Annotated in this window: 54 protein-coding genes and 1 pseudogene (1 of these 55 cut by a window edge); 30 read left to right on the forward strand and 25 right to left on the reverse strand. The window is 67.8% G+C overall.

Annotated features, from left to right (window positions below):
* Positions 1–620: pseudogene (locus tag JHC79_RS05980) on the forward strand (alpha/beta hydrolase); the annotation flags it as partial.
* 38 nt (positions 621–658) lie between these two features.
* Entirely contained in the window at positions 659–1,732 is a 1,074-nt protein-coding gene (locus JHC79_RS05985; RefSeq protein ID WP_296389251.1) for a hypothetical protein, read from the forward strand.
* On the opposite strand, the gene JHC79_RS05990 is transcribed toward JHC79_RS05985, so the two are convergent.
* The gene (locus JHC79_RS05990) at positions 1,729–2,298 is read right to left on the reverse strand and encodes a pyridoxamine 5'-phosphate oxidase family protein (protein WP_296389252.1); all 570 of its coding nucleotides are present in this window, start codon (positions 2,296–2,298) and stop codon (positions 1,729–1,731) included. The two genes, JHC79_RS05985 and JHC79_RS05990, sit on opposite strands and share 4 nt — an antisense overlap.
* A gap of 57 nt (positions 2,299–2,355) precedes the next feature.
* A complete protein-coding gene (locus tag JHC79_RS05995; RefSeq protein WP_296389253.1) occupies positions 2,356–2,904 on the reverse strand; it encodes a dihydrofolate reductase family protein in 549 nt (182 codons plus the stop codon).
* 116 nt (positions 2,905–3,020) lie between these two features.
* On the opposite strand from JHC79_RS05995, the gene JHC79_RS06000 reads away from it, so the two are divergent.
* Both JHC79_RS06000 and JHC79_RS06005 read left to right on the forward strand, forming a co-directional pair.
* On the forward strand, positions 3,021–3,791 hold the full coding sequence (locus JHC79_RS06000; protein ID WP_296389254.1) for an SDR family oxidoreductase: 771 nt from the start codon (positions 3,021–3,023) through the stop codon (positions 3,789–3,791).
* A 117-nt stretch (positions 3,792–3,908) separates the two neighbouring features.
* Positions 3,909–5,426, forward strand: a complete 1,518-nt coding sequence (locus JHC79_RS06005) for an APC family permease (protein ID WP_296389255.1) — start codon at positions 3,909–3,911, stop codon at positions 5,424–5,426.
* A 4-nt stretch (positions 5,427–5,430) separates the two neighbouring features.
* Here JHC79_RS06005 and JHC79_RS06010 read toward each other — a convergent pair whose 3' ends face one another.
* Positions 5,431–6,576 (reverse strand): NAD(P)/FAD-dependent oxidoreductase, encoded by a 1,146-nt coding sequence (locus tag JHC79_RS06010; RefSeq protein ID WP_296389256.1) that lies wholly within the window; start codon positions 6,574–6,576, stop codon positions 5,431–5,433.
* Between the two features lie 75 nt (positions 6,577–6,651).
* Here JHC79_RS06010 and JHC79_RS06015 point away from each other — a divergent pair, with 75 nt between their 5' ends.
* Entirely contained in the window at positions 6,652–7,326 is a 675-nt protein-coding gene (locus JHC79_RS06015) for a helix-turn-helix domain-containing protein (protein WP_296389257.1), read from the forward strand.
* 151 nt (positions 7,327–7,477) lie between these two features.
* On the opposite strand, the gene JHC79_RS06020 is transcribed toward JHC79_RS06015, so the two are convergent.
* Both JHC79_RS06020 and JHC79_RS06025 read right to left on the reverse strand, forming a co-directional pair.
* Positions 7,478–8,623: a sigma-70 family RNA polymerase sigma factor gene (locus tag JHC79_RS06020; RefSeq protein ID WP_296389304.1), complete on the reverse strand. Its 1,146-nt coding sequence runs from the start codon at positions 8,621–8,623 to the stop codon at positions 7,478–7,480.
* 24 nt (positions 8,624–8,647) lie between these two features.
* Positions 8,648–9,055 (reverse strand): YciI family protein, encoded by a 408-nt coding sequence (locus JHC79_RS06025; RefSeq protein ID WP_296389258.1) that lies wholly within the window; start codon positions 9,053–9,055, stop codon positions 8,648–8,650.
* A gap of 309 nt (positions 9,056–9,364) precedes the next feature.
* On the opposite strand from JHC79_RS06025, the gene JHC79_RS06030 reads away from it, so the two are divergent.
* From JHC79_RS06030 to JHC79_RS06040, 3 genes are all read left to right on the forward strand, one after another.
* The gene (locus JHC79_RS06030) at positions 9,365–10,825 is read left to right on the forward strand and encodes an acyltransferase (RefSeq protein ID WP_296389259.1); all 1,461 of its coding nucleotides are present in this window, start codon (positions 9,365–9,367) and stop codon (positions 10,823–10,825) included.
* The gene (locus JHC79_RS06035) at positions 10,822–11,376 is read left to right on the forward strand and encodes a YceI family protein (RefSeq protein ID WP_296389260.1); all 555 of its coding nucleotides are present in this window, start codon (positions 10,822–10,824) and stop codon (positions 11,374–11,376) included. The genes JHC79_RS06030 and JHC79_RS06035 overlap by 4 nt, the downstream gene beginning before the upstream one ends.
* 274 nt (positions 11,377–11,650) lie before the next feature.
* Positions 11,651–13,105, forward strand: coding sequence for a condensation domain-containing protein (locus tag JHC79_RS06040; RefSeq protein ID WP_296389261.1), 1,455 nt, complete (start codon positions 11,651–11,653; stop codon positions 13,103–13,105).
* Here JHC79_RS06040 and JHC79_RS06045 read toward each other — a convergent pair.
* Entirely contained in the window at positions 13,042–14,535 is a 1,494-nt protein-coding gene (locus JHC79_RS06045) for an FAD-binding oxidoreductase (protein WP_296389262.1), read from the reverse strand. The genes JHC79_RS06040 and JHC79_RS06045 overlap by 64 nt on opposite strands.
* A 161-nt stretch (positions 14,536–14,696) precedes the next feature.
* Between JHC79_RS06045 and JHC79_RS06050 the strand changes: the two genes are divergently transcribed.
* On the forward strand, positions 14,697–15,203 hold the full coding sequence (locus tag JHC79_RS06050) for a polyketide cyclase (RefSeq protein ID WP_296389263.1): 507 nt from the start codon (positions 14,697–14,699) through the stop codon (positions 15,201–15,203).
* Here JHC79_RS06050 and JHC79_RS06055 read toward each other — a convergent pair.
* The 3 genes from JHC79_RS06055 to JHC79_RS06065 are packed head-to-tail and all read right to left on the reverse strand — an operon-like array spanning position 15,166 to position 18,123.
* A complete protein-coding gene (locus tag JHC79_RS06055; RefSeq protein WP_296389264.1) occupies positions 15,166–16,341 on the reverse strand; it encodes an FAD-dependent oxidoreductase in 1,176 nt (391 codons plus the stop codon). The genes JHC79_RS06050 and JHC79_RS06055 overlap by 38 nt on opposite strands.
* Entirely contained in the window at positions 16,338–17,219 is an 882-nt protein-coding gene (locus tag JHC79_RS06060) for a DUF1295 domain-containing protein (RefSeq protein WP_296389265.1), read from the reverse strand. Before JHC79_RS06060 ends, JHC79_RS06055 begins: the two co-directional genes overlap by 4 nt.
* Positions 17,220–17,277: 58 nt before the next feature.
* Positions 17,278–18,123: a VOC family protein gene (locus tag JHC79_RS06065; protein WP_296389266.1), complete on the reverse strand. Its 846-nt coding sequence runs from the start codon at positions 18,121–18,123 to the stop codon at positions 17,278–17,280.
* A 128-nt stretch (positions 18,124–18,251) separates the two neighbouring features.
* Between JHC79_RS06065 and JHC79_RS06070 the strand changes: the two genes are divergently transcribed.
* Positions 18,252–19,127, forward strand: coding sequence for an aldo/keto reductase family oxidoreductase (locus tag JHC79_RS06070; protein ID WP_296389267.1), 876 nt, complete (start codon positions 18,252–18,254; stop codon positions 19,125–19,127).
* Between the two features lie 158 nt (positions 19,128–19,285).
* Positions 19,286–20,287, forward strand: coding sequence for a fumarylacetoacetate hydrolase family protein (locus JHC79_RS06075; RefSeq protein ID WP_296389268.1), 1,002 nt, complete (start codon positions 19,286–19,288; stop codon positions 20,285–20,287).
* Between the two features lie 10 nt (positions 20,288–20,297).
* Here JHC79_RS06075 and JHC79_RS06080 read toward each other — a convergent pair whose 3' ends face one another.
* Together JHC79_RS06080 and JHC79_RS06085 are read right to left on the reverse strand one after the other, a co-directional pair.
* Entirely contained in the window at positions 20,298–20,921 is a 624-nt protein-coding gene (locus JHC79_RS06080; protein ID WP_296389269.1) for a hypothetical protein, read from the reverse strand.
* A 35-nt stretch (positions 20,922–20,956) separates the two neighbouring features.
* Complete coding sequence (locus JHC79_RS06085; RefSeq protein WP_296389270.1) at positions 20,957–22,000, reverse strand: NAD(P)-dependent alcohol dehydrogenase; 1,044 nt, start codon at positions 21,998–22,000, stop codon at positions 20,957–20,959.
* Between the two features lie 112 nt (positions 22,001–22,112).
* Between JHC79_RS06085 and JHC79_RS06090 the strand changes: the two genes are divergently transcribed.
* From JHC79_RS06090 to JHC79_RS06105, 4 genes are all read left to right on the forward strand, one after another.
* Positions 22,113–22,691, forward strand: a complete 579-nt coding sequence (locus JHC79_RS06090; protein ID WP_296389271.1) for a TetR family transcriptional regulator — start codon at positions 22,113–22,115, stop codon at positions 22,689–22,691.
* 51 nt (positions 22,692–22,742) lie between these two features.
* Positions 22,743–24,050 carry a cytochrome P450 gene (locus tag JHC79_RS06095; RefSeq protein ID WP_296389305.1) on the forward strand — a complete coding sequence of 436 codons (1,308 nt, stop codon included), beginning with the start codon at positions 22,743–22,745 and terminating at the stop codon, positions 24,048–24,050.
* Positions 24,051–24,141: 91 nt separating this feature from the next.
* Positions 24,142–24,972 carry a GAF and ANTAR domain-containing protein gene (locus JHC79_RS06100; protein ID WP_296389272.1) on the forward strand — a complete coding sequence of 277 codons (831 nt, stop codon included), beginning with the start codon at positions 24,142–24,144 and terminating at the stop codon, positions 24,970–24,972.
* 28 nt (positions 24,973–25,000) lie between these two features.
* Positions 25,001–25,780, forward strand: a complete 780-nt coding sequence (locus tag JHC79_RS06105) for a GAF domain-containing protein (protein ID WP_296389273.1) — start codon at positions 25,001–25,003, stop codon at positions 25,778–25,780.
* 36 nt (positions 25,781–25,816) lie between these two features.
* On the opposite strand, the gene JHC79_RS06110 is transcribed toward JHC79_RS06105, so the two are convergent.
* Complete coding sequence (locus tag JHC79_RS06110; RefSeq protein WP_296389274.1) at positions 25,817–26,323, reverse strand: hypothetical protein; 507 nt, start codon at positions 26,321–26,323, stop codon at positions 25,817–25,819.
* A gap of 174 nt (positions 26,324–26,497) precedes the next feature.
* Between JHC79_RS06110 and JHC79_RS06115 the strand changes: the two genes are divergently transcribed.
* Both JHC79_RS06115 and JHC79_RS06120 read left to right on the forward strand, forming a co-directional pair.
* On the forward strand, positions 26,498–27,595 hold the full coding sequence (locus JHC79_RS06115) for a dihydrodipicolinate reductase (RefSeq protein WP_296389275.1): 1,098 nt from the start codon (positions 26,498–26,500) through the stop codon (positions 27,593–27,595).
* Positions 27,592–28,071, forward strand: coding sequence for a carboxymuconolactone decarboxylase family protein (locus tag JHC79_RS06120; RefSeq protein WP_296389276.1), 480 nt, complete (start codon positions 27,592–27,594; stop codon positions 28,069–28,071). The genes JHC79_RS06115 and JHC79_RS06120 overlap by 4 nt, the downstream gene beginning before the upstream one ends.
* Positions 28,072–28,075: 4 nt before the next feature.
* On the opposite strand, the gene JHC79_RS06125 is transcribed toward JHC79_RS06120, so the two are convergent.
* Positions 28,076–28,486, reverse strand: a complete 411-nt coding sequence (locus JHC79_RS06125; protein ID WP_296389277.1) for a hypothetical protein — start codon at positions 28,484–28,486, stop codon at positions 28,076–28,078.
* A gap of 39 nt (positions 28,487–28,525) precedes the next feature.
* Positions 28,526–32,659, reverse strand: a complete 4,134-nt coding sequence (locus JHC79_RS06130; RefSeq protein WP_296389278.1) for a bifunctional nitrate reductase/sulfite reductase flavoprotein subunit alpha — start codon at positions 32,657–32,659, stop codon at positions 28,526–28,528.
* A gap of 169 nt (positions 32,660–32,828) precedes the next feature.
* Between JHC79_RS06130 and JHC79_RS06135 the strand changes: the two genes are divergently transcribed.
* From JHC79_RS06135 to JHC79_RS06150, 4 genes are read left to right on the forward strand one after another with little or no spacing between them, the layout of a single operon-like run.
* Positions 32,829–33,341 carry an OsmC family protein gene (locus JHC79_RS06135; protein WP_296389279.1) on the forward strand — a complete coding sequence of 171 codons (513 nt, stop codon included), beginning with the start codon at positions 32,829–32,831 and terminating at the stop codon, positions 33,339–33,341.
* Between the two features lie 10 nt (positions 33,342–33,351).
* Entirely contained in the window at positions 33,352–34,656 is a 1,305-nt protein-coding gene (locus JHC79_RS06140) for an O-acetylhomoserine aminocarboxypropyltransferase/cysteine synthase family protein (protein ID WP_296389280.1), read from the forward strand.
* Positions 34,653–35,144 (forward strand): CoA-binding protein, encoded by a 492-nt coding sequence (locus JHC79_RS06145; protein WP_296389281.1) that lies wholly within the window; start codon positions 34,653–34,655, stop codon positions 35,142–35,144. The genes JHC79_RS06140 and JHC79_RS06145 overlap by 4 nt, the downstream gene beginning before the upstream one ends.
* A 36-nt stretch (positions 35,145–35,180) precedes the next feature.
* Positions 35,181–37,031 (forward strand): glycoside hydrolase family 15 protein, encoded by a 1,851-nt coding sequence (locus JHC79_RS06150; protein WP_296389282.1) that lies wholly within the window; start codon positions 35,181–35,183, stop codon positions 37,029–37,031.
* A 6-nt stretch (positions 37,032–37,037) separates the two neighbouring features.
* On the opposite strand, the gene JHC79_RS06155 is transcribed toward JHC79_RS06150, so the two are convergent.
* Positions 37,038–37,955 (reverse strand): alpha/beta hydrolase, encoded by a 918-nt coding sequence (locus JHC79_RS06155; RefSeq protein WP_296389283.1) that lies wholly within the window; start codon positions 37,953–37,955, stop codon positions 37,038–37,040.
* 88 nt (positions 37,956–38,043) lie between these two features.
* Between JHC79_RS06155 and cynS the strand changes: the two genes are divergently transcribed.
* Positions 38,044–38,502 (forward strand): cyanase, encoded by a 459-nt coding sequence (cynS, locus tag JHC79_RS06160; protein ID WP_296389284.1) that lies wholly within the window; start codon positions 38,044–38,046, stop codon positions 38,500–38,502.
* 19 nt (positions 38,503–38,521) lie between these two features.
* Here the strand turns inward: cynS and JHC79_RS06165 are convergent, their stop codons facing one another.
* Genes JHC79_RS06165 through JHC79_RS06185 form a run of 5 tightly spaced genes read right to left on the reverse strand, consistent with a single transcriptional unit; the run spans position 38,522 to position 43,865 of the window.
* Positions 38,522–39,940, reverse strand: coding sequence for a glucose-6-phosphate dehydrogenase (NADP(+)) (locus tag JHC79_RS06165; protein ID WP_296389285.1), 1,419 nt, complete (start codon positions 39,938–39,940; stop codon positions 38,522–38,524).
* Positions 39,941–39,985: 45 nt separating this feature from the next.
* On the reverse strand, positions 39,986–40,453 hold the full coding sequence (locus JHC79_RS06170; protein WP_296389286.1) for a nitroreductase family deazaflavin-dependent oxidoreductase: 468 nt from the start codon (positions 40,451–40,453) through the stop codon (positions 39,986–39,988).
* A 13-nt stretch (positions 40,454–40,466) separates the two neighbouring features.
* A complete protein-coding gene (locus tag JHC79_RS06175) occupies positions 40,467–41,333 on the reverse strand; it encodes an alpha/beta fold hydrolase (RefSeq protein WP_296389287.1) in 867 nt (288 codons plus the stop codon).
* Positions 41,330–43,408, reverse strand: coding sequence for an MMPL family transporter (locus tag JHC79_RS06180; RefSeq protein ID WP_296389288.1), 2,079 nt, complete (start codon positions 43,406–43,408; stop codon positions 41,330–41,332). Before JHC79_RS06180 ends, JHC79_RS06175 begins: the two co-directional genes overlap by 4 nt.
* A 25-nt stretch (positions 43,409–43,433) precedes the next feature.
* On the reverse strand, positions 43,434–43,865 hold the full coding sequence (locus JHC79_RS06185; RefSeq protein ID WP_296389289.1) for an SRPBCC family protein: 432 nt from the start codon (positions 43,863–43,865) through the stop codon (positions 43,434–43,436).
* Between the two features lie 257 nt (positions 43,866–44,122).
* On the opposite strand from JHC79_RS06185, the gene JHC79_RS06190 reads away from it, so the two are divergent.
* Positions 44,123–44,986 carry a cyclopropane mycolic acid synthase family methyltransferase gene (locus JHC79_RS06190; RefSeq protein WP_296389290.1) on the forward strand — a complete coding sequence of 288 codons (864 nt, stop codon included), beginning with the start codon at positions 44,123–44,125 and terminating at the stop codon, positions 44,984–44,986.
* Position 44,987: 1 nt separating this feature from the next.
* On the opposite strand, the gene JHC79_RS06195 is transcribed toward JHC79_RS06190, so the two are convergent.
* Positions 44,988–46,088, reverse strand: a complete 1,101-nt coding sequence (locus tag JHC79_RS06195) for a glycosyltransferase (protein ID WP_296389291.1) — start codon at positions 46,086–46,088, stop codon at positions 44,988–44,990.
* Positions 46,089–46,243: 155 nt separating this feature from the next.
* Between JHC79_RS06195 and JHC79_RS06200 the strand changes: the two genes are divergently transcribed.
* On the forward strand, positions 46,244–46,921 hold the full coding sequence (locus JHC79_RS06200; RefSeq protein WP_296389292.1) for a YoaK family protein: 678 nt from the start codon (positions 46,244–46,246) through the stop codon (positions 46,919–46,921).
* Between the two features lie 10 nt (positions 46,922–46,931).
* On the opposite strand, the gene JHC79_RS06205 is transcribed toward JHC79_RS06200, so the two are convergent.
* From JHC79_RS06205 to JHC79_RS06220, 4 genes are all read right to left on the reverse strand, one after another.
* Entirely contained in the window at positions 46,932–47,756 is an 825-nt protein-coding gene (locus JHC79_RS06205; protein ID WP_296389293.1) for an adenylate/guanylate cyclase domain-containing protein, read from the reverse strand.
* Positions 47,757–47,789: 33 nt separating this feature from the next.
* Positions 47,790–48,899 carry a ferredoxin reductase gene (locus JHC79_RS06210; RefSeq protein ID WP_296389294.1) on the reverse strand — a complete coding sequence of 370 codons (1,110 nt, stop codon included), beginning with the start codon at positions 48,897–48,899 and terminating at the stop codon, positions 47,790–47,792.
* Positions 48,900–48,912: 13 nt separating this feature from the next.
* The gene (locus tag JHC79_RS06215; protein WP_296389295.1) at positions 48,913–50,061 is read right to left on the reverse strand and encodes a DUF475 domain-containing protein; all 1,149 of its coding nucleotides are present in this window, start codon (positions 50,059–50,061) and stop codon (positions 48,913–48,915) included.
* Positions 50,062–50,179: 118 nt separating this feature from the next.
* Positions 50,180–50,755: a TerD family protein gene (locus JHC79_RS06220; protein ID WP_296389296.1), complete on the reverse strand. Its 576-nt coding sequence runs from the start codon at positions 50,753–50,755 to the stop codon at positions 50,180–50,182.
* Between the two features lie 167 nt (positions 50,756–50,922).
* Here JHC79_RS06220 and JHC79_RS06225 point away from each other — a divergent pair, with 167 nt between their 5' ends.
* From JHC79_RS06225 to JHC79_RS06250, 6 genes are all read left to right on the forward strand, one after another.
* The gene (locus tag JHC79_RS06225) at positions 50,923–52,146 is read left to right on the forward strand and encodes a hypothetical protein (RefSeq protein ID WP_296389297.1); all 1,224 of its coding nucleotides are present in this window, start codon (positions 50,923–50,925) and stop codon (positions 52,144–52,146) included.
* Positions 52,143–53,357 carry an HpcH/HpaI aldolase/citrate lyase family protein gene (locus tag JHC79_RS06230; RefSeq protein WP_296389298.1) on the forward strand — a complete coding sequence of 405 codons (1,215 nt, stop codon included), beginning with the start codon at positions 52,143–52,145 and terminating at the stop codon, positions 53,355–53,357. Before JHC79_RS06225 ends, JHC79_RS06230 begins: the two co-directional genes overlap by 4 nt.
* The gene (locus tag JHC79_RS06235) at positions 53,354–54,649 is read left to right on the forward strand and encodes a phosphoribosyltransferase family protein (protein ID WP_296389299.1); all 1,296 of its coding nucleotides are present in this window, start codon (positions 53,354–53,356) and stop codon (positions 54,647–54,649) included. Before JHC79_RS06230 ends, JHC79_RS06235 begins: the two co-directional genes overlap by 4 nt.
* A gap of 2 nt (positions 54,650–54,651) precedes the next feature.
* Complete coding sequence (locus JHC79_RS06240) at positions 54,652–55,761, forward strand: cysteine protease StiP family protein (protein ID WP_366782366.1); 1,110 nt, start codon at positions 54,652–54,654, stop codon at positions 55,759–55,761.
* 13 nt (positions 55,762–55,774) lie between these two features.
* On the forward strand, positions 55,775–56,623 hold the full coding sequence (locus JHC79_RS06245) for an HAD family hydrolase (RefSeq protein ID WP_296389301.1): 849 nt from the start codon (positions 55,775–55,777) through the stop codon (positions 56,621–56,623).
* Between the two features lie 58 nt (positions 56,624–56,681).
* Positions 56,682–56,933: part of a TerD family protein coding region (locus JHC79_RS06250; RefSeq protein WP_296389302.1), annotated on the forward strand (this coding region is incomplete at its 3' end). Its footprint extends 306 nt past the window's final position; the window shows 252 of its 558 annotated nt.

A 56,933-nucleotide genomic window follows, 5' to 3' on the forward strand; every position in this document is an offset into this window, starting at 1 on the left:
TGGATGTCGCCGACGCCGAGCGGGTCGTCGCCTGGGGAACGTCCTTCGCCGGCGGGCATGTGCTGAGCCTGGCGGGTAACGGTGAGCGACTGGCTGCCATCATCGCGCAGGTGCCGCACGTCAGTGGACCGGCCGCGGTCCGCGCCACGGGTGTGCGGCAGGCCCTTCGGCTGGCGCCGGTCGCTCTCACCGACCTGGTCGGGTCGTTCGTCGGCCGCCCGCCGCGGTACGTCGAGGCGATCGGGCCGGAGAGGTCGGTGTCGGCTCTGGCCTCCCCCGGTGCCATGGCCGGGTTCTCGCGACTCATCACCGAGTCAGGCCTGCGCCGCGGGGACTACCCGGAGACTGTGGCGGCACGGATCCTGGTGAAGATCGGCTTCTACTCCCCCGCCCGGACCGCAGGCGCCATCGACTGTCCGGCGCTCGTGCAGGTGGCATCGTCGGACAACATCGCGCCCGCCGCGGCGGCGGCGAAGGTCGCCGCGTCGATCCCCCGATCCACGTTGCGACGCTACGACTGCGGTCACTTCGATCCGTACGTCGATCCGTTCTTCCCCACGGTGGTCGCCGACCAGCTCGCATTCCTGCGCGACACGGTGCCGGTTGGTCCCCGCGTGTGATTCGGCGATGCCCACAGGTGGGCACCTAGTCTCACCGTGTGGGGGAACTGGTGCTGGCCGCGGTGATCATCGTGTCCTGTGCGGTCGGAGTGCTGTGGGTACCGCGAATCCGGTCGAATCCCTGTGAGCACGGTGGCGTCCTGCGCCATCCCGGAACCTGGCTGGCGGTCGTCGTCGGAGCGATGATGGTCAACCAGATCCTGTTCACCGCGTTCGTCGACCAGGCGTGGAACGGCGACCCGTCGCCGGTGGCGATGTATCTCCCCTCCGGCTGGTTCGACCTGGCCGATCTCGGTTCGACCGCCGACGTCCTGCCTGCCTGGCCGTGGACGGTCCTGCACGTGCAGGCCGCCCTGGAGCTGCCATTCGTGATGTCGGCCTACCTTCTCGTGTGCCGCTGGTTCGGGGCAGATGCGTTCGGCCGCCTGATCGCCGCTCGTTGGTTGATCTCCGCGTCGTTCACGATCACGTTCTGTCTCATCGAATGGGACCTGCACAACCCGTACACGGTGGTCGACATCGTGATCCGTGTCGTCGCAGCCGTGGTGACTCCGCTGTTGCTGCCGTTGCTGGCGGCCGGTGGGTCCGGTCCCCCGGCGTTGTTGCCCTTCGCCCTGTCGGCCGCCGCGTTGGGCGCCATGGTGTTGGCGGTGTACGACGTGGCGACCTTGTACAACCTGGGGCACGCCATGTCGTGGACTCCTTCGGTCGGGATCGCCCTGGTCGTTCTGCTCGGTGCGCGCCTGTGGGCACGTCGAGATGTACCCGCGCGTCGCGTGGCAGGGTCGGCTGCCGCGTCGCTGGGATGGTTTCTGACTGTGTTCGCCGTGCCCGCGCTCGCGGTGCGGTATGGCTTCAACTTCGGGGTCGCACCGTTGTCGATGGCGTCCGGTCTGCTCATCGTAGGTGTTGCGTTGTGGCGAGGATGGGATCGACAGATGTTGCCCCAGTTGGGTATCGCGGCGGTCACCGGGTCGGCGGGTGCGGCGATCGGGGCCGCCGTGGCGCACGGTCACCCCGAGGCGACTCTGTTGGCCGCCGCAACCGGCTTCGTCCTGCTGGCCGGTGCCGCGTGCGCGGTGCTGGACCGTCGCGAGGCCGTCCGGACCTAGCGAAGTCCTTCGTTTTCGCCGGACAGGTCCAACCCCGGCAGCCCGTCGATGCTCCGGGCGTTCTTCTGGGCGCGATAGTTGATCATGCCGTCGACGCCCTTCATCTCCGCGTGGCGCCGGATCAGGTCACGCTCGTCGACCATGTCCATCACGGGAACACCCCACCCGCACGAGTCGCTGATCCGATTGACCTCTACGGTGACGACGGCGCGGGTGCTCGGGTTCGCGGGGTGACGCGCCACCACCTCGTCGAACGCGTCCTCGCCGGGCAACGACACCGTTCCGTGCCCGTGCAGACGGACGATTCGCGGGCGGCCGTCGAACGATGTGAACATGATGCAGATGCGACCGTTCTCCCGTAGGTGCGCGATGGTCTCGACCCCGCTGCCGGTGTAGTCGACCCATGCGACCCGGTGCTCGTCGAGCACGGAGAACGAGTCATGGCCCCGCGGTGAAACATTGACGTGGCCGTCACCCGCGAGCGGGGCGGTCGCGACGAACCACATGGGTTGTCGCTCGATCCACGAGCGCAGCGAGTTGTCGATCGAGTCGAAGACCTTGCCCATGGCGCTCAGGGTAGTTGGAGGCGAGGACAACGCGGTCGGCACGTGTGACGTAGGTGTCTAGGTCCTCGGCTCATACCTCATGGCCACCGCACCCGATTCGAGTTCCTCCCTGCCCACCAGTGTCAGGTCCAGCGGCACGGACAATCCCTCGAACAGTCGTCGGCCGGGGCCGACCACGCGGGGATGCACCACGAAGACGTATTCGTCGATGAGGCCGAGTTCGGCCAGCGCAGTCGGTAATTGCACCCCTCCGACGTAGATTCCGCGGCCCGATTCCTGCTTGAGTGCGCGGACCGACTCCTCCAGGTCGCCGGTGAGGAGTTCGGCGTTCCAGTCCACCCTGTCCAGGGTGCTCGAGACCACGTATTTCTTTGCCGCGCTGATCGTTCGGGCGAACGGCGCCATCCAGTCGGGGCGGCTCACCTCGTCCGTCGTGGGACGCCAGGCCGACTCCATCATCTCGTAGGTCACCCGGCCGAACAGCAGTGCGTCTGCGTCGGAGAGGATCTGTGCTGCATGCCGGTGCAGGGCTTCGTCGGGAACCATCGAGCGGTGGTCGCAACACCCGTCCAATGTGATGTTGATGGAGTACCGGAGCGGCTGCATCGGGTCAGACTACGCGCGTCGAGATTCCCTGCGGTCCAATCTGACCCGCGATCTTCACGATCAGACGGCGTCTCGTCGGCTCGACACGGTGCACCGTTCGTGGAACCGTGACGGTCATGTCTGAGACGCCATCGAACGGGCCGGCGGTGTCCACCGTCCGGTTTGCGGGAAAACGCGTGGTGATCACGGGAGCGACCAGCGGGATCGGGCGAGCCGGGGCGGAACGGCTCTCGGCTGAGGGCGCCGACCTGGTGCTGACCGGCACCGATCCACAGAGACTGGACGATCTTCGCTCGGCGTTCCCCGATGCCCTCATCGTCGCCAATGATGCGTCGTCACCGGCAACGGGTGCCGATCTCCTCGATGCCGTGGGTTCGCGTGGGATCGACGGTCTCTGGCTCAATGCGGGCTTCGCGACGACCGCGCCGCTGGCCGAGGTCGACGCCGAGTCCTTCGATGCGCTGATGGCCACCAACGTCCGCGGACCGTTCCTTCAGTTGGCCGCTCTGGCAGCACGATTGAACACCTCCGCCTCGGTTCTGGTGACCTCGTCGACGTCCGCGTACGAGGCGGCGCCCACGACGGCGGTCTACGCGGCGGGCAAGGCCGCGCTGATCGCCGCAGCACAGACGTGGGCCACCGAGCTCGCAGACCGCGGTATCCGCGTCAACACCCTCATCCCCGGGCCGATCGACACCGGCTTTCGTGGTTTCATGCACCCCGACACCCGGGCCGGTTTCGAGAAGGCGGTTCTCGGCAACGTCCCGCTCGGCCGTATCGGAACACCCCGGGAAGCGGCGGCGGTCGCGGCGTTCCTTCTCTCCGAGGATGCGTCCTACGTGACCGCCGCGCAATACGCCGTCGACGGCGGTCTGACACATCGCTGATCGACACGGAAGTCGCCGTAATCGACGATAGCGATCGTTGATTCCGGAATTAGTCTCTGACCAGCGTAATTCCTGAACTATCGTGTGCTGATCATCAGCTCGACGATCGGACTCGCGATGACGACAGAGAAGACGGCGGGCGTTGTCGACACGGGTCATGTCGGCCCCGACGGGGCGGCGGGCCCGGAACTGAAGCGCTCGCTCGGATCCTTCCAGGTGTTCGCGATCTCGTTCGCGTTCATATCGGTCGCGGTGGGCGTGTTCGCCACCTACGGTCAGGTGCTCACCACCGCGGGTCCGGTGGGTATCTGGTTGTGGATCATCGCTGCGATCGGACAGACGCTGGTCGCTCTCGTCGTCGCGCAGTTCGCGGCCCGGATCGCGCTGTCGGGTTCGTCGTACCAGTGGGCGTCGAGACTTGCGAATCCCAAGGTGGGCTGGCTGTTCGGATGGCTCACGTTCTGGTACCTGGCGACGGCAACGGTCGCGATGGACAACGCCCTGGCCAGCCAGGCCTTCATGCCGCTGGTCGGGATGCAGCCCGACGAGGACACCGCTCGGATCCTCACCCTGGTGATCCTTCTCATCCAGGTGGTGCTCGTGATCGCCTCGACCCGACTGCTGGGCATGGTGACATCCGCGGCCGTCGGGATCGAGATCGCGATCGTGGCGGTCATCGTCATCGCGCTCGCGGTGGTCGTCGTCTTCACCGGCAGTGGCGACGTCGCGAACCTCGGTTCGCGAGGAGTGACAGAGGCAGATTCCGGCTACTACGCCATCGGGGGCGGGTTGATGGCGGGAATGCTCATGGGCCTCACGACACTCGTCGGATTCGACTCGGCGGCGAATCTCGCCGAGGAGGCCAGAGATCCCTTCCGTAGCGTGCCGCGCGCCATCGTGGCGTCGGTGGTCGCCGCCGGTGTGGCCGGTCTGCTGTTCCTCATCGCGCTGACCGTGTCGATCAAGGACATCGACGCCGTCAGCACGAGTGGTTCACCGGTCGCGGCGATCATCCGCGAGCAGCTCGGACCGGTGATGGAGCGAGTACTGCTGGCATGCATCGCGTTTGCGATGTTCGGTGCCGGGATGGTCGTGATGGCCGCCTGCGCCCGCCAGGTGTTCGCCATGGCGCGCGACGAGCGATTCCCCGGCCACCGGGTCCTCGCGCGGGTGAACCCGACGACCCGCACCCCGGTCGCCGCGACGGCCCTCGTTCTCGTCATCGGCGTGGTGCTCATGGTCGCGTTGCCCGGAGACGCCCTCCTGCAACTCATCCTGGGAGGCACGATTCTTCCCGCCCTCATCTACGGCTCGACCATCGTGCTGTACCTGGTGGTCCGACCACGGCTCGAGAGCAGAGAGGGAGGTTTCAGCCTCGGCCGCTTCGAGCTCCCGGTCGCGATCGCGGCGATGGTCTGGGTGGTGGGCGCGGTGTTCGTTCTCGTGACCCCTGACGACGCTCGGGTCCCCGCTCTCGTCGTCGTCGGGTTGATCGTCGGCGGCGGTGTGTATTTCGCGAAGATGATGCTGTTCAACCGCGAGGTGTTGGAGACGGAGCCGGCGGGCGGGGGCGCGGTGCGTCTCGACCCGGCTGCGGCGAACGACCGGGTCCCCACACTCGACGTCGAACGATAACTCCTCAGCGTGCGGCCTGCCCTCGCGCCGTGACGCCGGTGATGAGGTCGATCAGCCCGAACGGTGAGCTGTCGCCGAGGCACAGGTCCAAGGTCTCGTGTGCCTCGACCGCCACCACCGAACTGCGTGCGAACATCGACTCCTCGTAGACCGCGAGGGCCGACTCGACGTCGTCGGGATGACCGGCGATCGCCCGACCCAGCTCGGCTCCGTCGAGCATGGCCAGGTTCGCACCGTCGCCGGACGGGGGCATCAGGTGTGCGGCATCGCCGAGCAGGGTGATCCCGGGGGTGCGATCCCAGCGGTGACCGGTGGGAAGGGTGAAGATCTTGCGGGGAACAGGGGCGCTCTCGCCGTCGGTGATCAGAGCGCTCAGTTCCGGCGCCCATCCGTCGAATTCGTCTGCGACGGCGGCCCTGGCGGCGTCGGCGTCACCGAAATCGATCGCCGAGACCCAGTCGTCGGTGCGGTTGAGCTGCACGTAGGTGTGCAACACGTCGCCGGCCTCGCGGTGCACGGAGATCCCCTTGCCCGGGGTGAGGGCGAACATCGCACCGCCACCGACGGCGCGAGCGGCATCGGGATGTCGGTTGTCGACGTCGCGGAGATAGGTCTCGACGAACACCGTGCCGACGTACGCCGGTGTGGCGTCGGAGAGCAATGGCCGGACCCTCGACCACGCACCGTCCGCACCGACGAGCACGTCGCTGACGGCCGTGATGCCGTTGTCGAACGCGATCTCGTGCCGTCCGTCGCCCAGCGCACGGACCGAGGTCACCTTGTGTCCCCAGCGGACCGTGCCGGCAGGCAGTGACTCGAGCAGCATGCGTCGCAGGTCGCCACGCAGTACTTCCGGGCGGGCGCCGTCACCCTCGTCGGGCTCGTCGAGCAACACCGTCCCGTCGGGTTGCAGGACGCGGGTGGCTTCGCCTCCCTCGTGGACGATCGAGCGGAACTGCGCGGTGAGTCCCGCCGCCGCGAGCGCAACCTGCCCGTCGTGTTCGTGGATGTCGAGTTGCCCGCCCTGGGTGCGTGCACCCTCGGACGCATCGGCCTCGTAGACCGTTGCATCGATGCCGTGCACGTGCAGAACCCGTGCGAGCACCAATCCGCCGAGGCCGGCGCCGATGATGGTGATGGAGGTGGTCATCGCGTTCTCCCTTCTTGTTGGAACGCTGTTCCAATCATCTTGGAACGTCGTTCCATCTATGTCAAGATGGTCGGCATGCCCCCTGGCCCACGGAACGAGCGACGTGCGGATGCACTGTCGACCGAGCGCATCGTGGCGGCGGCGGTGGAGATCCTCGACGCCGAAGGTGAAGCAGGTCTGACATTTCGCGCCCTCGCCGCCCGGTTGTCCACCGGCGCGGGCGCGATCTATCACCACGTGGCCAACAAGACGGAATTGCTGTCGGCAGCAACCGAACACGTGATCACCGACGTCGTCACCGACACTGCCGACGACCGGCCCGCCGAGGCGATACGCCGGATCTCGCTGGGGGTGTTCGACGCCATCGACGCCCATCCGTGGGTCGGCACCCACCTGTCACGCGAGCCGTGGCAGACCGCGATGCTGCGCATCTGGGAGGGTCTGGGCGGCCGACTCCCCGCCCTGGGGGTGCCTGAACACCACCGCTTCGACGCCGCGTCCGCGATCGTGAGCTACGTCCTGGGCGTCGCCGGTCAGAACGCGGCGAACGCCCGCCGGGACTTCGGCGACGTGACCGATCGATCCCACGTCCTCGGTGCCGTGGCGGACCGATGGGCCGCGATGGACGACGACGAGTTCCCCTTCGTGCGGTACCTGTCGACCCGGCTGCGAGATCACGATGATCGTGAGCAGTTCCTGGCCGGTGTCGACATCTTCCTGGCCGGTATCGCCGCCGAGGACGACCGCTGAGCCGGACGCGTCCGGGTCCACCCTTGCCGCTTCCCGTACACGGCCGTGCGACAGTGACTACTACCTCCCGAAGCGGACGGAGAGCTACACGGTGGTCTCGTCGACGCCCGATCCGGATCCGTCGAACAACACCTCGACCAACTGATCGGATTCAGCGACGTTCGGCGGTACCCAGCCGCGCCGACTGCCGGGTCAGATGATCACGTTCGGACAGGTTCGTCGCATCGTGGGCTGCCTGCGCATACAGCGTCGCGGCCCGGCGGAGATCCCCGGCCTTCTCGTACAGGTGGGCCGCGGCGGCCGCGTGACGTGGAACCGACGGATCGACCGCCGCCAATGCGGCCAACCCGGCAGCGGCACCATCGGCCTCCCCGACCGCCACCGCGCGGTTCAACGCCACGACCGGGCTGACGGTCAGGTGGAACAGCTCGTCGTACCACTCGACGATCTGGACCCAGTCTGTCTCCTCGGCCGACCGTGCGTCCGCGTGTAGCGCGGCGATCGCTGCCTGCGCCTGGAATTCGCCGAGTCGATCCCGGGCCAGGGCGGATCGGAGGAGCGCGATCCCGTCGGCGATCAGACGGGTGTCCCACCGTGAGCGGTCCTGCTCGGCCAGCGGGATCAGGCTGCCGTCGGGACGGGTACGGGCCGGCCGTCGGGCGTGGTGCAGCAGCATCAACGCCAGCAGTCCCCCGGTTTCCGCGTCGTCGGTGCCTGATGCCAACTGCCGGGTGAGTCGGATCGCCTCGGCTGCGAGGTCGACATCGCCCGTGTATCCCTCGTTGAACACCAGGTACAGGACGCGCTGCACAGTCCCCAGATCCCCCTCGTCTGTGAACCGCACGCCGGAGACGGTCCGCTTGGCCCGGCTGATCCGCTGGGCCATGGTGGCCTCGGGAACCAGGTACGCCTCGGCGATCTGACGGGTGCTCAGGCCGCCGACCGCGCGCAACGTCAGCGCCACCGCGGACGCCGGCGTCAGCGACGGATGCGCACACAGGAAGAGCAACCGCAGCGTGTCGTCGGCAGCCTCCGTGGGCCCCGGAGCGGGTTGCGTCTCCGCTCGCTCCTCCCGTTCACGCCGCGCGACCTCCGAGCGGTGGGCGTCGACGAACTTGCGCCACGCCACGGTGACCAGCCAGCCCTTGGGGTCGTCGGGCCGCTCCTGAGGCCACGACAGGGCTGCCTGGACGAGCGCCTCCTGCACGGCGTCCTCGGCCGTCGCGAAGTCCACTCCGCGACGTACGAGGACGCCGATCACCGCAGGTGTCAGCTCTCGGAGGAGCGCATCATCCATCATCAGGCCGATTCGCTCCCGAACTCAGTCGTCGACCGTGGTCGGGACCCCCATGAACGGTCGCAGCTCGAGCCACTCGTGGATCGGCTCCCCTCCCGCACCCGGCGCGGCCGACAGTTCCCCCGCCAGCGTCAGGGCCCGGTCGTAGCTGTCGACGTCGATCACCATCCAGCCGGCGATCAGATCCTTGGTCTCGGCGAACGGTCCGTCGGTCACCGGTGGCCGGCCCGGTCCGTCCGAGCGGACGAACGTGCCCTGAGACGACAACGCCTGGCTGTCGACGAACTCCCCGGTGGTCTCGAGACGCCCGGCGAAGTCGTTCATGTACTGCATGTGGGCGTCGATCTCGTCGGGCGTCCACTGGTCCATCGGTACCGAGTTCGGCGCCTCGGGGGCTCCGCGGTAATGCTTCAGAAGCAGGTATTTCGCCATGGTGTTTCCTCCTCGTCGGTGTGGCCCTGTCGGCCGCATCTGCCCTGGGACGGAGCCGACGACACGTTCTCGACATCCCGTCGGGACTTTTCTGCAGAAATTTTCTCAAATCGGCCGTTCTTGATGGTGTCGTCCGCGGAAACGACCATTGGCAGGAACCTCACAGGTGCCCGCGCGTCTCGCCGGGCGCCGATCGATCCTGGGAGCTGCTAGCGTTCCACGAGCCCGGGTGCTGCGGATATGCGGCAAAACGGGCTTCTTGCGATGACTGTGGCCGACCGAGAATGCTCACGGCGGTGGGAACGGAGCGTGGACGAATTGGACATCCCGACACGGGAGCCGAAGACCTCCCCGTCGCCGACGATCATCGGTGACACCAAGGCCGACGACACGCCGGCGGTCGTCACCGCCGTCGACACCGGGAAGGTCGGTCGCGACAAACACCTGTACCAACTCGATCTGGTCCGCCTCATCACCTTCGGCGCGGTGATCCTCGACCACGTCGTCATGGGCGCGTCGAACCCCGCCAACGCCGTCGCCGGTGGCGTCGAACTCACCGTGCGGTACTCGCGGTACGGCTTCTTCTTCCTCACCGGATTCGTCCTGGGGTACCAGTACCGCAATCGTGAGCTCAAACCCATCGAGTTCTGGCGACGACGATTCAAGCTCATCGGCATCCCATACGTGACGTGGTCGATCTTCTACTGGGTCTATTCGCGTTATCGCGCAGGCGGGACCGACGCGCTCAGGGACACCGTCAACAGCGCCGACCACATCGTGCTCTCGCTGAAGAGCTTCGCCTACGACCTCGTGACCGGCAACGCCTGGTACCACCTGTACTTCTTGTTCGTCAGCATGCAGATCTACCTGGTGTTCCCGCTCGTTCTCATCGTCCTGAAGAGGACCTGGGGATACCACCGCTACCTGCTCGCACTGAGTTTCGCCGCGCACATGGCGTTGCTGTACTTCATGGTTCGTCCGCAGAGCGGCTTCATCGTGGAAGGACCCCAGGGCGTCATCTGGAGCCACCTGCTCATCACGATCCTGCCGTACCAGTTCTTCGTCCTCGCGGGCATCGTCGCGGCACTGCATTTCGAGAAGGCCCACGCCTTCACGGTCCGGTGGCGCAAGGCCATCTTCTCCATCGGGCTCATCGTGCTGGCCGCAACGCTGGTCTACTTCGCGCACAAGGTCGACGTCGGCGAGGAGATGTTCCGGGCGACCAATGTCTTCATGCCGCACAACGCCTTCGCCTACGTGGCCACCATCGCGATGCTGTACGGGCTCGGCTCGATGTGGCGAGAGCGGCGGCGCCCCGGTTCGAGAGCGGACACCTTCCTCCGGACCGCGGCGGACCGCTCGTTCGGGATCTACCTGGCGCACGCGTTGGCGCTCAACGAACTACAGCCCGCCATCAACGACCACCGGGCCGACCCGACCTGGCTCGTGGCGCTGATCGGCTACCTCGCGACCGTCGCGCTGACCGTGTTCATCGTCGAGGTGTTGCGACGTAGTCCGATCAGTCTCATGACCACCGGCAGGAACATGGTCTCGTGGAAAGACCAGACCCCCCTGCGTTCGATCGTGGTCGGCGTCGTCGCGGTCGCACTCGGTGTGATCCTGCGCGGTGGCTTCGGTCTCCTCGCCGGCGACCTCATCTCCATCACCGGTGCTCTCCTCGTCGTCAGTGCGGCGCTCGTGTTCTGGCGCCGCCGATCGCTCGTCGAGTCAGCCGAGGCTCCGGAGTCAGCCGAATCGACGCGGGTGTGACCGGATCCGGTTACACCTTCACCGCATCCGACGACTGCCGATTGCTGCTGCACACCGGCGTCACCGGGAAGGCCTCGAAGATGGGACATCGGCTCACCATCGCCGTGACGAGATGGCGTGCGGACGTCGACTGGTCCGGTGACCACCCGGTCGGTGTCGCCTTGAAGGCGGAGGTCGACTCGATCGAGGTCGTCCACGGCGAGGGCGGCGTCACCCCGCTGCTCGGACCGGAGAAGGCAATCGCGCGGTCCAACGCCCTCAAGACCCTTGATGCAGACCGGTTCCCGGACATCAGTTTTCGCACCGATTCGGTGGACGAGACCGCCGATGGCTACCGGTTGGCCGGGACCCTCGAGATCCACGGTGTCAGTCGTGATCACACAGTGGATCTGACCGTCGAGGATCTGGGTGACACGTGGAGACTGTCGGCCGAGACCGTGGTCCGCCAGAGCGAGTTCGGCGTCAAGCCCTACTCGCAGTTGATGGGAGCCATGAAGGTCGTGGACGACGTCGGCGTCAGTTTCGGCTCCGAGCGCCCGCGTCGCGGCTGAACACCGGTCCTCGACGAGCCGGGGCCGCGGGGTCCGGCCCGTCGGCGTAAGTGCACGTCACCAAGGCCGAGTTGGAGCAGCACCAGTATCGATGGACTCGAACTGAGAACTGTCACAACAAGGATCGGGGTCGCCAGCGGCGCTGCCCGCGATAGTATCCGAGGGACTCATCAGTGATGCGTGGGCACGGTCACCGTCGATAGTTGCTTTTATCGTGCGCCACAACGCATTTCGCGAAGCTGTTGCTCGTGCGATCCGAAGGAACCGACAGATAATGATCAATTTCGGCCTCATCGATGAATGGGCTCCCAGCGCAGGTCTCGTCACCACCTGGTCGGCGTCTGCCACGTCTATCGCCCGGGCCGGCGAGGCCCCGATCCATCCGGTACCCCCGTCGCATCAGCAGGAGGAGTACCTCCGCGCGGCGCGGCGCAACGAAGACGCAGGCTTCCGGTTCTCGCGGCTCTGCCTGATCTCGTTCGACCTCGAAGGCCCGCTCGATGTCGACGCCATGACCCGCACCGTCAACGAGTTCGTCAGCAGGCACGACACGTTCCTGAGCTACTTCTCGCTGGAACCGAGCGGACAGATCGCACGCCACGTCGTCGACGCCGATGTCGTCGACTTCGTCCCCACGCAATACGGTCACTTCGGCGACAGTCAGTCCATCCGCGACCACGTCCAGGCGAAGACACCGGGACCGTTCAACTGGGACTGCCTGACGTTCGGGACGATCGAGCGCGAGGGCAACTTCACGATCTACTTCGCCGTCGACCACCTGAACTCCGACGGGATCTCACAGGCGCTGGCCTGCGTCGATCTCATCGCCCTGTACGGGTCTCACGTGAGTGGCAACCCGCACGGCCTTGCCCCGGCGGGCAGCTACATCGACTACTGCCGACGTGAGCGAGAGGGCACGCAGGAACTGACGGTCGACGATCCACAGGTCAGCCAGTGGATCGAACTGCTCGAACAGAACGGCGGCCATCTGCCGACCTTCCCGCTCGATCTCGGGGTGGGTAGCGAGGGATACACACGCAGCGCGCTACGCACCGTGCGGATCATGGACGAGGTATCCGCACAGCGGATCGAAGATGTCTGCCGCGCTCTGGGGGCCGGGTTCAACTCCGCCGTCCTGGCCGTCGCCGGGATCACCGCACACGAGTTCACCGGCTCCGACTCCTACTTCGGGATGACGCCGAAGAGCACCAGGACCACGCCGGCGGAGTTCAATGCGGTGGGATGGTTCACCAACCTGATCCCGGTGCCCGTCGACATCACCTCCGAGTCCACCTTCACCAGCGTGGTCGCGGACACGCAGTCGTCCTATGAGCGTGGAAAGACTCTGTCCGAGGTGTCGCTGCATCGGATCGTCGAACTGATCCCGGACGATTCGCCCGTGCAGGTCGGACCGGGGTGGGTCGTCCCGATGGTCAGCTACATCGACATTCGCAAACTGCCGGGTGCGCAGATGTTCGATCACATCAACGGCGGCGTGTTCGGCAATCGCGGCAGCTCCGAGGAAGTGTTCCTGTGGGTCAACCGATTCCCCGAGTACACGGTGATGACCCTGATGTATCCGGGCACCGTCGAGGCCGACGAGTCGATTTCTCGCTACATCGACAAGATCCTGCAGATCTTCTCGTCTGTCGCCGACACAGGTGATTACGCCCCGGGCGAGGCGGTCGCGCCCTCGGTGGACGATCGCACCAGCCTGGTCGGGTCGTAGGCGTCACGCATCGCGACCAGGCGGGACAGGTTCGCCCCGAGATACCGACCCGGTGTACCTCCCGGTTCGACGTAGTTGATGTACGCGCCGGCCGATGCGCGTCGCACCGCGTCGTGGGCGTCGGCGATCCAGGAGTCCGCCGATCCGTAGGACCCGCTCGGGTCGATGTCGACGAACCACTGCAGGACCGCGAGGTGTCTGCGCCAGGGAAACGCCGAGGCGCTCGAACCAACTGACCGCACGGCCCCGTCGAGGGGGTCGATGATCACCGAACCGGCGGCGCCCGCCGCGGATCGGGATCGCACGACAGCGACGATGGCTTCTGCCGTCTCGGCGTCGATGGTCGGCACGACGTCGGATCCCGCGGCGAAACCGTGTCGTGGTGGGTTCGGGGTCCCCCCGGCCAGTCGGAGCAGCACGCCGTCGGGATCGAGGGTTGCCGCGGCAGTGAAATCGGGTGCCACACCGACTGCCGCGGCGAGCTGCCGGGCGACCTCGGAGCCCCCTCCGGCCGGAGCCGCGATGAGCGCGCCGCACCGCACGCCCCCGCCTCGATCGGACTCGACGTTCACGCCCGCCCAGTTCGAGATGTCGAGCGTTGGCAGCCACGACGCCCACCCCCGGATCACCTCGGCCGTGGCGTCGCCGGGGAATCCGAGCAGGACCAGGTCCCGGTCGGCCGCGCCGTGTGTCCGAAGGGTCATCGAGGTGACCACCCCGACCGCTCCGCCGCCGCCACCCCGCAACGCCCACAACAGGTCTCGATGGCGATTCTCGGATACCGACACGATCCGGCCGCCGGGCAGGACGAGCGTCGCGGCGACGAGCCGGTCACAGGTCAGGCCGTGTTCGCGTGTGTCCACACCGATCCCGCCACCCAACGTCAGGCCACCGATCCCGACAGTCGGGCACGTGCCCACCGGGAGTGCCCGGCCGGACCGGTGCAGGAAGGTCTGCAGAGCGAACAGGGTGGTCGCCGGGGTCACGGTCACCGTCTGCGTCGAGTCGTCGTAGGCGATGGGCGTGGACAGCGAGCGCAGGTCGAGGATCAACGCGCCGTCGGCCGCGGACGCGCCGATGTAGGAATGGCCGCCACTGCGAGCCGACACCGACAATCGCCGTCGTGACGCGACGGCCATCGCGCGGGCGACCTCGGCTGTCGTGCGCGGTCGCACGACGGCGACGGGGACGGTCGAGTCGTACCGGGTGTTGAAGATCGCGGTGGCCTCGGCGAACCGTGACCCGTCCGCCGGGGTGACGACCGAGCCCTGTCGAGTACCGAGTGCGGACCAGTCGGGGCGCGAGGGCGCTGCGCTCGCCGGTGCGATCGATGCGGTCGCGCCGACTGCGACGCCCGTCCCCACGGCGGAGTACCGCAGGAAGGTCCGGCGCGACAGTCGCCCACGATCCCGACCGAGCTCGTCTCTCACCTGAGGTCTCCTCACCCACGCGAATCCTCTGAGTATCACCGCGGCGGACCACTCGCGCATCGAAAGCAATACCATCGCGATCGCAGCGTTGTCCGCAGGACCGTTCCGGCCGACGCGTCGTATGCTTCGTCGATGTCGGACGACGAACACGCGGGCTTCGCATGATCGGCGACCGGTGGAACGTGACCGACGACGAGATCGCACGGCGCTATCCGTGCGACGACCTCGTGTCCTCGCCGGCGCTGCAGGCCTGGCGCGGCGTCACGGTGCTGACCTCGCGGGCACGGTTGTGGCCGTGGGTGTCTCAGATCCGCCTCGCGCCCTATTCGTACGACTGGATCGACAACCTGGGGCGAACCTCGCCGCGACACCTGGAGTCCATGCCGGAACCGACTGTGGGAGAACATTTCACGACGGCGGCCACCCGTCGGTGTGGAACCATCCTCGCCGTCACGCCGGGGGTGAGTCTTACCGGTCGGATTCTCGGAGCGGTGATGTCCTATGACCTGGTGGCCCAGGACGAGAACACGACCCGACTGCTGCTGAAGGTGGTGATGTCCGGGGGTGGTGTCCTGCGCCCCGTGATCAGCGTGGGTGATCTCGTCATGGCCCGCAGGCAACTCGTGAACTTCAAGCGCCTCGCCGAGCAGACCGCCGCGGGTCGGTGATGTCGGAGTCGGTGGCCGGGCTCGCCGATTGCGGTCGAACACCGCCGTAGATCGCGCGTCGCACTATCCACGGCTGCAGGATGCGCTCGACCGACCACACGGGGAACCGCACCCCGTGCCCCGACGGTGTGAACACCTCGAGTCCATCGGACTGCGCTCCGAGCACCGAGCCCCACCGTCGCGCTCTGGGCCGGTAGCGGCGCAGCGTTCGACCTGCGAAGTGCGCACGAACATTGTGTGCGAGCAAACGGTCGGCCCGGTTCCGTGCCGACCCGCGCAGTGGGTCGGTGGCAGCGACATCTCCGATCGCGAAGACACCGGGACGATTCGGAACCGACAGATCCGCTGCGACCCTCACGAACCCGTCGTCGTCGAGCAGCTCTGCCGGCAACCAGTCCGTGTTCGGCCGCACCCGGCCGATCGCCCACACGACCGCATCCGCCTGTGTCGGCGACTGTCCCGTGCTCCATTCGACGGCCGAATCAGTGATGCGATCGCAGGCGAAACCATCCGGTACGACCGCGCGGTGTCCGGGGTGGAGGCCGACCCCGAGGGTGCGCAATCGTCGCTCCACCTGCGACCAGGTGCGTCGGTGGTGTGCTGGGAGCGCGCGCGTGCCCGGGAAGTAGAGGTCGACTGTCGTGCGAGGCCACGCCGCGGCGATGTTGGCCGCAGTCCCGACGGCCGCCGCGCCCCCGCCGAGAACGGCCACCGATCCAGCCGCCGCGAGCCGTTCGTGAGCGGCCCGGACATCGCCGGCGACGTCGGAGGTCGACTGCAGCATCGGTCGGCGCCAGAACCCGTTGGTGACCCCCGTCGAGATGATGAGCGCATCATAGGGCTCGATGCCCGACGACCCGTCCGGGAACACGAGGCTGACCGCCCGCGCGTCCAGGTCGACACCGGTCATCGACCCGTGCACGGTGCGGATGCGATCGAGACCGCGGAACCGATCGAATCCGACCCAGTAGTCGCGCGCCCACTCGTCGGGGTGGGCCAGCCTGCGTCCGAGTTCCTGACCGCTGACCAGGGCGGGCTTCGCCGAGATGCCGACGACGTCGACGTGGCGCGCGAGGTGTATCGCCGTCAGCACCCCGGTGTCTCCGAGGCCGGCGACGAGCACACGGGGGCGATTCACGCGTTCACCCGACGGGGCGGCCGGGGCAGGAAACGTGACACCCGGTCGGTGACCTCCCGGTACTCCGGCCTGCGCTCGAGGCTGCGGGTCTCCATCATCGGGATGCTCGCACCGAGGAACATGGCCAACATCGCAAGGGCGCCGATGAACAGCCACCATGCGTCGGCAGGCGAGGCCGCGACGCCGAAGAGCGCCAGCGCGAACCAGAACCCGAATTCGCCGAAGTAGTTCGGGTGCCGCGACCAACTCCAGAGCCCGTCGGCCATCACCTGCCCGGGTGCGCGGGTGAGCACGAAACGACGCATCTGTCGGTCGGCGACGAATTCGAGGACGACCGCCGCGACACCGAACACGGTCGCGATCGCGGTGAGCCAGATCAGGTCGTCGCCGGTATGCGTCACGGCGACGTACACCGGAAGCATGCCGAGGAACACCTGGCCGGTGGGGATCACATGAATGGCGACGAGATCGGTGAGGAACTCCCAGCGGCCGGCGTTGTCTCGCAGCAGCCCGTATCGCCAGTCCTCATGGTGCAGCCCCGGAAAGCCGGCCGCCCAGTTCGCGGTGAGGCGCACCGCCCACAGGAGAACCACGACGAACACCAGCCACGCGCGTACGGAGTCGACGCCGAGCCCGCCTTCGATCCACCAATAGACCAGCAGCAGAGGAGGTATGACGCTCCAGTACGCGTCGTAGAAGCTCGAATTGTGGTGCACACGGCTGAACGCGAAGATCACGAACGTTGCCAGAACGTCGGCGATGAGGGCGTCGAGCCAGAGCAGGTCGGTGGTGGGGCCGACCACGAGCCACACCGCGGCCACCGCGATGGCGACCACGTAGGCCACACCGACACGGACGAACGAGGCGGTTCTGCTCACAGGTCACGATGGTGCCAGTTGGTCGCGGTGCCGCGCCGCCGAACCGCGGGTCTGGTCCTCACCAGGCGTCGGGCGGTGTGAACTGACTCGCGGTGAAGACCGCCCCCTGCGGGTCACGGATGACCGCGGTGTGTGTCCAGTCGTCGGTGGCGGTCGAGACCACGGCCGCGCCGAGTCGTTGTGCCGTGGCCGTCGTCGCGTCGCGGTCGGCGACGGCGAACGTGACATGCCAATGCGGGATCTCACCCTCGTCGGTCTGCGCGAGCCAGCCGATGGAATCGGCGAACCCGGGCGGCGCGGACTGCTGGCGGCGGTGGATGTCGGGGTCCACCGTCGAGGCCAGGTGCTCGCCGTAACCGGGCACCGTGATCATCGTCGCGAACCCCAGATCGGTGGTCCGCCAACCGAACACATCGGAATAGAACGCGGTCGCCGCCACCGGGTCGGACGTGTGCAGGTCGCTGAAGTTCCACGCGCCGGGGACATTGGTGACCTGAGCACCCGCGCGGTCGCGCGCCTGCCACAGCCGGACCGTCACCCCCTGGGGGTCGTGGACCGTCGCGGAGATGCCGCCGTCACCGGCGCCCTGGGGAGGGTGCACCACGCTGCCGCCCGCGCGCACGACCTGCTCGACGGAGGCGGCGGCGTCGGCGACGGCGATGTACGTGTTCCACGTCGAAATGATCGACCCGGTGGTGTCGACCGTGGCCGGCCCACCGATCCCGCCCACGTCGGCGCCGTCGAGGCGGGCGATCACGTACCGGTACGGCAGGCCCGGCGGGGTCGCCTCGACGTACTGCCATCCGAACAGCTCCCGGTAGAACTCCAGAGCCGCGTCGACGTCGCCGTATTCGGCGTCCACCCACGACGTCACGCCGGGCGGATACGTCCTGATCTCGGTCATCGCTGCCTCCTCGCACGGTTGTGCGGTCACCCTAGATCGAGGCACCGACACCCAGGGGATCCACGGTCGACCCATCCAGGGACCCGTGGGTCCTGCCACGGTGACCGGAATTGGTGAAGGGTGAGGTCATGACAACGACAACACTTCCCGGCGGAACCTTCACGATGGCACCTGGCCTGACGGTCACACGGATGGGCTACGGCGCGATGCAACTGGCCGGTCCGCACGTGTTCGGCCCCCCGGCCGACCGCGCCGCCGCGATCGACGTGCTGCGCGAGGTGGTCGCATCGGGGATCAACCACATCGACACCAGCGACTTCTACGGTCCGCACGTCACCAACGAGATCATCGCCGAGGCGCTGCGCCCGTACCCGGACTCGCTGCACCTGGTGACCAAGGTCGGAGCCCTACGCGACGAACAGGGCGGTTGGCCGCCGGCCCTCGAACCCGATCAGTTGCGCACAGCCGTTCACGACAACCTCGGACGTCTCGGCCTCGATGCGATCGACATCGTCAACCTCCGCGTCGGGAACCCCGAAGGTCCGGCGGACGGGTCGATCGCCGAACCGTTCACCGTGCTCGCCGAACTCCAGCAGGAGGGCCTGATCAGGCATCTGGGTGTCAGCACCGTCAACGCCGAGCAGATCGCCGAGGCGCAGTCCATCGCCCCCATCGTCTGCGTGCAGAACATGTACAACATCGCGCACCGTGTCGACGACGAGATGGTCGACTCGTTGGCCGAACAGGGCATCGCCTACGTGCCGTACTTTCCGCTCGGTGGGTTCTCGCCCCTGCAGTCCGACGAGCTCGCGGGCGTCGCGAGCCGGTTGAGCACGACGCCGATGGCCGTGGCGCTGTCGTGGTTGCTGCAGCGCTCCCCCAACATCCTGCTGATCCCCGGCACCTCGTCGGTGGCCCATCTCCGCGACAACATCTCGGGCGCGGCGCTCGACCTGCCGGACGACGAGCTGGAGATCCTGAACGGAATCGCCGGAGCGAACTGACCGGTCGCACGGGGTGGTCGGCGCGCCACCGATATGTTCTGCTCGCTCAGGTCGGCACAATCGTCCTGCGCCGTCTGATCGGGTGAGATGACGCAGACGGTACATTCGGCGGCAGTCGAAGAGCCGTTCGACTGCGTTCCTACACCGTCGGGGGATCGATGAAGATCAGACGTGTCACCACACCGACCACCGACGTGCTCGCGGCACGGCACGAGAGTTCCGGCTCGTGGATCGATCTCGATGCTGCTGCAGCAGCTTTCGATCCGGATGTCCGCGGACGGCTGACCACCGATCTGCTGGTCTTCCTCGCGTCGCGTGAACGTGGACGGGACACGGCCGACCGCCTGATGGAGGCCGCGATCGCCGAGGGGGTCGGCGTCGTCGATCACCCCGCAGGGTCGCTGCCGTACCAACCCATCTCGCTGCGGTGTTTCCTCGGTTGGGAGCAGCACTGGAGTCAGGCCGCGCACCAACTCGTCAAACGAAACCTACCGGCCGCGATGCCGGCGATCCGCGCGTACGAGGCGCTCACGCGCCGGGACTTCCCGGCCCTGCGACCCGGGTCGTCCTTCAACCGACACCCCCTCTACTACACCGGCAACCACCTGAGCATCGTCGCCGACGGGGCGTACCTGCCGTGGCCGTTCTACACCGAGGCGCTCGACTTCGAACTCGAGTTCGCCATGATCGTGGACCGACCGGTGCGCGACGCGACCGAGGCCCTGGGAGCCGACGCCATCGGCGGGTTCGTCGTCTTCAACGACGTCAGTGCCCGCGATGTCCAGTGGGACGAACAACGCAACGGATCGTTCGGGCCGGTCGTCAAGACCAAGACGTTCGCCAGCTCGATGGGCTCGGTGGTCGTCACCGCTGACGAGGTGCTGCCCCGGATCGACGCGTTGACCGCCTCGGTGGTCGTCGACGACGAGACGTGGTCGACGACGAGTACCGCAGGGCTCCGGTACTCCCCCGGTGACGCCGTCGCCTACGCCAGCCGAGGCGAGAACATCCGTCCCGGTGAGCTTCTCGCGTCCGGGACCCTGCCCTCGGGGTGCGGGCTCGAACTCGATCGGTGGATACGCCCCGGCAACGTGGTGACCCTCGAGATCGAGGGAATCGGCTCGGTTACGAACACCGTCGGTGGTCCTGAGGGCCAGTGAGCCCGGCGAGTCACCGCGCGGTCGCGACCACGCGGTCGATGATCCGTCTCACCTGTTCTGAGTCGATCTCGTCGCGCGGTGCGTACAGGAGCAGGTAGGAATCGGGCAATCCGATGATCGGGCGCCCCGCCAGCGGATGGCGTTCACCCCAGCCGCGCACGATGATCTCGGGCACGTCCTTCGGATCGGCCACGACATGCATCGACCCCTGCGTGCCGTGTACGTGGGCGATCTCGCCCCGTGCTCGAGCGATCCAGGGCGTCGCCGTCGCCGGATCCCGAACGAACAGCGCGTCGCCGCGTCGTTCGAATCGACTGAGTGAGTTGACCATCGGTCCCGAGTCCCCGGCTCCGAACGCGGCCACGTGGTCGGCCAGGGCACTGATTCGCTCCGGGTCGGCGACGGTGTGCAGTTCTCGGTGCGGGATCGGATACGGGGCGATGGTCGGGCGATCCCCACGACGGTGCGGCAGTGTGAAGTCGCGCGTGACGCCGTCGGACGGCGTGTCGACGGCGGTCGGATCCCGTCCCCACGGCCGCAGTGCGGTCGCCACCAGCCAGCCCACCGGGTTCGCCGGCAGCCCGCCCTCGCCGAGGGCTCGCCACCGCCGATAGTCCTCGAGTATCGCCGCCATGGCTCCTCCGTACGTGTCGGTGGCGGACCGCTGATCTAGAGGTCCGACATGTCCAACACGAATCTGTACCGTACGTCGTTGCGCGACAACCGATCAAGGGCGGTGTCGACCTGCGCCGACGCCAGCGTCTCGACATCGGCGGTGATCCCGTGCTCGCCACAGAAGTCCAACATGTCCTGGGTGTGCGGCCGACCACCACTTCCCGCCGAACTCAGGCTCTTGCGGCCGATCAGGAGGTCGGTGATGTCGACTGAGGTCGTGCCGAGATGACCCACCGAACACAGTGTCCCGTCCAACGCCAGACACCGCAGATACGGCACGAGGTCGTGCTCGACCGGGACGCAGTCGATGATCAGGTCCAGCGCGCCCGTCTGCGCCGTCATCGCGGACTCGTCGGTCGAGACGACCACGATGTCGGCCCCGAGCGCCGAGGCCTCCGCCGCCTTTCCCGCACTGGTGGTGAACACGGTGACCGACGCCCCGAGAGCGTGCGCGAACTTCACGGCAAGATGTCCCAATCCGCCGATACCGGCCACACCGACGCGGACGCCGGGGCCGACGCGCCACCGCCGCATCGGCTCCCACACGGTGATGCCCGCACACATCAGCGGTGCGACCGCGGCAGGGTCGAGCCCTTCTGGACGGTGATAGACGAAACGGTCGCGGACCACGTACTCGTCGGCGAAGGCTCCTCTCGTCGGCGACCCGTCACGGCGATCGGTGCCTCCGTAGGTGAGGGTGGGGAACTCCCGGCAGAAGTTCTCCTGTCCTGCTCGGCACATGTCGCACACGTCGCAGGAGTCGACGATGTTGCCGACGGCGACCGCGTCGCCGATGGCGAAATCGGTCACCGCCGAGCCCACCTCGCCGATCACCCCGACGAACTCGTGGCCGGGGACGATGGCGGTGGTCTCGTCCCCCGAGACGACCGCACGCTGAGCGTGAAGGTCTGTGTGGCACACGCCGCAGTGGGTGATCCGTACGGCGACATCGTCCGGACGCAGATCACGCCGCTCGAATTCCCATCGCTGCAACGGTTTGTTCGGCGCGGTGGCTCGATATCCGGTCGTCGGTCGCACACGTCCTCCTCGGATCAGGCCGGTCGGACATTCCAACCAACTGGTTGGAATAACGCTAGACCGGGTCGCGGAGATGTGCAACCAACCGGTTGGATATGGCTAGACTGCCGATATGGGAGATTCCGCAGCCACTCGCGAGCGCATTCTCGCCGCGGCGACTGTCGAATTCGCCGACCACGGCATCGCCGGGGCGCGGGTCGATCGGATCGCGCACCGGGCACAGGCCAACAAGTCGCTCATCTACAGCTACTTCGGGAACAAGGACGAGTTGTTCGATGTGGTCTTCATGGCACGGGTCGACTCGGACATCGGCAGAACACCGTTCGACGCGGATGATCTCCCCGGGTACGCCGCACGTCTCTATGACATGTACCTCGGCGACCCCCATCTCGTCCGGCTGCTGACCTGGGCGCGACTGGAACGGACTCCACACGGGGCGTTGTTCGCCGACGTGCCCGATCGCGACGTCGAGGTGCTCGCCGGCATCGCCGACGCACAGCGTCGACAGGTGGTGGTCGACGACATCGACTCCGCTGACCTGTGGTCGATGCTCATCGCGATGGCGGCGACCTGGGCACAGGCGGCTATCGTCCACACCGCCACCGAATCCGAGGACGTCGCCGTGCACGCTCGACGGAGAACAGCATTGTCGACCGCGGTCTCGAGAGCGTTCTGCGTGCACGCCCTCTGAGCGGGGTCATTGCGAAGTACCACCCCATCGCGAATCATGGGCACGATGTCGATGCGCTCGGTGGCCCGGTGGGTGGCCATGCACGGATTCATCCGATTCCTCGCGAAAAGGGCGGCCGCGGCGGGTGACCCGCAGGCCAAGTTGATCGCTGATCCGGCGACGCGGGCCGACGCGTCGGGCGTCTATGCGGAGATCCGCGCCAAGGGGCCACTCGTGGAGACCGCGTTGGCCGCCATCACCGTCGACCACGCCGTCGTGTTCGAGACGCTGCGGTCGGATGACTTCCGCACCATCATCCTCGGGTCCCGGTTGCCCGCGCCGCTGAGGTGGATCGAGAAGCACACCCGCTCAGACGCGTTGCACCCGTTACGTCCCCCGTCACTGCTGGCCGTCGAGCCGCCGGACCACACGCGGTATCGACGACTGGTGTCGTCGGTGTTCACCGCCCGTGCGGTGGAGGCGATGCGCGACGGCGTCCAGGAAACCGCCGACGCATTGCTCGACGAACTCGCCGACACCGCCGCGCCCGTCGACATCGTCGAGCGCTACTGCGCCCTCCTGCCGGTCGCCGTCATCAGCGACATCCTCGGGGTCCCCGACTCCGACCGGATGCGCGTCCTGGAGTTCGGGGAACTCGCTGCCCCCAGTCTCGACATCGGACTGACGTGGACGCAGTTCTCCGAGGTCGAGACCGGGCTCGTCGGTTTCAACGCGTGGCTGGCCGACCACCTGGCGGCACTGCGCCGCTCCCCCGGCGACGATCTGTTCAGTCAGCTGATCCGGGCCTCCGACGACGGGGTGTCGCTGACCGACACCGAGTTGCTCGGGGTCGCCGGACTCGTACTCGCGGCAGGCTTCGAGACCACGGTCAACATCCTCGGCAGCGGTATCGATCTCCTCCTGCGCAACCCCGACCAGCTCGAGGCGCTGCGCGAGGATCCGTCGTTGTGGCCCAACACCGTCGACGAGATGTTGCGTCTGGAGGCCCCCGTCCAGATGACCGCGCGTGTCGCCAAGTCCCCGGTCGAGGTCGCGGGTGTCCGGATGGACCAGGGTGATCTGGCGATCCTCGTGCTCGCCGGTGCAAACCGCGATCCGAAGGTGTTCGACGACCCCGACCGGTTCGACGTCACGCGGCCCAACGCGGCCAAGCACCTGTCGTTCTCGGGTGGTCGGCACTTCTGCCTCGGGGCCGCACTGGCCAGGGCCGAGACCGAGGTGGGACTCCGCTCGCTGTTCGACCGCTTCCCGGAGATGCGTGCCGCCGGTGTCGGCACCAAGCGCGACACCCGTGTGCTCAACGGATGGGCGCACCTGCCCGTCGAACTCGGTGCCCGTCAACGCGCCACCAACGCCTGAATTCCGTTCTCGCCCGGACCGGTGACGTGCGTCGACGGTGTTAAGGTGGTCGGACCCGTTCGCTTGTTCGGGGTTCGCGAGTATGACGACGATGTCGGGGGCTCGCATGGTCGACTCACCGCATCAGTCCGAGGACACCGTCGAACCCGACGACGCCGTGTCGCCACCGACCGGCTCCGCCCCGTCGGCTGACCGCAGCTTGTTCTCCGGTCTGGGAGATCTCGGCCGGAACGCGGCTCGTCTGACCGGAGTCGACGGTGCCGCGATTGCCCTGCTCACCGAATCGACCGGGGTCCGCGATCTGGTCCGTGCCACCGATGCGATGTCCTACCACCTCGACGAACTGCAGTTCACCCTCGGCGAGGGGCCGTGTCTCGACGTCTTCTCCCCTGCGGGCAGTCCGCAACTCGTCCCCGACATGGGTGATGAGGTCGCGCGTCGACGATGGCCGGTGTTCACCGCCGAGGCGCGCGCGGTCGGTGTGCAGGCGGTCTTCGCGTTCGCCGTCACCGCCGGCACACGGCCACTGGGCGTGCTCGAACTGTATCGGCGGTCTGCGGGCGCACTGACCGAGGACGAAGCGCACGTGGCGGCACTGTGCGCCGAGTCCGTCGCGACGACCATCGCGCAGAACTGGGACGCCGTCATCGCGCACCTCGGCCCCGGGAGCGACGCGGCGCACGTCGCCGAGTGGCTCGCCGCCGGTGAAGTCGTTGCGCAGGGGGCGAATTCGCGAGCCCAGGTCTATGTGGCCTCGGGGATGGTCGCCGCGCAACTGAAGATACCGACCACCGAGGCGATGGCTCGTCTGCGTGCGCACGCGTATCAGACCGGCCGTTCGATCAAGGACGTCGCCGACGACATCGTCACCCGCCGACTCGACACGCGCGGCACGTTCGACGGCACTGAGGCGGACCGATGAGTCCGGAGAGCGTCGGCGGGTGGCCGCGGTGACCGCGGAACAGTCACGGATGGCGCTCGCCGATCTGGCGAGCACGCTGACCGGTGATTTCGACCTTCCGGTCGTGATGCAGACGGTGGCCCGGTACGCACGTGAGGGACTGACGGCGTACTCCGCCGCGGTGGTCCTGGTCGACCCCTATGTGCTCGGGGCGCCGTCGCGCGCCGCGCACATCGTGGCCGAGTCCGTGGCGGACCGCCGGGAGGCCGACCAGATGCTGAACGCCACCGGCCCCGGACTGGAGAGTGCACTGGGTGGGGCGACCACGATGATGGCCGAGATCGCCGAGGACACCCGATGGCCGGCCTACCGGGAACGCGCCGCCTTGCTGGGGATGCGATCGGTTCGCGCCTACCCGATCAACGCCCTGTCGGTCGTTCTCGGATCGGTCGTGATCCATACCTCGGACCCATGGGGTGTCGGACGTCCGAACGGACTCGGTCAGCTGCTGGCGGATCTGACCGCCCTCGCCCTCACGGTGGGCACTGCTCGTGAGCGCCGTGACAACGCATCGACCGCGGTCGGCCGGGTGCTGGAGGGCAGCGCGTCGATGGCCATCGCGATCGGCATCATCGCGGCGGCCCGCGACATCGACGCCGATGCCGCACGCGAGGAACTGACCCGTCTGGCGCGAGCCCACGACGTGACCACCACCGAGCACGCGACGGCGATCGTGGCCGGTCACGACTCGGCGCCCGGTGATCCGACCGCGGGCGGAATGCTGATCCCGCCTGCCGTTCCCGACCCGCCGCGCTACTTCACCAGCTGAGCCCGCCGCGGGGCCCGGCTCCACCGGCGACACACGTCAGTCGTCGTCCCGGTCGTCGTCGGTGCCAGGACGCTCGACGGGATCGCGAAGGTAGGCGATCGCGGCGTCGATGATCGGCTCGGCGGCCTGTGGTGAGGCGTAGGCCAGCCGGCCGGCCAACGATTCGAGCTCGTCGACCGCGAAACCGATGCGGCGCAGCGCATCCGGGTCCCCTGAATCGGAGGCGGCGGCGATCAGACGGTCGTCGAGTGCGAACACCTCGTCGTCGAGTCGGTTCAGCGCAGCCGACACCACCGGCGTCGACCTCAGAGTCGGGTTCTCGTGCACCGTGGCGATCGCATAGCGGATCCGGCGATGCTCGACAGCCTCCGGAGCGTCGGCGGTCGCCCAGTGGGCGGGTGCACGGCCGGCGCGGCCGGGAACCAGATCGGTGGAACGGGCGAAGCGCCGGACACGCAGCGTCGAATCGACGGCGAACCACGCCCCGCCGAGGAGAACGAAGACGGCCAGCACCGCGGTCACCACGATGATCAGTGTCCCCATGCGTCTGCGTCTCCCCTGTGTCGTGTCGGTTCTGTTCCCACCGCACAACTGTGTCGAAGTCCGGACACGAAACACAAACGGATCGCGCGCGATGAGACCTCGGTCGACGACCTCGCAGCCTCGACTCGACGGATCGGCCACCGAACTAGAACGTGTTCTATACAGTTTTCCGACATGAGCTCCGAACAGCCGATCCCGACCGTGGTCTGGGGCACGGGGAACGTGGGACGCGCGTCCATACGGGCGGTCGACGCGCATCCGCACCTCGAACTCACCGGGGTGATCGTGCACGATCCCGCCAAGGTAGGCCGCGACGCCGGCGAGCTCGCAGATCTGGGGCGCTCACTCGGCGTCATCGCGACCGACGACGCGGCCGCCCCGCTCGGGACCGCCGCGGCGGTGGTCTACGCGGCCTCGGGTGACATTCGCCCCGACGACGCGCTCGCCGACATCGTCGGCGCACTGCGCCGCGGTCTCATCGTCGTCACACCGTCGCTCTACGCCCTCTACGACCCGGCGTCGGCGCCGCCGGAGATGCGCGATCCGGTCGATGCGGCGATCACCGCGGGCGGCGGGAGCCTGTTCGTCTCCGGCGTCGACCCCGGGTGGGGCAACGACATCCTGCCCGTCCTCGCCACCGGCCTCGCCTCGAGCATCGACGAGGTCCGCTGCCAGGAGATCTTCGACTACACCACGTACGACCAGCCGGATTCGGTCCGGTATCTCATCGGTATGGGGCAGCCGATGGACTACGAACCGCCGATGGTGGCGGCCACGGTTCCGACGATGGTGTGGGGCGGTCAGATCCGCCTGATCGCTCGGGCGCTCGGCGTAGAGATCGACGAGATCCGCGAGACCCTCGATCGCCGCGCGCTCGACGACACCATCGAGACGGCCCGCATGGGCACTTTCGAACGGGGTACCCAGGGCGCGGTGCGATTCGAGGTGCAGGGGATCGTCGATGGCGACCCGCTGATCGTCATCGAACACGTCACCCGTATCCATCCGTCCTGCGCCCCGGACTGGCCCACTCCGCCGGACGGCGGCGACGGTGCGCACATCGTGATCATCGAGGGCCGTCCCAGGATCGTGATCACCGTCGAGGCGACCGACGAGAACGGCAACCGCGCGGCCGGCGGGAACGCGACCGCGGTCGGACGTCTGGTCAACGCACTGCCGTGGTTACGTGACGCGCCGTCCGGTCTGTACGACGCCCTCGACATACCGCTGTCCCCGGCGGTCGGGAAACTCTCACGGAAGGCACCGGCATGATCGTCGACGTACCCGACGGCAAGGACCCCATCACCTACGTGTGGGGGGAGATGGTGCCCGGTATCGGTCCGGCTGCCGCGAATCTGTCGATGAAGGTCTACTCGGACTCGACGCTGGGTCTCAGGGAGTTCGAGGCCGCACGACTGCGCATCGCGCAGATCAACGGGTGCGTCTTCTGCCAGGACTGGCGCACCGAGCGCGACGGCTGCACGGTCGAGGCCGGCTTCGATCGGTCGGTGGCGCAGTGGCGGACCACCGATGCCTTCGACACCCGGACGCGTCTGGCCGCGGAGTACGCCGAGCGGTACGCGACCGACCACCACAACATCGACGACGACTTCTGGACGCGGATGAGGGCGCACTACTCCCAGAACGAGATCGTCGAGCTGAGCATGTGCCTCGGTTCCTGGCTGGCGTTCGGCCGACTCAACCGGGTCCTGGGGCTCGACACCGCGTGCGTCCTGCCGACGCACTAGACGCCTACCGCCCGAGCAGCTCCGGCAGGCGCCGCTGGATGCGCTTGGCGGTGATCAACCGCGCCGAGAACGCGACCGCGAGCGATGCGATCAACAGTGCGGCGCTGACGATCCAGGTGTCGGTGTAGCCGGTGCCGCGGCCGACCGCGTTGCCGCTGAACCCCAGCGTGATGCCGCTGACGACCGCCGAGGCGAAGGCCGGGTAGGACGCTCGGTTCTCCAGACGGTGTTTCCAGTCGACGGCGTCACGGCGCAATTGCGCCGTCGATTCCCTGGGGTCGTGGCGAGCCGCCTCGATGGCCAGTTCCAGATCTGGATCGTGTCCGGCCCGCCAGGCCCGTACCAGCGACCAGATCCATCCGCCGACCACGACCGAGTCGCCGACAGCAAAGAACACGGTGCTCATCACTGTCACCGGTCCAGGCTAGCCGTCGCCACGGCCGTGACGGACCGTTCAGTACACGTCGCGCAGATACCGTTTGTCCGCCGCGAGCGCCTTGACGTATGCGTCGGCACTGCTCGGGGCGAGCTTGCCGAACTGTGCGACCACTCCCTTGAGGGCTGCGTCGACATCCTTGGCCATCCGGGTGGCGTCCCCGCAGACGTAGAACGACGCCCCGCGGTTGAGCCACTCCCACAGTTCGGCGCCGTGCTCGCGCATCCGATCCTGCACGTAGACCTTCTCGGACTGGTCGCGGGAGAAGGCCACGTCCAGTCGCGTCAGATGGCCGTCGTCGAGCAGGTCCTCGAGTTCGTCGCGGTAGTAGAAGTCGCTGCTGACGTGCTGTTCACCGAAGAACAGCCAGTTCGGGCCCGTGTGGCCCAGCGCCCGGCGTTCGTGCAGGAACGCGCGGAACGGTGCGACGCCTGTCCCGGGCCCGACCATGATCATCGGCGTCTCCGGGTCGGTGGGCGGGCGGAAATGCGTCGACCGCTGCACGAAGATGCCTATGTCGTCACCGTCGGCGTGGTCGGCGAGATAGGTCGAGCACACTCCGCGGCGGGCCACGCCGTGCACGTTGTAGCGCACCGCGGCGACCGTCAGTTGCACCTCGTCGGGGCTCTCCCTGGGACTCGAGGAGATGGAGTAGAGACGCGGTTGCATGGGTTTGAGCACCCGCAGCCATTCGTCGACCGAGGCGTGCACGGGGTGCATCCCGAGCAGATCGACCGACTGCCGTCCCCAGGTCCAGTCGGCGAGGGTCTCGCGGTTCTCCGGCAGCATCATGGCCTCGAGATCGACGTCGGCGGTGCGCTTGACGACGAACCGCAACAGGTCCGGCGTGATCCGCGCGATCTCGAGGTCATCGCGCAACGCCTGGCGCAGCGGCCGCGCGCCCCTGTCGCCGATCTCGACGACGGTGTCGCCGTCGAGTCGCGTGACGTCGAGCCATTCGTCGATCAGGTGCGGGCTGTTGCGCGGCCACACCCCCAACGCGTCTCCGGCGGAATAGGTGAGCGTGTTCTCCGGCAGGTGGAAGCCGAACTGTCGGACGTCCTTGCTCGACCCGGCCGCGTTGAGGGGGGTGTTACGCACGAGAGAGGTGATCAGCGGGGACTTCTTGCCGTACTCCACGCTCGTGGCCGGCGTGCGGTCGACGACCCGGGTGGCGCCCTTGACCTGTTGGTCGGTCTGCGCACCCGCCGCTCCGTCACCGAGGTGTGCGGCGACGGTGTCGAGCCAGGCGTTGGCGGTCTCCTCGTAGTCCGGTTCGCAGTCGGCGCGGTCGATGATGCGGTCGGCGCCGAGTTCGGCCATACGCTCGTCGAGTTTGCGGCCGTGCCCGCAGAAGTCGGCGTAATTGGAGTCGCCGAACGCCAGCACGGAGAACCGCACGCCGGTCAGGGGCGGGGCGTCCGACGAGCTGACGTGTTCCCAGAACCCGCCGCCGTTGTCCGGGGCGTCGCCGTCGCCGGTCGTGCTCGTGATCAGCAGGGCGGCATCGTGTTCGGCGAGCTCGGTGACCGGGAAATCGTCCATCGTGTGCATCGACACCCCGACGCCGGTGGACCGCAGACGTGCGGCGGCCGCTTCCGCGAACTCCTCCGCGGTGCCGGTCTGCGACGCACACAGGACCACCGCGGTCCGGGTGGCGGACTCGGAATCGCCGCCGATTGCCGGCGTTGCACCGTCCGCGCCGTCGACGTCGGTGCGGGCGAACATCCCGGCCAGGATCCCGTCGACCCAGGCGCGTGCCTCCGGTCGCAGGGGCGCCGTCGTGGGCACCGTCGGGACGCCGCTGATCCCCTCGACCGCGGCCGCACGCAGACCGGTGACGAGCCCGGCGACCCAGTGCCGTTCGGTGCCGGTCAGCTCCACCGTCGGTACGTGCACACCCAGCGCACCGGCGAGTGCATCGAACCGGTCGGGCGTCCCGGTCAGAGCGGGCGGTCCACCGGCGTCGACGTCGGAGTCGATGTCGACGCCTTCGGCCGCGATGCGCACCAATTGCACGGCGCACGCCTTGAACTCCGGCTGCTGTGAATCCGGGTCGACGGCGTCGTTGGTCACGGCGTTGATCGCGAGGTCGGTGCCGAACACGTCGTTCCAGTGGAACGGGGCGAAACAGTTGCCGCGTCGGACCCGATCACTGAGCGCGGCGGGCAGGACGGCGCGGCCGCGACGGGAGGCGATCTCCACACGGTCGCCGGCCGCGATACCGCGTTCCGCGGCGTCGTCGGGGTGGATCTCGACGAAGGGCCCGGGGTTGAGTCTCGTCAGTTTCGCCACCTTCCCCGTCTTGGTCATCGTGTGCCACTGATGCGGGAGACGGCCGGTGTTGAGCACGTACGGGAAGTCGTCGTCGGGCATCTCGGCGGGCGCCATGGCCGGTCGGGCGAGGAACTGCGCGCGCCCGGTCGGGGTGGGAAACGACAACCGCGGGGTCGAGCCGTCATCGGCGACCCGCAGGGTCTGGCTCACGCCGTCGTTGAGATAGCGGATCGGGTGCCGGGTGCTCTCGGCGTCGGGCGGGCAGGGCCACTGGATCGCGTTCTGCCGCAGCCGTTCGTAGGTGATACCGCGCAGGTCGTATCCGGTGCGGGGATTGGCGAACTCGGTGATCTCGGTGAAGATCTCTTCGGCGCAGCTGTAGTCGAACGCCTCGCCGTAACCGAGTTCACGGGCCATCGCGGCGATGATCTGCCAGTCCGGCATCGCCTCGCCGGGGGCGGCGACCGCCGGTTGGCACAGCGTCACCGTACGTTCGGAATTGACCATCACGCCGTCGAACTCGGTCCACAGCGCGGCGGGCAGCACGACGTCGGCGTACCCGTTGGTCTCGGTCTCGGCGAAGGCGTCCTGGGTGATCACCAGTTCGGCCCGCTCCAGGCCGGCGATCACGGTGGATCGATTCGCCACGCTGGCAACAGGATTTGTGCAGATGATCCAGCACGCCCTGATCTCTCCGTCGGCCATGCGGGAGAACATGTCGACGGTTCCGCCCCCGACGTCGGTGCGAATCGTCCCCGGGGTCAGCCCCCACTTCTGCTCGACGAAGGACCGATCTGCGTCGACGGTGGCCGCACGTTGCCCGGGCAGACCCGGGCCCATGTACCCCATCTCGCGACCACCCATCGCGTTCGGCTGGCCGGTGAGCGAGAACGGGCCGCTGCCGGTCCGGCAGATGGCGCCGGTCGCCAGATGCAGATTGCACAGCGCGTTGGTGTTCCAGGTGCCGTGTGTGGACTGGTTCAGCCCCATCGTCCAGCAACTCATCCAGTTGTCGGCCTCGCCGATCCACCGCGCCGCGGTCCGCAGATCGGCCTCGGCGATCCCGCACCTCGTGCTCACCTCGGCCGGTGTGTAGTCGGCGAGGAACGCCGGCATCTCTTCCCAGCCGTCGGTGAACCGCTCGATGAAGTCGGTGTCGATGCGATCCTCGGCCACGAGAAGATGCAGGATCCCGTTCATCAGCCAGAGGTCGGTCCCGGGCACGATCTGCAGGAAGAGGTCCGCCTTGTCGGCGGTGGCGGTGCGGCGTGGATCGACGACGACGAGCTTTGCGCCCTGCTTGACGCGGTCGAGCATCCGCAGATGCAGGATCGGATGACAGTCGGCCATGTTGGCGCCGGTCACGAAGAAGACGTCGGCGTGCTCGAAGTCCTCGTAGGACCCGGGAGGCCCGTCGGCACCGAGCGATAGTTTGTACCCGGTCCCCGCGCTCGCCATGCACAGGCGCGAGTTCGACTCGATCTGGTTGGTCCCGATGAAACCCTTGGCGAGCTTGTTCGCGAGGTACTGCGCCTCCATCGACATCTGGCCGGACACGTAGAGCGCGACCGCGTCGGGACCGTGATCGTCGATGATGGCGCGCAGGCGGTGTGCGGTGGCGCGAATGGTGGCGGCGGTGTCGGCGCGCTCGAGGGGTGCGCCTCGGTCGGTGCGGGTGCGGGCCGAGTCGAGTCGCCCCGGAGCCGCCAGCATGTCCGCGGTCGTGCTCCCCTTCGTGCACAGACGGCCGAAGTTGCTCGGGTGGTCCTGATCGCCGACGGTCTTGACGATGGCGGGTGCACCGGACGGCGCCGAGTCGATCTGCAACACCATGCCGCAGCCCACGCCGCAGTACGCGCACACCGATCTGACCATGCCCCCACTGTGTCGGGCCTGCGGATCTGAGCGATTACACGACTGTGTGTCCGAGGTGACGATCTCCTCACCGACGGTGATCGCACGTCGTGAGACCGGTCCGCAGGAGTTGAACCCACTGAGAACGCAAATCTGTCGACGGGCCGATGTCGGAGCTAGGTTCGCCGCCATGACCACTTCCACCACCTACCTGGGCGGCGTCATCGCCACGACCGCCGACGCCGTCGACACCGATCCGAAGAACGCACTCGCGGTGTTCCGCGGATCCGCCGTCGCCCACGATGCGGTCGCCAGCACGGTCACACTCGGCAAGTACAGCGTCGAGGTCGACGAGCCACCCGCCCTCGGCGGCGAGAACATTGCAGCCAACCCGGTCGAGTACTACCTGGCGTCGCTGTTGTCGTGCCAGGTCGTGACCTATCGGGTCTGGGCCGAGAAGCTGGGCATCACAGTCGAGGACATCTCTGCACGCGCCGAAGGCGACCTCGATGTCCGTGGGTTCTTCGGCTTCGACGAGGCCGTCCGCCCCGGCTTCGGCGAGGTGCGCGTCGTCGTCACCGTCACCGGCCCGGAGTCGGCCGATCGGTACCGGGAACTGCAGGACGCGGTCGACGCGCACTGCCCGGTCCTCGACCTCACCCGCAACCCGACGCCGATCCACACCTCCCTCGAGATCGGATAGTCTCGCGCGAGTGACCGAACACGAATTCGGGTTGCGCACGAAAGCGATTCACGCAGGTGCCCGACCCGATCCGCACACTGGTGCGCGCGCCGTCCCGATCTATCAGACGGCGAGTTACGTCTTCGCCGATGCCGCCGACGCGGGTGATCTCTTCGCCCTGCAGAAGTACGGCAACATCTACAGCCGCATCGGCAATCCCACCGTCGCCGCGTTCGAGGAGCGGATGGCCAGCCTCGAGGGTGGTATCGGCGCGGTGGCCACCGCGAGCGGTCTGTCGGCGGAGTTCGCGGTGTTCGCGACCCTTGCGGGCGCGGGCGACCACATCGTCGCCGCGGCCGGACTCTACGGCGGAACGGTCACCCAACTCGACGTCACCCTGCGGCGGTTCGGCGTCGAGACCACCTTCGTGGTCGGCACCGACCCGGCCGACTACGCCGCGGCCATCACCGAGTCGACCAAGCTGATCTACGCCGAGGTGATCAGCAACCCGTCCGGCGAGATCGCCGACCTCGAGGGGCTCGCCGCCGTCGCCCACGACCACGGGCTTCCCCTGGTTGTCGACTCCACCATGGCGACCCCGTGGCTGTGCCGCCCCCTGGAGTTCGGTGCCGATGTCGTCGTGCACTCGGCCACCAAGTTCCTCGGCGGTCACGGCACCACCCTCGGCGGCGTCATCATCGAGTCCGGCCGGTTCGACTGGGGCTCGGGCCGTTTCCCCGCCATGACCGACCCGGTCGCGGCCTACGGCGGACTGAGCTGGTGGGGCAACTTCGGGGAGTACGGGTTCCTGACCAAGGTCCGTAGCGAACAGGTCCGCGACCTCGGTGCCAGCCTCGCGCCCACCTCGGCGTTCCAGCTGATCCAGGGCATCGAGACGCTCCCCCAGCGGATGGACGCCCACATCGCCAACACTCGCGCTGTCGCGGAATGGCTCGATGCCGATCCTCGCGTCTCCTACGTGCGCTGGGCCGGTCTGCCGGACCACCCCCATGCGGCCCGTGCGGCGAAGTATCTCCCCGCCGGACCGGGCGCGGTGTTCGCGTTCGGCATCGAGGGCGGTCGCGCCGCCGGACAGAAGTTCGTCGAGAGTGTCCGGCTGGCCAGCCACGTCGCCAACATCGGGGACGTCCGCACCCTCGTCATCCACCCGGCGAGCACCACCCACCGCCAGCTCACCGACGCCCAGCTCGACGGGGCCGGTGTGGGTCCCGAACTGATCCGTATCAGCGTCGGCATCGAGGACCCGGCCGACATCATCTGGGATCTCGATCAGGCCTTGACGCAGGCGACGTCGCAGTCGGAGGCCGACGCGTGAGCGCGCAGCGCACGTGGCAGGGGCCGTCCGCGCAACGCCGACGTGAACTGCTGCTCGAGACCAGGTCGATCGCGATCGTGGGTGCTTCGGCCAACCCGGCGCGGGCGAGCTACTTCGTCAACCGCTACCTGTCGTCGACCTCGGACTACACCATCTATCTGGTCAACCCGACCATCGACGATGTGGACGGCACGCCGGTCTACCCGACGCTCGCCGATCTCCCCGAGACCCCCGACCTGGTCGACGTGTTCCGCCGACACGACGACCTGCCCTCGGTGCTCGACGAGACCATCGCGGTCGGCGCCCGGGCGATCTGGTTGCAGCTGGGACTGTGGCACGAGGGCGTGGCGCACGACGCCGAGGAGGCGGGGCTGACGGTGGTGATGGACCGGTGCATCAAGATCGAGCACGCACGGTTCCACGGCGGGCTGCACCTCGCCGGTTTCGACACCGGCGTGATCGACTCGCGGCGCCGGACAGGTCTCTGACCGATCGGCGAATCGTCAGCTGCCAGTATGGAGCGTGTGACCCGCAACGACGCACCCACGACGCCGACAACCGACGACTCGACCGACGGTTACCTGCCGATCGCCGACCACGGGGTCATCGGGGACCTCCGGACCGCCGCCCTGGTGGGTATCAACGGCCGGATCGATTGGTTCTGCTGCCCTCGCTTCGATTCCCCCAGTGTGTTCGGCGCACTGCTCGACTCGGCCGAGGGCGGATCGTGGGACATCTCGATGGTCGACGGTCTGGTGACGACGAGACAGTTCTATCTGCCCGACTCCAACGTGCTCGTCACGCGTTTCATGAGCGAGGACGGTGTCGCCGAGGTCCAGGACCTGATGCCGCTGACCAAGCCCAAGGATCCCGATCACCGCACGCGCATCGTGCGCCGTATCGAATGCGTTCGGGGGCACGTGCGGATGAGCATGAGGCTCGATCCGCGATTCGACTACGGACGCGGCGAACGCACCGTCGAACTCGACGACGACAACCATGCAACCTTGGCCGGCGGTGACCTGACGCTGCACCTCGCCTCGGATGCGACGCTGACCCGGGCCGACGACGGATCGATCGGGGCCGAGATCGAACTGCGTGTGGGCGAGGCCACCACGTTCACGCTCGGCGTCGACGAGATCCCTGCCGAGGAGGTCGACTCAGAGGCGTCGGAACTGGTGGTCCACGCGACGGTCCGCTTCTGGCAGGCGTGGCTTGCTCAGTCGAACTACACCGGTCGGTGGCGCGAGATGGTGCACCGCGCGGCGCTGGTGTTGAAGCTGATGACCCACGAACCCACCGGGGCGATCGTGGCCTCGATCACCACCGCGCTCCCCGAGGAGATCGGCGGCGAGCGCAACTGGGACTACCGCTACGTCTGGATCCGCGACGCCGCGTTCTCCCTGTACGGGTTGCTGCGCCTCGGTTTCAACGACGAGGCCGCGGCGTTCATGGGGTGGCTCACCCGTCGATTCAGCGACGGCGGCGACGACAACGGTCGACCGCTTCGGTTGATGTACACGATCGACGGTGAGACCCCGCCCGACGAGAAGCCCCTCGAGCACTGGGAGGGGTACCGCGGGTCGACGCCGGTCAACGTCGGCAACGGCGCCACGAACCAGCTGCAGCTCGACATCTACGGCGAGCTCATCGACTCGGTGTACCTGTTCAACAAGTACGGCCCCGGTATCTCGTACAACTCGTGGAATCAGTTGTGTGAGGTGATGTCCTGGCTGGTCGACAACTGGGACCAGTCCGATGAGAGCATCTGGGAGGTGCGTTCGGAGTCGCAGAACTTCGTCTACTCCCGCCTGATGTGCTGGGTCGCGTTCGAGCGCATGATCCGTATGAGCAGGCAGCGCGGACTGCCCGGCGACGTCGGCACGTGGATGACGACGCGCGACGAGATCTTCACCCAGATCATGGAGAAGGGCTGGAACGACAAGCGCGAGGCGTTCACCCAGACCTTCGAATCCGATCACCTCGATGCCTCGCTGCTCCTGATCCCGGCCGTGAAGCTGCTCTCCCCCACCGATCCGCGGTTTCTCTCGACCCTCGCGGCCATCGAGGGTCAGTTGGTCAGCGACTCACTGGTGTTCCGGTACGACTCGAGCGACCACGACGACGGCCTCAGCGGCACCGAGGGCACGTTCTCGCTGTGCTCGTTCTGGTACGTGGAGGCGTTGACGCGGGTCGGGCGACGAGCCGACGCGCGGCTGGCGCTGGAGAAGATGTTCACCCATGCCAACCATCTCGGTCTGTACGCCGAGCAGGTCGGTCTGACCGGTGAGCAACTCGGCAACTTCCCGCAGGCGTTCACCCACCTGGCGCTGATCAGTGCCGCGTTCAACCTGGATCGCGAACTCGGCGCCTGACCGGGATCAGCTGTTCTGCTCGACGATGAACCGGTTGACGCGTTCGGCGATCTCGTCGGGACGTTCGCCGTTGATCGCGTGCGTCGCACCCTTCCAGAGCTCCACCTGCGATCCGGGGATGGCCTCTGCCGCTGCAACCGCACGGGCCGGGTCGTGGACGATGCTCGCCCCGGCGATGATCGCGAGAACGGGAAGCGGGATCGTCGCCAGGTCGCCGGCGGACGGGCGCACCGGTTGCGGAACGGATTGCGCGAAGTCGCGCATCCCCGATGCGATGAGTCGACCCTCCGGAATCTCGTCGGACACCATCGCGCCTCCCGCGGTCATGCCGAGTAGCTTGTGTCGCAACCTCTGTGGGAGTCCCGGGAGGATCGAGCCCATCGACACCGCGATCATCTTCGCGGTCAACGGCGCGAAGGTGTTGGCGGGGTCGAGCAGGATGATCGATGCGAGGCGACCGGGTCTGCGGATCGCGCACTGTGCGGTCAGCCAACCGCCGATGCTGACACCCATCAGGTGCACGCGATCAGACGTCAGTTCGGCGAGGGTCTCGTCGACCCACGCAACCTGAGCGTCGGTGTCGGTCAGCGGTACGGTCTGGGTGCTCGCACCCGGCTCGCCGATCGAGTCAATCGACCAGACGTCACGCGACGAGAGAAACGGTTCGATGTTGGCCCGCCACAACGGTGTCGAGGACTGACGGCCGGCCAACAGCACGAGCGGTTCGCCGCCGCGTGTCCCCCATCGGTAGGCGCGCACACGGCCGAACGACGTCGGTACTGCGACAACGTCATCCGGCCGGGGCAGCAGCGACATCCCGTCACGGTATGCGGCGGCGTACCGGTCGAAACCGGCGGCGCTGCGAAACGAACCGACGCCGCGCCTGCGCCCGATGTTCGGATCGAGGAAGTACGGGGTGCTCATGTCATGAGCGTAGCTACGCAGTTCGTCCGGCGGGTGAGGTCGTCGTCGGGTAAGTGTGGTGGGACACCACGACCGACCACACCGAGGGATGGCGATGAACAGGAACGACCTCACCGAATTGATCGTCGAGCGACGGATCAGCAGCGGACTGACCTGGCAGCAACTCGCCGACGCGATCGACCGACCGGTGGTGTGGACGACCGCGGCCCTGCTGGGGCAGCACCCGATCCCACGCCCGGAGGCGGAGATCCTCGTCGAGAAGCTGGGTCTCGACGTCGGCGTCATCCCGCTTCTCGGCACGGTCCCGGTGCGTGGCACCGACCGCGACGTCGCGATGTCCGACCCGACCATCTACCGCCTCTACGAGGCGCTGGCGGTCTACGGTCCGGCGCTCAAGGAACTGATCCACGAGAACTTCGGCGACGGCATCATGAGCGCCATCAACTTCAGCATCGACATCGACAAGAAGACGCACCCGACCGGGGACCGTGTCGTCATCACACTCGACGGCAAGTTCCTGTCCTACGACTGGGTCAGTGCCGACTGACCCGGTCGCACAGCACGGTTCAGGACGAGGTGGTGAACCACCCGACCGGTGCGGCGAGATCGTCGGCCGACCCGGGGCCCATGGAGCCCGCCTCATACGGCTGGATGGCCGGAGGGTTGTCGAGCAACGGCGCCGCGACCTCCCACACGTGCGCGAGACCGTCGGGCCGGGTGAACAACGATCGATCGCCGTCGAGGACGTCGTAGAGCAACCGTGAATACGGCGAGAGTCCACCACCGTCGGACGTCGCGACGGTCTCGAGCGGCAGTTCGAGGTGGCCGACGGTGAGGTCCTCGCCGGGGCCGGGCTTCTTCACCGTCAACGTCACGTCGATCGCACCGTCGCCGGAGAGGTCGAACGTCAGGGCGGCACCGTTGGCGGGCAGATGCTTGATGGGGCCGTCGTCGGGTCGACGGAACACCAACGTCACCCGCTGCGCCGAGGCTCCGAGCATCTTGCCGGTGCGCATCACGAACGGCACGTCGCGCCAACGATCGGTGTCCACCCACATGCGGGCCGCGACGTAGGTGTCGGTGGTGGAATCGTCTGCGATGCCCTCGGTCTCGCGGAATCCCCGGTACTGACCGAGTACGACCTCGCTGGTGTCGATGGGCCGGAAGGCAGCGATGACCGATTCGCGGGCACTCTGCAGATCGTCGGCGCTCAGGCTGATCGGCGGTTCCATGGCGACCTCGGCCGCGACCTGGAACAGGTGGGTGACGAGCATGTCGAGGACGGCGCCGGTGGCGTCGTAGAACTCGGCGCGATCGTCGATGTCGAGGGTCTCGGGCACGTCGATCTGGACCTGCTCGACGTGCTCGCGGTTCCACAACCCGGCGAACATCCCGTTGGCGAAACGCAGGATGTGCAGGTTCTGGGTGCTCTCCTTGCCGAGGAAATGGTCGATCCGATAGACCTGCTGCTCGTCGAACACCTCGTGGACCGCGGCGTCGAGTTGCTCGAACGCCTTCTGCGATGTGCCGAAGGGCTTCTCGTACACCACACGTGATCCCTCGGCGAGGCCGTGCTCGCCCAGTGCCGTGGTGTAGTCGGTGAAGGTCGCGGGCGGCAGCGCGATGTAGTGCACGAGCTGGACGTCGTCGCCGTCGAAGTCGTCGTCGTTGCGCACCTCGTCGATGACGTCGGGCAGCGCGCCCGGGTCGTCGGCGGTGAACCCGCCTCCGGCGAACCGGAGGTTCTCGGCGAATGTCTTCCAGGTGTCGTTGTCGGTACCGGGCCCGAATTCGCCGAGAGCGTCCTTGACGTGATCGCGGAACTCGTCGTCGGTCCGTTGTCCCCGACCGTTGCCGATCAGCCGCCAGCGTGCGGGGAGGAGGTCGCGTTGTGCGAGTTCGAAGAACGCGGGCAAGACCATTCGCTTCGCGAGGTCTCCGGTCGAACCGAACAGAACGAAGACCGTGGGGGTGTCGTCAGCCATGACACCACTATGCCTGCCGCGCGGTGGAGCCGGCGCGGCGAGCCGTCAGCGACGCGTCAGCACGAAGACCGGGATCTCGCGATCGGTGCGCTTCTCGTAGAGCGTGAAGTTGGGCCAGGTGCCGACCATCACTTCCCACAGCCGCGCGCGTTCGGCCCCCGCGACCTCCCGCCACGCGACCGACACGGTCTCGCGGTCGACGATGATCGCCGCCTGGTCGGTCGCCCGCAGGTTGAGCACCCATACGGGCATCTTCTGGGCTCCGAAATACGAGCCTGCGATCAGCCATCCGCCCTCGTGCGGTACACACAGCAGCGGAGTCGACCGGATGGCGCCACTCTTGCGGCCCGGCACACGCAGCATCAGGTTGGGCAGACCGGCGATGTCGAGGACGCTGACGCGGCCGGAGGTGACCCGCTGCAGGCGGCTGTCCCACTTCTCGATCTGAGGCAGCGCTTTCGGCATCCACGAGATGGCGCCGATCTTCACGGCGAGCGGTGTGAGCAGTCCCATGTGTCGACGGTAGTCAGCGGCGATCGCCGCTGCGCAACGACCCCGGTGCCTCGGTCATGAACTCGCCGAGGAGACGCGCCACGGTCTCGGGCGCCTCGACCTGTGGGAAGTGCCCGACACCGGGGAGGACCTCGAGGCGACTGTCCGGCATGGCCTCATGCGCGGCGTACCCGTGTTCGACCGGGATGATCGCGTCGTCGTCCCCCCAGATCAACAGCGTGGGCAGACCGGTGTTCAGGTAGAGGCGACTCAGGGCACTGACGGCCTGGCCGCGGTGATCGACCACGGACCGCAGGGTCCGGAGGAAGGCCTGCCGCGTCTCGCGGTCCCCGAGCGAGGCGTGGGCCTGCCACATCTCGTTGGCTCGCGGAGCGCGCAGACCCCGAGCGGTGAGCCAGGAATGCACGGCCGAACCCGCGGTGATGATCGGTTTCGAGGCGATGACAGGCATCAGCAGCTCCGCCCCGGGCGCGGCCAGCAACCGCAGGGTCCAGCTGACGTCCGGTCCGAGTCCGCCGCTGCCGATCAGCGAGAGGCGCTCGCAGTACTCGGGGTGCTGGTAGGTGAACTGCATGGCCACGCCACCACCCAGGGACTGACCCACGACGGTCACACGGTCGATCTCGAGTTCGTCGAGCAGATCGCGCAGCCAGGCGGCGAACGACCCCAGCGAGTAGTCACCGCGCGGCTTGCCCGACTCGCCGTGGCCGGGCAGATCGGGTGCGATCACCCGGTATCGGGTGGCCAGCGACGGCATCACCCCGCGCCAGGTGGTCGAGTTGCCCGCCATGCCGTGGATCAGCAGGATCGCGTCGCCGGTGCCGGCGTCGCGGTAGGCGACCCGCTCACCGTGGATGCGGGTGTGGGTGATGCCGGTCATGGGGTTCCGCCTTCCTGTGGGGCCGACGGCCGCAGCCGGCGGGGCAACCACCAGTTGATCGGTCCGAGGGCCGCCACCAACGCCGGCGCGAGGACGCCCCGCACGATCGTGGCGTCGATGATGATCCCGAGGGCCAACGCCGTCGCCAAAATCTTGACGTCGGTGGCGGGCACACGGGACAGCGAGATGAACGCGAGGAACAGGACCAGGGCGGCACAGGTGACCAATCGACCCGTGCGGGCCACCCCGACCACGGTCGCCTCGTCGGTGTCGCCGGTGGTGTCGTACTCCTCCCGGATGCGACTGAGCAGGAACACCTCGTAGTCCATGGAGAGCCCGAAGAGGAAGGCGAACACGGCGATCGGGATCCACACCGTGATGGCCCCGGAGGAGTCCTGGTCGAACAACAGCTGCGTGCCGACACCGTCCTGCCAGACCAACACCGTGATCCCGTAGGCGGCCGCCAGCGAGATCACATTGAGCAGCAACGCTTTCAGGGGTAGGACGATCGAGCGCAGCGCACGCACGAGCAGGGCGAACGTGACGATCACGATGATGAGGATGATCCACCACGCGTTGCCGTAGACGGCGTCGATGAAATCCGCGTTCTGTGCGGGGGCGCCTCCCACGTCGGCACCGGTCTTCTCGGCGGCGGTCCGGATCGCAGCCGCGGCGTCGGCCCCGGTCCCGCTGGATGCGTCGGCCGTCGTCCACGCATCGACAACCGACCGCCCGCCTGCCGTCCACGATCCCGGAGCGATCACAGCGGCGACCCCGTCGACCTCGGAGACCGCCGCGATGACCCTTTGGGGGTCGGTGGTGACGATCTCGACCGGCGCGGTCAGTCCCGCCCCGAGACCGGACTCCTCGACATGGGTGATGGCGGTACCGGCCGGGCCGCCGGTGGATGCGAGGGAGTCGTTGGTCGGCTGACCGAGTTGCAGGCCGACCAGTGGGGCCGCCATCGCGAGCAGGACGACGATCGCGGCCAGCGCCGACCACCACCGGTGCCGGACCACGATGACGCCGACCCGGTGCCAGAGGCGGCTGTCGGGTTCGGGCGATCGTCGATGCGGCCACGCCAGTCGCGGACCGACGGTCAGCAACAGTGCAGGCAGCAAGGTCAGCGCCGCGATCACACTGACCACCGGGATGAGCAGACCCGTGAAGCCGATGCTGCGTAGGAACGGGACCGGCAGCGCGATGAGCGCGGCGAGGCTGACCGCGACGGTGATGCCGGAGAACAGCACCGACCGCCCCGCGGTGACCATGGCGCGGTGCACCGCCTCGGCGTTGTCGGCTCCGTGGCCGCGTTCCTCCCGCCATCGGGTCACCAGCAGCAACGCGTAGTCGATGGCCACGCCCAGCCCGATCAGGGCGAGCAGGTACTGCACGATGAACGACACGTCGGTGACCGCGGTGAGACCCCAGACGATGAGGAACGTCGTCAGGATCGACGCCGCGGCGATGAGCAGCGGCATGATCGCGAGGAAGGATCCGAAGACCAGCGCGAGGACGACCAGGGCGCCGATGCCGCCGAAGAGGGTCTCGGCGAGGATGTCGACGCCTCCCCCGCCACCGCCGCTGGCCAGTTCGTCCTGGCCGGTCACCGCGACCGGCACGCCGGTGGACTCCTGCGCTTGCGCGGCAATCGCTTTCAGGGCGGGCAGGGCTGCGCCGTAGATCTCGGAACCGGGCAGCGGTCGTGGGTAGACCACCACCACCCCGACCGTCTTGTCCGTCGACAGCAGCGCCGGCTGGTCGGCGAACGACGCCACGCGCGCCCCGGGTGCCGCCTGCGCGGCGAGGCGACCGACCGTCTCGCCGGACGAGATCGGGACCGGTTGCTCGCGATCACCCACCACCAGCAGGATCGGCGGGTTGCCGCCACCGTTGCCGAACCGCTCGGTGATGTCGAGGTTCGACTCGTATCCGGGCTGCCCCGGCAGGCTGAAGTCGTAGCTCAGGGCCGAGGTGGCCTGCGGCGCGGCGTAACCGCCCACCACCGCCAGCAGCAGCCACGCGGCCAGCACCCACCGACGGTGTGCGATGACCAGGCGTGCGAGTCGCTCCATCGTGGGTTCCTTGCCGCGTCGCGGGTCAGGCGGTCAGCGCCGCCAGGTTGTCCACCGAGGACCGTACGTCGGACTCGATCACCCGGGCGACCAATCTGCCCACCGGACCGCTGAGCAGCCCGCCGCTGAGGTCGGCCGTCAGGTCGAAGGTGGACCCGCCCCCGTCGGGCGACACGGTCATCGCCAAGTCGATCTTCACCCCGCCGCGGCCGGTGCCCTTGAGCCCGATCCGCTTGGGCTCGTCGTACTCGGTCACGGTCCAGTTGATCGTGTTGCGGAAGCCCTTCACCTTGATCAGCGACGAGGCCTTCGTGCCCTTCGTGATCGTCGTGGGGACATCGGACTTCCATCCGGCGAAGATGGTCAGCCATTCGTCGAACCGCTGTAGATCCGACGCCAACGCCCACGCGGCCGCGGGTTCGAGGTCGGAGCGGACGGTCACAGTCACACTTGCCACCGGTTGATTCCTCCTGCTGCACGCCAGGTGCATGTCTGGGTTTCTGGTGTCGTGTGCACCGCATGTGCGACGTCGCCGGTGGGTACGGACCGGTCGCGCTGGGTTCCACAGTGCTTGACGTGACGGTACCGGTAGCGCTCGGTGCGCGCGGTATCGTGGCCCGACGCCGCTGTGAGGTGGTGACCCGGGTCACCCGGTCACCCGCGGCCCCGGCCACGCCGGTCCGGGGGGACATCGACGGAAGGTAACCCGCACCCATGACCGATCTCGATCCGTTCTACGAGGACGTCCAGGCCCACTACGACCTCTCCAACGACTTCTTCGACCTCTTCCTCGATCCGTCGCGGATGTACAGCTGCGCGTATTTCGAGCAGGACGACTACACGTTGGAGCAGGCGCAGTACGCGAAGATCGATCTCTCCCTGGGCAAGCTCGGGCTCGAGCCGGGCATGACGCTGCTCGACGTCGGCTGCGGGTGGGGCACCACCATCAAGCGCGCGATGGAGCGCTACGACGTCAACGTGATCGGCCTGACGTTGAGCAAGAACCAGTACGAGCTCGTGAACGCATCGCTGGCCGAGGCAACCCCGGAGGGCCGGACCGCCGAGGTCCGTCTGCAGGGGTGGGAGGAGTTCGACCAGCCCGTCGACCGAATCGTCAGCATCGGCGCCTTCGAACACTTCCGCGCCGAGCGGTACCCCCAGTTCTTCGAGAAGACCTACAACCTGCTCCCTGCCGACGGCCGCATGCTGCTGCACACGATCGTGGCCTTCAACCGGCACGTCATCCGGGAGAAGGGTCTGCCGATCACCCGTGACGTGCTCCAGTTCGCGCGGTTCATCGCCAACGAGATCTTCCCCGGCGGCCAGCTGCCCGAGCCGCACGACGTCGAGCGTGAGTCGACCGCCGCCGGCTTCACGGTCGAGAAGATCCAGCCGCTGCAGCAGCACTACGCGCGCACCCTCGACATCTGGGCCGATGCCCTCGAGAAGCGGCGCGACGACGCTGTCCGGATCGCCTCCGAGGACGTCTACAACACCTACATCCACTACCTGACCGGGTGCGCCGACTACTTCCGTAACGGTTACATCGACGTCATGCAGTTCACGCTCGCGAAGTAGGTCAGGCGCTCAGTACGTCGAGCATCCCGTCCACCGAGGACGGCCACCCGAACACCTCGGCGCGTCGCCGGGCGTCGGTCCGGCCGCCCTCGGGAAGGCCGAACACCGTCTGGACACCCTCGGCGAACGACTCTGCAGTGTTGTGCGCCACCGCGCCGCAGCGGTCGGTGAGCATCTCGGCGACCGCGGACGTGCGCGATGCGACGACCGGGGTCCCAGCCGCCAACGCCTCCAGCGCCGAGAGGCAGAACGTCTCGTGCGGGCCGGGGGCCATGGCGACGTCGGCGGCCGCGAGGAGACCCGCGACCGCGGTCCGGCTCTCCAGGAACCCGGTGAAGGTCACCGGCAGTCCGGCGGCACGCCGGGTGAGTGCGGCGCGTCGGGGGCCGTCGCCGGCGATCACCAGGTGGGTGTCGATCCCCGAGCGCACGAGGTGTGCACACGAGTCGATGCTGCGTTCGACGTGTTTCTCCACCGACAACCGACCGCAGTGCACCATCAGGTGTCGGGCCGAACCGCGCCACGTCCGGGCGGCCTCGGGATCTCGTCGTCGCGGATGGAACAGATCGAGGTCGACACCGAACGGCACGCGGTGGACGTTCGACGCCCCGATCCGGTCGAACTCGGCGCGCGCGAACTCGGTGGTGCAGACCACCGCGTCGTAGCCGGCCGCGGTCCGCGAGTTCGCGAGATCGGCTGCGGCACGGGCGAACCGCCCCGGCATCATCTGACCGAGCAACCGATCGAGACGTTCGTGCGAGATCATCACCGCGGCGATGTCGCGACGGCGTGCCCACGGCCCGAGGCCGCGTAGCGTGAGCCGGTCGGACACCTCGATCGCGTCGGGTCGCACCCCGCGCAACACCTCGGTGACACGGCGCGGATCGGCGACCCGATAGCCGCCGGTGAACGGGACCGCAAGCGCGGGAACGGTGATGCGACACACCCCGGACGCGAGGACCTCCTCGTCGGCTCGCGGGCCGGGGACGATCACCGACACCGTGTGGCCCCGATCGGTGTAACCCCGACCGAGTTGGTCGACCGCTGTTCGCAGCCCACCGGAGCGGGGCCCGTAGAAGTTCGCGACCTGAACGATGTGCATCGCCGCAGTATGAGTCCGGCATCACACGGGTCGTTGTCGGTGAGATGTACAGCGGCACAACGATCGCACAACAGAACGCTGCCGGTGTTGTGGTCAGGCACATCTGACGGTTCCGTCGCGGCACGGTCGGCGAACTTTCGCTAACCTCGGGCCCCATGGACGTGATCGCAGACAGCGAGGCCCGGTTGTCCTGGGTGCTCGCGGGCCTGGCGGGATTGGTCGGCGCCGCCGCATTCACCGTCACGGGTGGATATTTCGTGACCTTCATGACCGGCAACGCAGAACGCGGAGTACTCGGGTTCTTCACCGATCAACCGACTCTCGCCCGCGCCGCGATCTTCATCACCCTCAGCTTCGTCGCCGGTGTCGTGGTGGCCTCGCTGTGTCGACGTCATCTGTGGGTCAACCATCCCCATGGCGCCACCGTGCTGACGACGGGCGCCCTCATCGTCGCCTCGGTCGTCGATCTGATCATGGCCGGCTGGGATGCGCCGCAGGTCGAGTTCATCCCGATCCTGTTCGTGGCCTTCGGGATCGGCGCCCTGAACACCTCGTTCTGCAAGAACGGCGAGGTGTCCATCCCGCTGAGTTACGTGACCGGCACGCTGGTGAAGATGGGGCAGGGAATCGAACGCCACATCAGTGGCGGCAAGGCGTCGGACTGGCTCGGATACTTCCTGCTGTACGTCTCGTTCGTCGCCGGCGCCCTGATCGGCGGGTTGGTCAGTCTCGTCATCAGCAACCCGCAGATGCTGGTCACCGCGACCGTCATCAGCGCGGTGGTCTCCACCTATACCTACACGGTGGCCGACCGGGCCGGCGTACTCGGCTGACCGAGTCGCGTCACAGCCCCGAATCGTACTTGGGGACAACGGAGTACACGATCAGGTCCTTCGGGGCACCCTTTGCCCGAAACCGCCTGCGCCGCTTGATGTACTTGTCGGCGTCGGTGACGTCGAGAGTGGAGCTCGTGGCCAGCACCTCGCCCCCTGAGGCGGCGTCGGCCACCCGTGCGGCGATGTTGACGTCCACGCCCAGGTAGTCGTCGCCGTCGCGGCGGGGTTTGCCGGTGTGCAGGCCGGCGCGGAGTTGGGGGCGGTATCCGTCGATGGTGATCGCACTGACGGCCAGCCCTGCCTCGTGTGCCGCCTCGATGGCGTCCGCGCCGTCGACGAACACGGCCATGACCCCGTCGCCCAGGGACTTCACCACCCGACCGTTGCGGCGGCCGACGATGTCGGTGGTCGCCGCGTTGACCTGACGCAGCAGGGTGAGCACTTTGTCGTCCCCGGCGCGCAACGCCCAGGTGGAGAAGCCGACCAGATCGGTGAACAGGATCGTCACGTATTCGCTGGGCGCCGAGACCGCCGGTCGGCGTGCGATGAGCGCCTGCCACAGCTGCACCGCCGTCAGACCGAGTTCGCGCAGGGCGGTGGGCTGGGCGGATCCGGCTTCACCGATGAGTCGGGCGATGCGGTCGCTGTTACGGGTCGGATTGCTCGACACCTCGAGGATGGGCAGCTCGCCCGGCGCCACCTTGCGAGCCGACCGCGCGGCCTCGACGACCGAGTCCGTTCGGTTGACCCGGCCCGCCCACGCTCGCGCGCGGTTCAAGCCGTCGAGGAACGCGCGTCCTCGTGGGTGTCGGTTGTCGTCGGGATCAGCCATTGTCCTGGGGTCTCATCCGTGGCGATCGCGTCGTCACAGGTCCAGTGTGCATCGACCGGAGACGGTGCTGATGCAGGTCTGGATGCGGTCGCCCTCACGATGTTCGTCCCCGGAGCGCAGATCACGGACATAGCCCTCGCTCAGCGGCACCACGCACGTCTGACAGATGCCCATCCGGCACCCGAACGGCATCTGGACGCCGAGTTTCTCGCCGGCCTCGAGCAGTGTGGTGGCGCCGTCGATCTCGGCGGTCTTGTCCGACCGCGCGAACGTCACCGTGCCACCCTCGCCACCCTTGTCGGTGCGCGCGATCGCGAACCGCTCGATGTGCAGGTTGTCCTCGATGCCGTTGTGCGCCCAGACGGTCTCGACCTGATCGAGCATGGCCACCGGGCCGCACGCCCAGGCCGACCGGTCCCGCCAGTCCGGGACACGGTTGCCGAGATCGGCGATGTCGACCTTGCCCATCTCACGCGTCAGCTGCAGATCGAGCACGTAGTGCTCGGACGCGCTCAGTTCCTCGAGCTTGTCGAGGAAGATGACGTCGTCGCGGGTGGGCGCGGAGTGCACGTGGACGATGTCGGGATGTTCGCCGCGGGCCCGCAACCCCCGCAGCATCGAGATGACCGGCGTGATGCCGCTGCCCGCGGTGATGAAGAGCAGCTTCGCCGGGGCCGGATTCGGCAGGATGAAGTCGCCCTGCGGCGGCGCCAGCCGGATCACGGTGCCCGGCCGGACGCCGTCGACGAGGTGCGTCGAGAGGAAGCCGTCGGGGTTGGCCTTGACGGTGACGGTGATGCGCTTGCGACGCGATTCACCGATCGACGTCAGCGAGTACGAGCGCCAGTGCCACCGGCCCTCGACCTGTAGTCCGATACCGACGTACTGTCCCGGCGCGTAGGAGTGCGAGAAACCCCACCCGGTCTCGATCTCGACGGTGGCGGTGTCGGCGGTCTCCTTCTCCACGGAGACGATGCGCCCACGCAACTCCCGCGCCGACCACAACGGGTTGAGCAGGTGGAGATAGTCGTCGGGCAGCAGCGGGGTCGTCGCCCGCGCGATCAGTCCGCGCACGATGTTGATCTGCGGTCTCGCGGCCTCGACGTCTTTCGCGGGCTGTTTACTCCACTTGAGCAGGTCCACTTCGGTCCTCGAATCAGTCGGTCGCAGTGGCCATCTCGGACGGGGACTCTCCCCCACCCGCCTTCGGTGTGGAATCCCCGTCGGAGCGCTCCTCGCGACGGTTGGCGACGACGCTGCTGAGGAAGGCGGCACCGATGAAGGCGACCCCGACCAGGCCGGTGATGATCTCGTTGATGTGGTACTCGATCGAGATGAACAGGATCACCGACAGGGCGCCGATGGCCCAGTGCGCACCGTGCTCGAGGTACCGGTAGTCCGACAGCGTGCCCTGGCGGACCAGGTACACGGTGATCGAGCGGACGAACATCGCGCCGATGAAGCCGAGTCCCAGGGCGATGATGATCGGGTCGGCGGTGATGGCGAACGCGCCGATGACACCGTCGAACGAGAACGACGCGTCGAGGACCTCGAGGTAGAGGAACAGGAAGAACGCGGCCTTGCCGGTCGCCTTGACCAGTGTGGACGGGCCGCCCGCGGCGCGCGAGGCCACGTCGCGCTCGTGGTCCTCCTCGAGTTGTTCGGTGTGAAACAGCGATCCGAGTCCGTCGACGGCGATGTAGGTGATCATGCCGAGCACGCCGGCGATCATGATCGTCGCCCGGTGCTGGTCGTCGGCGAGGAACTCCGCGACGAGGGTCAGGCTGAGACCGGCGATGATGACCGACAGCTGATCCAGCTTGCCGATTGTCGCCAGGGGCTTCTCGAACCACGAGAGCCACTTGATGTCGCGCTCGGACAGGATGAAGTTGAGGAACAGCATGAACAGGAACATGCCGCCGAACGCCGCGATCTGCGGGTGGGCGTCGGTGAGGATCTGCTCGTAGGACTCCTGCCCGGACCCCTCGGCCGGCGGGTTGAGCGCGAGGTCGAAGGCCTGGACCGGGTTGAGGCCCGCGGTGACCCACACGACGACCAGCGGGAACAGCAGGCGCATACCGAAGACGGCGATGATGATGCCGACGGTCAGGAACATCTTCTGCCAGAACTCGCTCATCTTCTCGAGCACGGTGGCGTTGATGACCGCGTTGTCGAACGACAGTGACACCTCGAGCACACCGAGGATGGCGCAGAGCGCGACCGCTTCCCAGCTGCCGTAGACGAACGCGGCCACGAGTGCGGCGATGGTGACCAGGACCGAGATCCCGAAGGTACGAACAACCACGGATGTGGCCTTTCGCTAGAGGACGCAGTTCGGGAGTCGTGCCGCCGACATCGGCGGCCACGACTCCCGAGTGCTGGTCACGTGGATGGGCAGTATGACGTTACTGCACGAACGACGATCAGACGTTGACCCCGAAGTCACGTGCGATCCCGGCGAGGCCGGATGCGTATCCCTGGCCCACCGCGCGGAACTTCCACTCCGCGCCGTTGCGGTACAGCTCGCCGAAGACCATGGCCGTCTCGGTGGACGCATCCTCGGTGAGGTCGTAGCGGGCCAGCTCCGAGTTGTTGGACTGGTCGACGACGCGGATGAACGCGTTGCGGACCTGACCGAACGACTGCGAACGCGCGTCGGCGTCGTAAATCGAGACGGGGAAGACGATGGAGTCGACCTCCGGCGGTACGGCGGCCAGGTTCACCTTGATGACCTCGTCGTCGCCCTCGCCCTCACCGGTGGTGTTGTCACCGGTGTGTTCGATGGAGCCGTCCGGCGAGGTCAGGTTGTTGAAGAAGACGAAGTGCTTGTCCGACAACGACTTCTTGTCGGTCCCGGTCGCGATGGCGCTCGCGTCGAGGTCGAAGTCGGTGCCGGTGGTGGAACGGATGTCCCAGCCGAGGCCGACGGCCACCGCGGTGAGGTTCGGGGCCTCCTTCGTCAGAGAAACGTTTCCGCCCTTGCTCAAGCTGACGCCCATGTCAGTCCTTTCCGTTGTTGCCTGTCAGAGCTGGTCAACCCAGTCTGAATTCGTTGCAGCCACCGTACGTGAAGTCCGACATCCGGTGCGAGCGATCGACCGTGCGACAGGCTGCCCTCGGACAACTGCCGCGACCGGTTCAAAGGTTCCCCAGTACGATTGCGCAGGTGGTCAGTGGCTGGTTCGGACGTTCTCGGAGTTCGGGGTCACGCACCCCGGTCGCTCCGCTCGACGCTGCCCGCGAGGCCATGGTCCGGGACTTCCTCCAGCTCGACCAGCGTCTTTCCATCATCTCCGACGGTGTCGACGCGGCGACGGAACTGGGTCAGGACCGCACGTTGGCGCAGGCCTTCGAGCCGGTCCGCACCCGCGTCTACGTCAGCATCGACCGCTACCTGTCGCTGAGCGACTCGTCAGGCACCCCGACGGCGACGCCGGGAAATCGTCAGGCCGAGTACGAGCAGTGTTCACGCGACATTCACGAGTCCATCTCGGCGCTCGACCGGTTCTACTCCGAGCACTCGACGTCCATCGAGGGCGCCCGGACCATGCGCGCTGCGGTCCCCGATCGCGCCGGGGCCGCCATGGGGGCATCGGACGCAGCCATCGCAGCGGTCGACGCCCTGCCGGCGGAACTGTCGGTGTACAGCTCGGTGCGGTCGGCGCTCGACCATCTCGCACGCGTCCGGGCCGACTTCGACCGCGCACGTGACGCCGCCGCCGGTGTCGCGACAGCGGAGCTGAACACCGCGACCACCGAACTGTCCGCCGCCGCCGAGGAACTGACGTCTGCCGTCGAGGCCGCGCCGCGTCGCTCCGTGGAGGTAGAGCGGGCACTGTCGTCGGTACGCACGCGATGGTCGGCGGTCCGCACACGCGCGGAGCGCCTTCCCGAGGCCTATTCGGCGTTGCTGCGGGAGTTCTCGGCCGCCTGCTCCGAGGATCTGATCGGACACGACCGACGGGGTGACGACGCCCTGCGGGCCGCCGCCGGGCACATCGACTCCGCGGCACACATGCTGGCCGCCGACCCGGATCGGGCCGGCGCCGAGGTCGGTGCCGCCAGGTCCGCTCTCGCCGACGCCGAACACTTCATCGACGGCGTGACCGATCGCCTCACCACGCTGCGCGACGTTCGGGCCGACCCGCAGGCGGTCGAGGGTAGAGTCCGATTCCAGATTCGTGACGCACAGTTGCTCGCCGTCGACCGTGGCCTGGTTCCGCAGTGGGGAACGGTCCTCGACGCGGCTGCGGCGCGAGCGGACAGGGCCACCACCGGCCTGACCGGCACCCACCCCGACTACTGGGGTTACGTGACCGAGATGGACGACATCGCCGCATTCGTCGCGGACGTCGTCACGAAGATGAAAGGCCAGGGCAGACGGAGATGAGCCCCACCGCGACCTCGGGTCGGACGGTGATGCATTTCCCGATGCTCGACGAGAGCGAACTCTCCCGTCTCTTCCATCGACGGCCGCAGCCGATCCCGGTGGATGCCGATCGCGAGCTGCTCGCCACCGCGTTGGGCGCCACGCTCTACATCCCGGCGATCCGTGACGGACTGGTGTCCCTCATCGAACGCGCCGCCGCCGCTGGGTCGGTGTCGATCGTCGTCGATCTCGAAGACGCCGTCCCCGATGCCGAGGTCGCTGCGGGGGTGCACGCCGTGGTGACCGCTCTCGACACCCTCGCCGCCCGTGGCGGCCCCCTGCTGTTCGTCCGCGTCCGCTCGGCCGACCAGATCGACGCGCTGATCTCCGAGATGACAGCGGGTGCCGACATCCTCGCGGGTTTCGCGATCCCGAAGTTCGGTTCGTCATGCGGCCGCGACTATCTGACCCGGATCGTTCGCGCGTCCGAGGTCGTCGGCCGTCGGCTCTACGCGATGCCGATCATCGAGACACCCGAGGTGCTGGCCCTCGAGACGCGTGACGGCGAGCTACGCGCGATCGCCGAACTGCTCGGCGAGTTCCGCGACACCGTCCTGGCCGTGCGCATCGGCGCCACCGACCTGTGTGGCACCTTCGGTATCCGCCGCGATCCCGACCTGACGATCTACGACGTCCATCCGGTCGCCTCGGTGATCGCCACGGTGGTCAACATCCTGGGTCGTCGCGACGGCACCGGTTTCGTCATCACCGGACCGGTGTGGGAGTACTACAACGCGCACGAACGCATGTTCCGGCCGCTGTTGCGCAACACGCCGTTCAAGGAGATCGACGCCGTCCGGTTCCGCACGCACCTGGTCAGTCGCGACCTCGACGGTCTGCTGCGTGAGCTGGTGCTCGATCGCGCGAACGGCCTGCAGGGCAAGACCGTCATCCACCCGACACACGTCAACGTCGTCCACTCGATGTGCACGGTGTCGCACGAGGAGTACGTCGACGCGCTCGCGGTGCTCGGTGTCGCCGACGAACACGCCGGAGCGGACGCGGCCGGGGACACCGGCGGCGTGCTCCCGTCGGAGTACCGCAACAAGATGAACGAGCGTCGACCGCACCGCGCCTGGGCCGAACGCACCCTCACGCGCGCCACCGTCTTCGGGGTCACCCGCCCCGATGTCGCGGTCATCGAACTGCTGACCGCGGTGGTCGATCGGTGACGACGCACCCGGTACCTGCCCTGGCGCCCTGGGCCGGAACGGAACTCGGCCTGGTGGCGTCGCACGTCGACGGGATCGCAGGGTGGAGCATCGACGCACTGATCGAACCGGGCCTGCGACGCAACCCCAAACGCGCACACCTGTGGGTGTCACGGGTCCTCGGCAAACACATCCCGGTGGCCCCGTCGACCATCATCCGCGCCGGGTCCGACCTCGCGGACCTGGTCCGCATCGGCACGGGTGAATCGGTCGTCGTCTTCGGTTTCGCCGAGACGGCAACGGGTCTGGGACACGTCGTCGCCCGGCGACTCGACGCGCCGGTCTACCTGCACTCCACCCGCCGCCCCGGCCCGCCCGGTGCGACGTGGGCGCGGTTCTCCGAGGGCCATTCGCACGCCACCGACCACCTCATCCAGCCGTCGTCGCCGGAGCTGCTGCGCACCGGGGACACGCTGGTGCTCGTCGACGACGAGATCTCCACGGGAGCAACAGCACTCGATGCCATCCGCTCACTCCACCAGCTCGCTCCGCGACGCCGGTACGTCGTGGCCGCACTGGTCGACATGCGATCGGACGCCGACGTGGCGACCTGCGCCGCCGCCGCTGCCGATCTCGACGTCACCGTCGAGTTCGTCAGTCTGGCGCGCGGGGTCGCCACCGTGCCCGCTGATCTGGTCACGCGGGTCGCGGCTCTTCCCGATCGGCAGCCCTCCGGTGATCACCTCCGCGACACCGTCGACGACGGTGAGGTGATCCGGGTCGACGTCGAGTGGCCGCCCGATGTGCCCGATGGGGGACGCCATGGCTTCCTCGCCGCCGACGAAACCGCCTTTGCCGGGCTGGTCGCGTCCGCGGCGGAGGCCCTCGAACCCCACCTCGACCCGCGGCGCCCCGTGGTCGTGATCGGGCACGAGGAACTGATGTACCTGCCGATGCGGATCGCGGCGGCAATCGAGTCCCCCGGGCGGATCGTGCTGTCGCAGACGACCACCCGCTCCCCCGCCTACGTGCGCGACGCCGACGGATATCCGCTGCGCCACGGGTTCGCTTTCACCGCGCCGGAGGTGCGCACGTCCATCGATGCGCCTCGTCGGTACCTGTACAACGCCGGTGAGGCCGACCCCCACACCCAGCGCGTGCTCGTCGTGGACGCCGCCGCCGACACCGATGCCCTCGTCGCCGACGACTCGGTGGTCGCCGCGCTGACCGGGTCCGGACGAGACCTGGTGCTGCTGGTCGTCGGCGACACGCGGTTCGCAGCGCTGGCCGCGGCCCGGGGTGTGAGTCGGTGAATCTGCCCACGCCGCTGTACGGGCCCGACTTCGGCAGCTACGCGCCCGACGAGGTCGCCTGGCTGCTCACCGATCTGTCCGATGTCGATCTCGAGGCCGACATCGAGATCCGCGAGCGCGCGATCCAGGCCGGTACCGCGCACTACGCGGAGTCGCTGCCCATCGAGTTCCAGCCCGATGAGCGCTACCGGGCGTTGTTCGACACCGTCCTCGACGAGACCGCCGGCACGCTGGCCGCCGCGGTCGCGACCGTCACCGAACTGGTGATCGCCGAACGCGGCGAGGACGTCGTGGTGGCGTCCCTCGCCCGCGCCGGCACCCCGGTCGGGATCCTCATGCGCCGATGGGCGCGGTACCGGCACGGCCTCGAACTCCCGCACTACGCCGTGTCGATCGTCCGCGACCGAGGCATCGACCGGACCGCGATCGAGTACCTGGCCGCACATCACGACCCCGCATCGGTGGTCTTCGTCGACGGGTGGACCGGCAAGGGTGCCATCGCCCGTGAACTGACCGCCGCGCTCGACGACGTCGCGGCCGCCGGGGGGCCGCGGTGCAATCCCGATCTCGCCGTGCTGGCCGATCCCGGTCACTGCGTCCGCACGTACGGCACCCGCGACGACTTCCTCATCGCCTCGGCCTGCCTGAACTCGACGGTCTCCGGTCTGGTGTCGCGGACGGTCCTGAACGCAGATCTGATCGGCCCGAACGACTTCCACGGCGCGAAGTTCTATCGGGAACTCGCCGACTCGGATGTCTCGAACCGTCTGCTCGACGCGGTGTCCGGCGCTTTCCCCGACGTCGCGGGAGGCATCGACGATGCCGTCACCGACCTCGTGGCCTCTGATCGGACACCGTCGTGGAGCGGGTGGCGATCGGTGGAGGACATCCGCGCGCGGTACGGCATCACCACGGTCAACTTCGTCAAGCCCGGTGTCGGTGAGACGACGCGCGTGCTGCTGCGACGGGTCCCGTGGCGGATCCTCGTGCGTGACCCCGATGCCCCCGAGTTGCACCACATCCACGCCCTCGCCGAGAGTCGGGGCGTTCCGGTGGAGGTCGTCGACGATCTGGCGTACTCGTGCATGGGGCTCATCAAGGAACTCGAGTGATCGGGAGGCAGCAGTGACCGCGCTCGTCGCGACCGATCTGGATCGAACGTTGATCTACTCGACCGCCGCGGCCGAGATCGGCGTCGAGCCGGACGACTACGCCTGCGCCGCCACCCTGCGGTGTGTCGAGATCTATCAGGGGCGACCGCAGTCGTTCATGTCGCACCGCGCGGTCGAGTTGCTCGACGAGCTGGACCACGTCGCGACGGTGGTCCCGGTGACCACCCGTAGCGTCGAGCAGCTACGCCGCGTCGAGCTGCCGTTCACTCCGGATCTGTCCCGTCGTCGGTTCGCCGTGGCCGCCAACGGCGGCGAGATCCTCGTCGACGGCGTGCCCGATCCCGCCTGGCGAGCCGAGGTCGAGCGACGACTGACCGCGGCCTGCGCACCGGTCTCGGAGGTGCACGATCACCTCGCTGTCGACGCCGACCCCGGCTGGCTGCGGTCGCTGCGCATCGCCGACGGCCTGTTCTGCTACGCGGTCGTCGAACTCGCAGCGCTGCCGCCGGACCTGGTCGACCGGTGGCGCCAATGGGCCCGACCCCGCGGATGGAACGTGTCCCGCCAGGGCCGCAAGATCTACGTGATGCCCGACCCGGTGACGAAGTCCGCAGCCATCGCCGCGGTTCGCGAGCACTACGTCCCGCATCCCACCGACCGCCTGTTCGCGGCGGGCGACGGGGTGTTGGACCGGCCGCTGCTGATGTCGGCCGACCGAGCGATCCGGCCTCGACACGGCGAGTTGCAGGAACTCTCGTGGCACCATCCGACGTTGTCCGTTACGAGCGCTTCGGGCATCGCCGCGGCCGAGGAGATCCTGGATTGCCTGCTGATCTGGTCTCGCGAGACCGTGGTCGCCTGACCACCGTGAGCACGACCGACATGACCACCACCGAACGACCGACTGAGGAACGTGACTGATGGCGACGACGCTGACCAAGGGACAGAACGGCCCCCTCGCAGGAACCGATGTGGAGATCTCGGTCGACCTGGCCGCGGCGGGTGATCTGTCCGCCCTCCTCGTCACCGATTCCGGGAAGGTCCGCACCGACGCCGATTTCGTCTTCTTCAATCAGCCGTCCGGGCCCGGCGTCACGCTGGCGACCGGTGCGGGCATCGGCACCCTGCGTCTGAGCCTGGGTGCGGTCCCGGCCGACATCACGCAGATCCGT

Origin of the sequence: Williamsia sp., assembly GCF_016462415.1 — a bacterium.
Lineage (GTDB): Bacteria > Actinomycetota > Actinomycetes > Mycobacteriales > Mycobacteriaceae > Williamsia_A.

What these genes read in the sequence shown, in the direction of transcription:
- JHC79_RS05995 (WP_296389253.1), bottom strand. Translation starts at nt 2,904, where the DNA reads ATGCAGCCGCTCCGGTACTCCATCAACATCACATTGGACGGGTGTTGC.
- JHC79_RS06155 (WP_296389283.1), bottom strand. Translation starts at nt 37,955, where the DNA reads ATGAGCACCCCGTACTTCCTCGATCCGAACATCGGGCGCAGGCGCGGC.
- JHC79_RS06000 (WP_296389254.1), top strand. Translation starts at nt 3,021, where the DNA reads ATGTCTGAGACGCCATCGAACGGGCCGGCGGTGTCCACCGTCCGGTTT.
- JHC79_RS06040 (WP_296389261.1), top strand. Translation starts at nt 11,651, where the DNA reads ATGATCAATTTCGGCCTCATCGATGAATGGGCTCCCAGCGCAGGTCTC.
- JHC79_RS06050 (WP_296389263.1), top strand. Translation starts at nt 14,697, where the DNA reads ATGATCGGCGACCGGTGGAACGTGACCGACGACGAGATCGCACGGCGC.
- JHC79_RS06065 (WP_296389266.1), bottom strand. Translation starts at nt 18,123, where the DNA reads ATGACCGAGATCAGGACGTATCCGCCCGGCGTGACGTCGTGGGTGGAC.
- JHC79_RS06205 (WP_296389293.1), bottom strand. Translation starts at nt 47,756, where the DNA reads ATGGCTGATCCCGACGACAACCGACACCCACGAGGACGCGCGTTCCTC.
- JHC79_RS06135 (WP_296389279.1), top strand. Translation starts at nt 32,829, where the DNA reads ATGACCACTTCCACCACCTACCTGGGCGGCGTCATCGCCACGACCGCC.
- JHC79_RS06120 (WP_296389276.1), top strand. Translation starts at nt 27,592, where the DNA reads ATGATCGTCGACGTACCCGACGGCAAGGACCCCATCACCTACGTGTGG.
- JHC79_RS06115 (WP_296389275.1), top strand. Translation starts at nt 26,498, where the DNA reads ATGAGCTCCGAACAGCCGATCCCGACCGTGGTCTGGGGCACGGGGAAC.
- JHC79_RS06130 (WP_296389278.1), bottom strand. Translation starts at nt 32,659, where the DNA reads ATGGTCAGATCGGTGTGCGCGTACTGCGGCGTGGGCTGCGGCATGGTG.
- JHC79_RS06110 (WP_296389274.1), bottom strand. Translation starts at nt 26,323, where the DNA reads ATGGGGACACTGATCATCGTGGTGACCGCGGTGCTGGCCGTCTTCGTT.
- JHC79_RS06070 (WP_296389267.1), top strand. Translation starts at nt 18,252, where the DNA reads ATGACAACGACAACACTTCCCGGCGGAACCTTCACGATGGCACCTGGC.
- JHC79_RS06090 (WP_296389271.1), top strand. Translation starts at nt 22,113, where the DNA reads ATGGGAGATTCCGCAGCCACTCGCGAGCGCATTCTCGCCGCGGCGACT.
- JHC79_RS06175 (WP_296389287.1), bottom strand. Translation starts at nt 41,333, where the DNA reads ATGACCGGCATCACCCACACCCGCATCCACGGTGAGCGGGTCGCCTAC.
- JHC79_RS06020 (WP_296389304.1), bottom strand. Translation starts at nt 8,623, where the DNA reads ATGGATGATGCGCTCCTCCGAGAGCTGACACCTGCGGTGATCGGCGTC.
- cynS (WP_296389284.1), top strand. Translation starts at nt 38,044, where the DNA reads ATGGCGATGAACAGGAACGACCTCACCGAATTGATCGTCGAGCGACGG.
- JHC79_RS06180 (WP_296389288.1), bottom strand. Translation starts at nt 43,408, where the DNA reads ATGGAGCGACTCGCACGCCTGGTCATCGCACACCGTCGGTGGGTGCTG.
- JHC79_RS06170 (WP_296389286.1), bottom strand. Translation starts at nt 40,453, where the DNA reads ATGGGACTGCTCACACCGCTCGCCGTGAAGATCGGCGCCATCTCGTGG.
- JHC79_RS06025 (WP_296389258.1), bottom strand. Translation starts at nt 9,055, where the DNA reads ATGGCGAAATACCTGCTTCTGAAGCATTACCGCGGAGCCCCCGAGGCG.
- JHC79_RS06165 (WP_296389285.1), bottom strand. Translation starts at nt 39,940, where the DNA reads ATGGCTGACGACACCCCCACGGTCTTCGTTCTGTTCGGTTCGACCGGA.
- JHC79_RS06230 (WP_296389298.1), top strand. Translation starts at nt 52,143, where the DNA reads ATGAGCCCCACCGCGACCTCGGGTCGGACGGTGATGCATTTCCCGATG.
- JHC79_RS06200 (WP_296389292.1), top strand. Translation starts at nt 46,244, where the DNA reads ATGGACGTGATCGCAGACAGCGAGGCCCGGTTGTCCTGGGTGCTCGCG.
- JHC79_RS06100 (WP_296389272.1), top strand. Translation starts at nt 24,142, where the DNA reads ATGTCGGGGGCTCGCATGGTCGACTCACCGCATCAGTCCGAGGACACC.
- JHC79_RS06075 (WP_296389268.1), top strand. Translation starts at nt 19,286, where the DNA reads ATGAAGATCAGACGTGTCACCACACCGACCACCGACGTGCTCGCGGCA.
- JHC79_RS06095 (WP_296389305.1), top strand. Translation starts at nt 22,743, where the DNA reads ATGCGCTCGGTGGCCCGGTGGGTGGCCATGCACGGATTCATCCGATTC.
- JHC79_RS06005 (WP_296389255.1), top strand. Translation starts at nt 3,909, where the DNA reads ATGACGACAGAGAAGACGGCGGGCGTTGTCGACACGGGTCATGTCGGC.
- JHC79_RS06015 (WP_296389257.1), top strand. Translation starts at nt 6,652, where the DNA reads ATGCCCCCTGGCCCACGGAACGAGCGACGTGCGGATGCACTGTCGACC.
- JHC79_RS06190 (WP_296389290.1), top strand. Translation starts at nt 44,123, where the DNA reads ATGACCGATCTCGATCCGTTCTACGAGGACGTCCAGGCCCACTACGAC.
- JHC79_RS06195 (WP_296389291.1), bottom strand. Translation starts at nt 46,088, where the DNA reads ATGCACATCGTTCAGGTCGCGAACTTCTACGGGCCCCGCTCCGGTGGG.
- JHC79_RS06080 (WP_296389269.1), bottom strand. Translation starts at nt 20,921, where the DNA reads ATGGCGGCGATACTCGAGGACTATCGGCGGTGGCGAGCCCTCGGCGAG.
- JHC79_RS06220 (WP_296389296.1), bottom strand. Translation starts at nt 50,755, where the DNA reads ATGGGCGTCAGCTTGAGCAAGGGCGGAAACGTTTCTCTGACGAAGGAG.
- JHC79_RS06010 (WP_296389256.1), bottom strand. Translation starts at nt 6,576, where the DNA reads ATGACCACCTCCATCACCATCATCGGCGCCGGCCTCGGCGGATTGGTG.
- JHC79_RS05990 (WP_296389252.1), bottom strand. Translation starts at nt 2,298, where the DNA reads ATGGGCAAGGTCTTCGACTCGATCGACAACTCGCTGCGCTCGTGGATC.